Here is a 57,671-nt window from a genome sequence, read left to right as displayed (position 1 = left end):
GGGTCTCGACGACCTGGCGACCGGCACGCCGGGCAGCGGCGTGATCCACCCGCAGCATGTCGCGCGGCTCGTCAGCGAGCAGGCGAGCGACGACGCGGTGTTCACCTGCGACGTCGGGACGCCGACGGTCTGGGCAGCGCGCTATCTCGCGATGAACGGCCGCCGCCGGCTGATCGGGTCGTTCAATCATGGATCGATGGCCAATGCGCTGCCGCAGGCGATCGGCGCGCAGGCCGCCTTCCCCGGTCGTCAAGTCGTGAGCCTGTCGGGTGACGGCGGGCTGGCGATGCTGATGGGTGAGTTGCTGACCGTTCGCCAGCTCGGGCTGCCTGTGAAGATCATCGTCTTCAACAATGGCACGCTCGGGTTCGTCGAGATGGAGATGAAGGCGGCGGGACTGATCGAAACCGGCGTCGCGCTCGACAATCCCGACTTTGCGGCGATGGCACGCGCGATCGGGATCCACGGCGTCCGGGTCACCGACCCGGGCGAGGTCGACGCGGGCGTCCGCGAGGTCCTCTCGCATCCCGGCCCTGCCCTGCTCGACGCGGTCACCGCGCGCACCGAATTGTCGATGCCGCCCAAGATCACGCTCGAGCAGATGAAGGGCTTCACGCTCTACATGGCAAAGGCGGTGATGAGCGGCCGGGGCGACTCGATCGTCGAACTGGGCAAGACGAATGCCGGCCTGCTCAAGCGGCTGTTCTGACAAACGCGAACGGGGTGCGGTTCACAGAACCGCACCCCGTCGTCGTGGTTTCGGGACGATCAGCCGTGCAGCGAGCGGCGGAACGTCTCGGGGAGGAACACCAGGCCGACGGCGGCGGTCACCGCACAGGCTACGATTGGGTACCAGAGCCCGTAATAGATATCGCCGGTGGCCGCGACCATCGCGAACGCCGCGGTCGGCAGAAACCCGCCGAACCAGCCGTTACCGATATGGTAGGGCAGCGACATCGACGTGTAGCGGATCCGCGTCGGGAACAGCTCGACGAGCAGCGCGGCGATCGGACCATAGACCATCGTCACGTACAGGACGAGCAGCACGAGGATCGCGACGACCATCGGCTTGTTGATCTGTGCCGGGTCGGCTTTTTCGGGATAGCCCACCGATGTCAGCGCGGTCTTCACCTCGCCACCGAACGTCTTGATCGCGGCGGCACGATCGGGACCGGTAACGACCGCCGGATTGACGACGGGGATCGTCGTATCACCGATATGGATCTGCGCGACCGTTCCTGCTGGCGCGACGACGTTGGTGTACGAGATGCCCGCCTTCGCCAGATACGACTTGGCGATGTCGCACGAGCTGCTGTCGAACTTGTTCTTGCCGACCGGATCGAACTGGACCGAACATTCGTCCGGATTGGCGACGACGGTCACCGGTGCCGCCGATTGTGCCGCGTAGAGCGCCGGATTGGCGGCCTTCGACAGCGCATGGAACAACGGCATATAGGTCAGCGCCGCGAGCGCGCAGCCGGTCAGGATGATCCACTTCCGCCCGATCTTGTCCGACAGCCAGCCGAAGAAGATGAACGCGGGCGTCGCGATCAGCAGCGCGATGGCGATCAGGATGTTGGTGGTCGGCCCGTCGACACGCAGGTTCTTCTCGAGGAAGAACAACGCGTAGAACTGGCTGGTGTAGAACACGACGCCCTGGCCGACGACCGCACCGAACAGCGCGATGAGCACGACCTTGAGGTTGCTCCACTGGCCGAACGCCTCGGTCAGCGGGGCCTTCGACGTCTTGCCCTCGTCCTTCATCTTCTGGAACACCGGGCTCTCTTCGAGCTGCATGCGGATCCAGAGCGATACCGCGAGCAACGCGATCGAGACGATGAACGGAATACGCCAGCCCCAGGACGCGAACGCCTCCTCGCCGACTAGCGTCCGGACACCGATCACCATCAACAGCGCCGCGAACAGCCCGAGCGATGCGGTAGTCTGGATGAAGCTGGTGAACAGGCCGCGTTTCTTGTCGGGCGCATGCTCGGCGACATAGGTCGCGGCACCGCCATATTCGCCGCCGAGCGCGAGGCCCTGCAACAGGCGGAGCACGACCAGCGCGATCGGCGCGGCGACGCCGACCGACGCATAGCTCGGGAGCAGGCCGACGAGGAACGTCGACAACCCCATGATCGCCATCGTGACGAGGAAGGTGTTCTTGCGCCCGACGACATCGCCGATCCGCCCGAACACCAACGCGCCGAACGGGCGTACCGCGAACCCGGCCGCAAACGCGGCGAGCGCGAAGATGAACCCGGTCGTCTCGTTGACGCCCGAGAAAAACTGCGCGGTGATGATCGTCGCGAGCAGGCCGTAGAGATAGAAGTCATACCATTCGAACACCGCCCCGAGCGACGAGGCGATGATGACCAGCGGTTGGCTTTGCTTCACATGCCCGAGGGGCGAAGCGTCCCCTGTTGTAGTCGCCATGGCGGTTTCCTCTCAGATGGAATGGTGGTTGGAACAGCCGATCGTCGCCGGCTCGGGAAAATTGCGGTGTCTCCCCCGCCCGGGGGACGGTGATAAGCGCCGTCTAGAACGAGTAGCGCGCGGCCAGCTCACCGCGGTCGAGCTTACCGACCTGCCCGTCGACCAGCCGGCGCTCGGCGTGACGGAATTCGACCCCCAGATCGATGTTCTTGATCGGCGAATAGAACAGGTTGGCGGACGAGCTCCACACGGAGGCGCTCGCGCCGATCGGCTCGCCGCCGGTCGGATAATCGATCCCCTGGACGCTCCCGATAAAGGTCGAGCGGAGCTTGTCGGTCCAGCCGAGCTTGAGCGCGGCAAAACCCGCGGTCACGCTCGGCGTGTACAGCCTAGCCCCCGGCACGGGCAGGAACACCGCGTCCGGCGCGAGATTGAGACCGACATAGCGCCCGATGCCATCGCCATGCGTGACCATGAACCGGATGTCCGAACGCCCGGCGGTATCGAGCGGAACCTTGCCCGCAAACGACACGCCCCACCCGTTCGCGCTGTCTTTCAGCGTGCCGGTGTCGATCGTCAGCTTGCGCGCCAAGCCCGCCAGCGAGAATTCGCCGAAGCCCGTCTTGTAGTTCAGCCGTGCAGCGACGTCGGGAAGCCGGTCGTCGGCATTCTCGACGATGGCCGCCGAGGCGAGACCGGTCGAGGCGGTTTCCGGATTTTCCGCCGCAACCGCGAGTGTGAGCGTATCGCTCAGCTTGCGCGTGTAGCGGACCTGCGCCTGCCGCACGAACACGCTGCCTTCGGACGGGCCGACAAAGTCGGTCGTCTCGGGTAGCGCGCCGATATACTGGAACGTCGTCCATTCCTGGCCGAACAGCCAGTTGTCGAACGTGAAGAACGCGCGGCGCAGTCCCGGATTATACCCGCTGACCACACGCTGGTTGCCCTGCGATCCTGGAACGACCTGGAAATCGAGTTCGATCAGCCCCTTGAGGCTATGCCCTGCGACGGGCGTCTCGGTCGCCATGACGATCCGCGTCTGCTTGGCATGGCCCTCGACGCTGTTGCCCTCGTTGCGGCCACCGACCGGGATCATCGACGGGAAATAGAAGTCACGGCCGACCGACTCGGGCGGAATATTGCCGCCGCTATACCGGCTGACCGACGCCCATGTCTTGAGGAAGCCGTTGAGCTTGACCGTCGTTCCCGCAACCTTGAACCCGTCGGTGGGCGCAGGACCGGGCGACGCCGGTTTTGCCTCGGCAATCGCGGTCGGCGCGGTCGCACCGCCGGGTCTTGCGGTCGGCGCCGTCACCGGTGCCGCGGCAAGCGCGGTCGGCGGTGTCGACGACGTCACCGGCGGCGGCGCCGCAGCCGATGCGCGCGCCGCGGTCAGCTCGCCACGCAGATCCTGAACCGCAGCCTCGAGCGCCTTGAGACGCGTCTCGAGCTCGATCTCGCGTGCCGTCTGCGCATGCGCCGCGCTGGGTGCGATACCCACAAGTGCGGTGCCAACCAATAGCGCTGTATATACCGATCGTCTCATCCGTACCTCCAACCTGCCTCACCGGTCTGGCGCGTGAATACAGGCCTCGATGAAATGCCTGATCGCCGCCATGGGGGCATCCCTGACTTTGGTTGGGGGTGATCGAACCGGGGGAACCGTTTACGACGGCGGGAAAAGGAGAGTTCGATGACCGAGGCCAGCTATCCCGTCCCCGCGGAATGGGCGAAGGACGCCCTGATCGATGCCGCCGCCTATGACCGGATGTATGCGGAGGCCGCGACCGATCCCGATACCTTCTGGGCAAAGGAGGCCAAACGCCTCGATTGGATCGTCGCCCCGACCAAGATCAAGGACACGTCGTTCAACGAGAGCGACTTCCGGATCCGCTGGTTCGAGGATGGGCAGCTCAACGTTGCCGCCAACTGCGTCGACCGCCACGCCGACGCCCGCCCCGACGCGACCGCGATCCTGTGGGAAGGCGACAACCCCGACGAGTCGCGCAAGATCAGCTATGCCGAACTGCGCGACGAAGTGTCGAAGCTCGCCAACTGCCTCAAGTCGCGCGGCGTCAAGAAGGGTGATCGCGTCACGATCTACCTGCCGATGATCCCCGAGGCGGCGTTCGCGATGCTCGCCTGCGCGCGGATCGGCGCGATCCATTCGGTCGTCTTCGGCGGCTTCTCGCCCGAGAGCCTGTGCAACCGCATCCACGACTGCGACAGCCGCGTCGTCATCACCGCCGACGAGGGCCTGCGCGGTGGCAAGACGGTGCCGCTCAAGGCGAATGTCGACGCCGCGCTCGATCACGGCGATCTGGGCGTCGAGGCGGTCATCGTCGTCCGCCGCACGGGCGGCAAGGTCGTGATGACCGAGGGTCGTGATTGCTGGTATCACGATTGCATCGCCGACCAGTCGACCGACTGCGCACCCGAGCCGATGAACGCCGAGGACCCGCTGTTCATCCTCTACACCAGCGGCTCGACCGGCCAGCCCAAGGGCGTGCTCCACACCAGCGGCGGCTATCTGGTCTGGGCGTCGATGACTCACGAATACGTCTTCAACTACCGCCCCGGCGAGATCTTCTGGTGCGCAGCCGACGTTGGCTGGGTCACCGGTCACACCTATTCGCTCTACGGCGCGCTCGCGAACGGCGCGACGACGGTGATGTTCGAGGGCGTGCCCAACTATCCCGACCACAGCCGTTTCTGGCAGATCGTCGACAAGTATCAGGTCAACATCCTCTACACCGCGCCGACCGCGTTGCGTTCGCTCATGCGCGAGGGCGATGATTGGGTGACTCGGACCAGCCGCAAGTCGCTGCGCCTGCTCGGGTCGGTCGGCGAGCCGATCAATCCCGAAGCGTGGAACTGGTATCACAACGTCGTCGGCGACGGCCGCTGCCCGATCGTCGACACCTGGTGGCAGACCGAGACGGGCGGTCACATGATCAGCCCCCTCCCCGGCGCGACCGCGCTCAAGCCCGGCAGCGCGACGAAGCCGCTATTCGGCGTGCTGCCCGAGCTGGTCGATGCGGAGGGCAAGGTCCTCGACGGCGCGGTCGAGGGCAATCTCGTCATCGCCGACAGCTGGCCCGGGCAGATGCGCACCGTGTGGAACGACCACGAGCGTTTCTTCCAGACCTATTTCTCGACCTATCCGGGCAAGTATTTCACCGGCGATGGCTGTCGCCGCGACGAGGATGGCTATTACTGGATCACCGGCCGCGTCGACGACGTCATCAACGTCAGCGGCCACCGCATGGGTACTGCCGAGGTCGAAAGCGCGCTCGTCGCGCATGCGAAGGTCGCCGAGGCCGCAGTCGTCGGGATGCCGCACGACGTGAAGGGCCAGGGCATCTATGCCTATGTCACGCTGAACGCCAACGCCGAGCCGAGCGAAGCGCTGCGCAAGGAGCTCGTCCAGTGGGTCCGCCGCGAGATCGGCCCGATCGCGACGCCCGACATCCTCCAGTTCGCGCCCGCCTTGCCCAAGACGCGCTCGGGCAAGATCATGCGCCGCATCCTGCGCAAGATCGCGGAGAACCAGCTCGACCAGCTCGGCGACACCTCGACGCTCGCCGATCCCGCGGTCGTCGACGCGCTGATCGAAGGGCGCAGGGAGGCGCTGGCCGAACCCGCATGATCGATCCCGCCGTCCCGCCCGGTGGTCGGACGATCCTGATCGCCGACGATCACCCGCTCTTCCGCCAGGCTCTCAAGCTGGCGGTCAGCCGTGCCGCACCCGATGCGACGGTCATCGAGGCGGGGCAGCTCGGCGAGGCGATCGACGCGACCCGCGCGGCCGGGCGGCTGGACCTAATTCTGCTCGATCTGCGGATGCCGGGCTCGGAGGGGTTCGCGGGGGTCGCGCTGCTGCATGCCGAACGGCCCGCGACACCGATCGTCGTGATCTCGTCCGCCGACGAGAATGAGGCAGCACCCCGCGCGCGCGCCTATGGCGCGGTCGGTTTCGTATCGAAGACCGCCGATCTCGCCATGCTCGAAAACGCGGTCGCGCGTGCGCTCGCGGGGGAAATCGATCCGATACCCCGGGCGCTTCCCGCCGACGACCTGTCGAGCCGCGTCGCGACGTTGACGCCGACCGAACTGAAGGTCCTGCTCGGCGTCTGCGCGGGTCGCCTCAACAAGCAGGTCGCGTTTGATCTCGGCATCTCGGAGGCGACGGTGAAGGGGCACATGACCGCGATCCTGCGCAAGCTCGAGGTGCAGAACCGGACGCAGGCGGTTCTTGCCGCGCGCGCGCTCGACATCCATTTCGATGACTGATGCATGAGCCCGGCCGGGCGGACGTCGTTGCGTAGACCGATCGACCCGCGTCTGCCGCGACGTCTTGCGACGCTGTCCCGCGCCGTCTAGGCACAGCGCAGATGGCTTCGACGTCCTATCTGTCCGCGTCAAGCCGATCGCGTCCCCCGCTCTGGCGGCGCGCTGGGTCGTTTCTGCTCGCGATCGTCGCGCACATCGTCGTCATTTTGCTGTTGCTGCGTCTCGCGCCAAACGTGACAAAACCCGAGCCCGCGCCGCCGCCCAGCACGTTCCGGCTTCTGCCCGACCGGGAGGACCGCCCCGAAACGCCGCAGCGGCCGATCGTCGAAAAGGCCAAGCTCGTCGCGGGCGGCGCGTCGCCCCGCTCGCCCAAGCCCCCCGCTGCCGCCCCCGCGTCCGATCCGCGCCCGACCACCCCTGCCCCGGCGTTTCCCAAGATGCTCGCAGGCGGCATGGAGCTGTTCGATTCGGCGGACATCTCGAAAATCCAGTCGCAGCCCAGCGAGCGCAGCGACGGCGGCTCGGACACCGATGGCGCAGGCGCAGGCAAGGACAGCGGTTCCGCCTACGGCCCCGGCGAAGGCCCCGGTGGCCAGCGGCTCTACAACGCCGAATGGTATGTCGAACCCAGCCATGCCGAGCTCGCAGGCTATCTGCCCAACGGCGCGCCACCGGGAAGCTGGGCGCTGATCGCCTGCCGCACGATCGAGAATTACAAGGTCGAGAATTGTCGTGCGCTTGGCGAATCCCCGCCGGGATCGGGTCTCGCACGCGCGATGCGTCAGGCGGCGTGGCAGTTCCGCGTGCGTCCGCCCCGCGTCGGCGGCAAGACGATGGTCGGTGCGTGGGTCCGCATCAAGATCGACTTCTCGAGCGGACCGCTGAAATAACGGGTCAGACCGCGGCTGCCGCTGCCGACGCGCGTTCGAGAAAGCCCCAGAGCTCGGCCGGCACAACGGGCTTGGCAAGGATTGTGATCCCCGCGCTCCGCGGATCGTCCCCGACATGCCGGTCGGCGGTCACCAGCGCGATCGCCGGCGCCGGGCTCATCGCCGCGAGCCGTGCGGCGACATCCAGCCCGTCCTCCGCCGCCTCGAGGTGGAAATCGATCAGCGCGACCTCGGGCTCCTCGTCCGCCGCCAATGTCATCGCCTCGGCGATCGTTGCGGCAAGCAACGGCACGCACCTGCGCGACCGGAGCGCTGCATCGAGCGCGACAAGCGTGGCAGCGTCGTTGTCGAGGCACAGGACGCGCAGCCCCGGCGGCAGGGTCCGCGCGACCGTCGCGACCGGTACCGCCGCAGGTAGCGTCGCACGCATCGCGGAGGGCACGCGCACCGCAAAGGTCGACCCGCTTCCCCGGCGCGACCGCAATTCGATCGGCAGGTTGAGCAACTGCCCGATCCGCCGGACGATCGCCAGCCCGAGCCCGACCCCGCCGCCCGCGCTGCCCTTGCTCTCGACGCGTTCGAACTCGGCGAAGATCCGGTCGCGGTCGCCCGCCGCGATCCCCGGGCCGCTGTCGCGTACTTCAATCAGCACGTCCGCGCCGCGACGCCGCGCACCGATCCAGATTCGTCCCGACGGCGTGTAGCGCACGGCGTTCGACAGGAAATTCTGCAGGATCGACCGCAGCAGCGACCGGTCGGTGGCGACCACCTGCACCCCGGGATGCGCGTGCAGCGCCAGCCCGCGCTCACCCGCCAGCGGCCTGAATTCCGCCGCGAGCTCGTCGATCAGATCGCCGATCACGAACCGTTCGATCTTGGGCACCACGCCCCCCGCATCGAGCCGCGAGACGTCGAGCAGCGCACGCAGCAGGATATCGGCGGACCCGATCGCCCCATCGATCGCACGCACCAGATCCGCCTGGTGCGGCGCCTTGCCCTCGTCGAGCGCGGCGCAGAAGAGCCGCGCCGCGTGCAACGGCTGGAGGAGGTCGTGGCTCGCGGCCGCAAGGAACCGCGTCTTGTCGCGCGTCGCGGTCTCGGCGTGCATCCGCGCCTCGTCCAGCATCGTGTTCGATCGCGCCAGGTCGCGCGTGCGCTCCTCGACACGCATCTCGAGTTGCGCCTGTGCCGCCTTTTCCGCGGTGATGTCGGTAAAGCTCTGGACATACCCGCCGCCCGGCATCGCGCGCCCGACCGTCTTGATCCAGCGCCCCGACGGCCGCAGCCGCTCGAAACTGTGCGGCAACCCCCGCGTCAGGTGCGCGAGCCGTCGCGAGACATGCGCGTCGACCCCGCCCGGCCCGCATTCGCCGCGCTCGGCATTGTAGCGGATCAGGTCGGCGATCGGCCGGCCCGCGATCACATAGCCCTCGGGATAGTCGAACATCTCGACATAGCGCGGATTCCACGCGACCAGCCTGAGGTTCGCATCGATCACGCTTACCCCGGGGTCGATCGTCTCGAGCGTCGCCGACAGCAGCGACCGCGAGAAACGGAGACTGCGTCCGCGCTGGTCGAGCAACCGGACGACGTCGCCGACTTCCATCGCCGACCCCGCCAGGCTCGACGTCACGATCAGGCGCGCCGACGGCGCCCCGATCACGCCGGCGATCAGCCGCTCCGCGAGCCGCGCGGCGCGCCCGTCGATCGGCGATTGTGGATCGCGCGACAACAGGTCGAGTCCTTCGGCAGCTTCGGCATCACCGACGAACCGTGCGACGAGGCCCTTCAGCTCGCCGAACGTCGTCACATGGTCGAGCACGCTGTGCCGCCCGCCGAACACGCGACGGCGCTCGCTGTAGAGATGAAGCCCGGCCATCAGCGCGATGTTGACGCCGAGACTCCACGCGGTCCCGTTGACCAGCGGCGATCCCAGCGACAGCCGCAGCAACGCGTCGGGATCGAGCAGCCCGCCCGTCGCGCGCGTGATGCTGTCCCCGAAGCCCCAGCGGATCGACGGCATCAGCAGGCAATAGGCCCAGACGATCACCCCGCCGATCAGCCCGCCGCGCGCCGCACGTGCATCGGCGAACCCCCAGGTGACCGTCGCCACCAGCGCGGGGGCGAACTGCGCGACACCGGCAAACGCGATCAGCCCGATCGACGCGAGCGACAGCTCGTCGCCGATGCTCGTGCCGTACAGCAACGCCGCGCCGACGATCGCGCCGATGATGATCCGCCGCACGCGCAGCAGCCGACGGCCGAGATCGCCCTCGCCGCCATCGGTCTGCCGGCGCAGCAGGAGCGGCGCAAGCAGGTCGTTCGTCGCCATTGTCGACAGCGCGATCGTCTCGGTCACCACCATCGCCGTGGCCGCCGAGAAACCACCGATGAACGCCATCAGCGCGAGCGGGTCGCTGTCGCGCGACAGCGGTATCGCGAGCACATACAGGTCGGGGCGTATCGTTGCGGGTAGCATCGCCATTCCGGCGAGCGCGAGCGGCAGGACCATCACCGATATCACGGCGAGGTACGCGATGAACGGCCAGCGCGCGCGCGCGATCGCGCCGGGGTTCCGCGCCTCGAGGATGCCGACATAGAATTGGCGGGGCAGGCATATGATCGCGCACGCCGACAGCAAGGTGCGTATGAAGAAGTCGGGCGTCAGCGCACCGGGGGCAAATCCGTCCGCGAACTGCGTCAGCGAGGCATCCGTCGCGGTCGGCGGAAGTCCGACGAGCAGCCACAAGGCAAACCCGCCCAGCGCGACGAAACACAGCAGCTTGATCAGCGATTCCGCCGCGATCGCCGCGACGACCCCCTCGTTACCGCCTGCGACCTCGTAGCGCCGCGCACCGAAACTGATCGCGAACGTCGCCAGCAGCAACGCGACGAGCGGCCCGACCAGCGCCGATCCGCCGATCCCGATCAGCGCACCGAAACTCAGCGTCACCGACCGCAGCTGCAGCGCGATATACGGGATCGATGCGACGAGCGCGGTGCCCGCGACGATCGCCGCGGTGCCGCGGTTGCGCCCGTAGCGCGCGGAGATGAAGTCCGCGATCGAGCTCGAGCCTTCGTCGCGCGCCAGCCGGACCAGCTTCGCGAGGAAACCGGGGGCTAGCAGGAAGACCAGCGCAGGTCCGAGATAGATCGACAGATAGTCCCAGCCCTGCGTCGCCGCCGTGCCGACACCGCCGAAGAACGTCCAGCTGCTGCAATATACCGCGAGCGACAGCGGGTACGCGATCCGCGCCATCCGCACCGAAAGCCCGCGCCGGTCCACCACCCACGCGATCCCGAACAGCGCCGCCCCATAGGCAAGCATCGCGGCGATGACGACGGCGCTGTTGATCGATCGACATCCCTGTGGTGGCCCTTAACAGCACCGTGCAGAACCCGGCCCCCGACGGCAAGCCCTGCCGGAGTCCCACGATCCCCCGCCAACCGCACGGGGCGGTCGTGTCGCGAACGCGCACCGCGCGACATGGCGAAATCCGCAACGCCGCGTTACAGGGCCCCATGCTCCGCATCACCGAACTCAAGCTTCCGCTCAACCACGCCGACGAAGCGATCCCCGCGGCGGTCTGCAAGCGATTGCGGATCACCCCGCGCGAACTCATCCGCTACACCGTCGCCCGCCGCGCGCACGACGCGCGCGACAAGATGGACATCCAGCTCGTCTATTCGATCGACGTCACCGCGAAGAACGAGGCGACGATCCTCGCGCGGTTCCGCAAGGACCGCCACGTCAACACGACCCCCGATACCGGCTATCGTCATGTCGCCAAGGCGCCGGAGACGCCGGCCGCACGACGTCCGGTAGTCGTCGGCACCGGTCCGTGCGGTCTGTTCGCCGGGCTCATCCTCGCGCAGATGGGGTTCCGCCCGATCATCCTCGATCGCGGCAAGCTGGTTCGCGAACGCACCAAGGACACCTGGGGCCTCTGGCGTCGCAGCGTTCTCAACCCCGAGTCCAACGTCCAGTTCGGCGAAGGCGGCGCGGGCACCTTCTCCGATGGCAAGCTGTGGAGCCAGATCAAGGATCCGCGCCACCTCGGCCGCAAGGTCATCACCGAGTTCGTCAAGGCCGGCGCGCCGCCCGAGATCCTGACCGAGGCGCATCCGCATATCGGCACGTTCCGGCTGGTGACGATGGTCGAGGCGATGCGCGAGACGATCGAGTCGCTCGGCGGTGAATATCGCTTCGAACACCGCGTCGACGACCTCGACATCGCGGTCGACGACGACGGTACGCGCCGGCTTCGCGGTCTCCACCTTCACACCGGCGAGTATCTCGAGGCGGATCACGTCGTGCTCGCGGTCGGGCACAGCGCGCGCGACACCTTCCACATGCTGCACGATCGCGGCGTCTATCTCGAGGCCAAGCCGTTCTCGATCGGCGTGCGCATCGAACATCCGCAATCCTGGATCGACCAAGCGCGGTTCGGCCCCTGCGCGGGGCATCCCGACCTCGGCGCCGCCGCCTACAGCCTGTCGCATCACTGTTCGAACGGCCGCACGGTCTACAGCTTCTGCATGTGCCCAGGCGGCACGGTCGTCGCCGCGACCTCGGAGCCCGGTCGCGTCGCGACCAACGGCATGAGCCAGTATTCGCGTAACGAACGCAACGCCAATTCGGGGCTCGTCGTCGGCATCGATCCCGCGCGCGACTATCCCGGCAATCCGCTCGCCGGCATCGAACTGCAGCGGCACTGGGAGTCGCGGGCCTATGTCGCCGGCGGTTCCGATTACAAGGCGCCCGCGCAGCGGCTCGGCGATTTCCTCGCGGGCCGACCATCGACCGCGCTCGGGACGGTGATCCCGTCCTACCGCCCGGGTGTCCATCTCACCGACCTTGCCGAATGCCTGCCCGATTTCGCGGTCAGTGCGATGCGCGAAGCGCTCCCCGTCTTCGGCCGCGACATTCCCGGCTATGACCACCCCGACGCGGTACTCACCGGTGTCGAGACCCGTACCTCGTCCCCCGTGCGCATCACGCGCGGCGACGACTTTCAGAGCCTCAACACGATCGGACTGTTTCCCGCGGGCGAAGGTGCGGGCTATGCGGGCGGCATCCTGTCGGCGGGTGTCGACGGGATCAAGGTTGCCGAGGCCGTCGGGCTGAGCCTCGTCGCCGCTGCGCCTGCGAGTTAACCACTATCTAAGATACGGGCGGTACGGGCGGGGTTCCTGTCAGGACGCGCGATCCGCCTTATGCTCAAGAGAACATTGCTGGGGTTCACGGCGATCGCCGCCAGCACGTCGTGCGTCCCGCCCGCGCTGCGCCAGGCCGGCCACGTCGCAGCGGTTCCCGTCCGTGACGCCGCCGAAGCCCGCACGTTGCTCGCCGGACTTGCGCTCGACGCACCGGTCGAGCCGCTCGAACGCGCCTTCGCCAGCCCGGCTCGGCTGACCGATGCGTCGCTGACGCCCGCCGCAGCACCCGCGTTCACCGGCGCCGCCCGCAGCGAGGACGACCGTCAGCGGGCGATCGCGTGCCTGACCGCCGCGGTCTATTACGAGGCGCGGTCCGAATCCACCGACGGGCAGCGCGCGGTCGCGCAAGTCGTGCTCAACCGCGTCCGTGATCGCGCCTTTCCCCACAGCGTGTGCGGCGTCGTCTATCAGGGTTCGACGCGCCGCACCGGCTGCCAGTTCAGCTTCACTTGCGACGGCTCGATGAACCGTCCCCGCGACGAAAGCGCCTGGGCGCGCGCGGCATCGATCGCGCGCGCTGCCTTCGACGGGAGCGTCTTCGCGCCGATCGGGGCATCGACCTCGTATCACGCCGCCTCGATCCTGCCCTGGTGGGCGCCGAGCCTCAGCCGGGTCGGCGCGATCGGCGCGCACGTCTTCTATCGCTGGCGCGGCGCCATGGAACGCGCGCTCACCTTCCGTCAGCACTATGCGGGCCTCGAGCCAGAGCCCATCGCCGGACCCGCGACCACGCTCGCCGCCACGACCGTAGCCTCCGGCTATACCGGCGCGATCGAGTCGAGCGTCACCGTCCACCGCGGTCGAGCGGCGCCGGACGCCGAGGCAATCGTGCCGTCGCCGCCTGCGTCGGCGCTTGCCTCGACCATGCCCTCCCCCCGCCTCCGTCTCGCGTCGGGCGTCCGCATCCATGTCGGCACCGCTCATGGCGGCGCGGTCATGGCGGCGAGCAGCCCGTTGCCGGTGATCGCGATTTCCGAGGAAAGCGATCCGACCTGAACGCGCTTTTGGGGTGTCACATCGCGCCCCACGCGGTATCGCACGCCTCGATGCCCTGCTCCAGATCCCGCCGATGACCGCAAGCGAACTGCGTGACCGCCTCGTGACGGTGCTGACCAGAGACCATCTCGGCGACGGCCGCCGATGGCGGATGGCGGTGGGCGATGTGCGCGTTTATTCGATCGAAACGCATCCGCACTGCAACTGGTCGGTCACGCCGTCGGGAAGCGCCGAAGACATTGATCGCATCGAGACGCTGGTCGACCGGTTCCGCGAGCAATTCCCCATCGTCCGCTGATCGCGACAAGCTCGGCTATCCCGCCACGGACAGCGTCTTCGTTGCACATCACCGTGAAACCCCTGTAGCCCGGTCGGGTTTAGACGGGATGATGGCAATGCATACGTTACGGCGATCGTTCGGATTGCAGGTGTTGATCGGCATGATCAGCGGGCTCGCGCTCGGGTTCGTCGCGCGCAATCTGGGCGAGGGTTCGGGGCTTGCGGAGACGTTGCGCATCGTCGGCGAGATCTTCGTCCAGCTTCTGAAGACGCTGGTCGTCCCGCTTGTCTTCACCGCGATCGTTGCCTCGATCGCCGCGCTTCGCGACCTCGACAACGCCCGCCGCCTCGTCATCAGCACGCTTGTCTGGTTCGCGATCACCGCGCTGATCGCGGTCACGATCGGTATCGCGCTTGGCCTGCTGATCCAGCCTGGCGTCACCGCCGGGGTGAATGCAGCAAGCGCGGTTGCGCCAAAGGCGGCCGGATCATGGCTCGACTTCCTGCGTGGCCTCGTCCCCGCGAACATTCTCGGGCTGGAGGCGTCGACCAAGCTGGCGGACGGCGCCGCGCGCACCGCCCTGTCGTTCAATGTCCTTCAGATCATCGTCATCGCGATCACGATCGGTGTTGCCGCGGTCCGGATCGGCGACGCCGGCGCACCGTTCCTCGCCTTCAACGCCTCTGCGCTCGCGCTATTCCGCCGCATACTGCGCTGGGTGATCCGCCTTACGCCGATCGGGACCGGCGCGCTGCTCGGCAATGCGATCGTCCGCTATGGCTGGCAGTCGCTGTCCGCGCTCGGGGCATTCAGCATCGCGGTCTATGCCGGCCTCGCGCTCGTCCTGTTCGTCGTCTATCCCATATTGCTGATCACCAACGGCCTGAGCCCGAAGCGCTTCTTTGCCGCCGCCTGGCCGGCGATCCAGCTCGGTTTCGTGTCGCGGTCGTCGATCGCGACGCTCCCGGTCACTGAAGACGTCGTCGAGCGGGGGCTTGGCGTCCCGCGTAGCTATTCCGCGTTCGCCGTACCGTTCGCGGCGACGACGAAGATGGATGGGTGCGCCGCGATCTATCCCGCCGTGTCCGCGATCTTTGTCGCGCAATATTACGGCATTCCGCTGCACGCCGCCGATTATGTCCTCATCATACTCGTGTCCGTCCTCGGCTCCGCGGCAACCGCGGGTCTGACCGGCGCTGTCGTGATGCTGACGCTGACGCTGTCGACGCTCGGGTTGCCGCTGGAAGGCGCGGGGCTCCTCCTCGCGATCGACCCGATCCTCGACATGGGCCGCACCGCGGTGAACGTCGCCGGCCAGGCGCTGGTGCCCACGATCGTGGCCAAGCGCAACGGGCTGCTCGAACAGACCTCTGCCAATCCGAGCCAGCAGATTCCGGCCTCGAGCACGACCGCCCCGGCCTGATCGGTTTTGTCAAGTTTGTGACAACCGGACAGACGGCCGTGAACGCCTGTGACACCTCGACCCTGTCGCAGGCCTGCTGACGGGGGCGGTTGCGTGTAATGCTGTGTACTCCCGCCGCATCAAACGCGGAACGAGGACGCAGCATGACCTTCCAGACCGACATCACGCATATCGACCACCTGATCGCCGCGCAGAGCGGGACATGGGATGGGATCGCGTCCGAATCCGTCGCCCGGATGCGCGCGCAGAACCGGTTCCGCACGGGTCTCGACATCGCGCGGTACACGGCCGCGATCATGCGCCGCGATATGGCCGCCTATGACGCGGACCCTGCGCACTACACGCAGTCCTTGGGGTGCTGGCACGGGTTCATCGCGCAGCAGAAGATGATCAGCGTCAAGAAGCATTTCGGCACGACCGACCGGCGCTATCTCTATCTGTCCGGCTGGATGGTGGCCGCGCTGCGAAGCGAATTCGGCCCATTGCCCGACCAGTCGATGCACGAAAAGACCAGCGTCCCCGCATTGATCGAGGAGCTCTACACCTTCCTTCGCCAAGCTGATGCCCGCGAACTCGGCATGTTGTTCCGCGACATCGACGCGGCGCGCGCCGCGGGTAACGCGATCGAGGAAAAGCGCCTGCTCAATGCGGTCGAGAATTACCAGACGCACGTCGTCCCTGTCATCGCCGATATCGACGCGGGCTTTGGCAACGCCGAGGCGACATACCTGCTCGCACGCAAGATGATCGAGGCGGGCGCCTGCGCGCTCCAGATCGAGAACCAGGTCAGCGACGAGAAGCAGTGCGGGCATCAGGACGGCAAGGTCACCGTGCCGCATGAGGACTTCCTCGCAAAGGTTCGCGCCTGCCGCTACGCGTTCCTCGAACTCGGCGTCGAGGACGGCATCATCGTCACGCGCACCGACTCACTCGGCGCAGGGCTCACCAAGCAGATCGCGGTCAGCAAGGCGCCCGGTGATCTCGGCGACCAGTACAACTCCTATCTCGACTGCGAGGAGATCGATCCCGCGACCGCGCAGAATGGCGACGTCGTCCTCAACCGCGACGGCAAGCTGCTCCGCCCGAAGCGCCTGCCCTCCAACCTGTTCCAGTTCCGCGCCGGCAGCGGCGAGGATCGCTGCGTGATGGATTGCATCGCCTCGTTGCAGAATGGCGCAGACCTGCTCTGGATCGAGACCGAAAAGCCGCACATCGAACAGATTGCGGGCATGGTCGACCGGATTCGCGAGGTCGTCCCCAATGCCAAGCTCGTCTATAATAACTCGCCGAGCTTCAACTGGACGCTGAACTTTCGCCAGCAGGTGTTTGATGCGTGGAGCGAAGCGGGCCGCGACGTCGCGGGCTATGACCGCGCACGCCTGATGAGCGTCGACTATGACGGCACTGCGCTTGGCGACGAGGCGGACGAACGCATCCGCACTTTCCAGGCAGATTCGGCGAAGCGCGCCGGCATCTTCCATCACCTGATCACGCTGCCGACCTATCACACCGCTGCGCTGTCGACCGACAATCTCGCCAGGGAATATTTCGGCGATGCCGGAATGCTCGGTTATGTGAAGGGCGTCCAGCGCAAGGAGATCCGCGAGGGTATCGCCTGCGTGAAGCACCAGAACATGTCGGGCTCCGACCTTGGCGACGACCACAAGGAATATTTCGCCGGCGAGGCAGCGCTGAAGGCGGGCGGCGTGCACAATACGATGAACCAGTTCGCGGCCTGACACCGACGCCGGGGCGAAAGCTCCGGCGCGGACCTTAGACCGGTGGGCGGGGATGCCCGCCGCCACTGCGCACGGATAACCCGCCCCCAAAGCAACGCAGGGCAACCCCGCCATGCTGTCCCCCGGAGACGCGCCGTGGCATGAGCGGGCAATGCAAGCTCCCGCCCTCCTCCACGTCACCGCACTGGAAAAGTCGGTGCCCGGTGGCCGCCAACTCTTCCGTGCGCTCGATCTCACCGCCAATCCCGGGCAGCTTATCGCGATCGTCGGCGAGAGCGGCGTCGGCAAATCGACGCTGCTCAACATCCTCGCCGGGCTCGATACCGCGGATGCCGGGCAGGTCACGGTCGAGGGCGTGACGCTAGGTGCGCTGGACGAGGCCGCGCTGACGCATCTGCGCGCCACCCGCATCGGCTTCGTCTTCCAGGCTTTCCATGTCCTTCCCTATCTGACGCTTCGCCAGAACGTGGCGCTGCCGCTCGCGCTCGTCTCATCAGATAGCCGCGCCATCGCCACCCGCGCGCAGGCGATGCTCGAACGCGTCGGTCTCGGGACGCGCGGCGCCGGCTATGCGCGCGATCTGTCCGGTGGCGAGTTGCAGCGGGTCGCGATCGCCCGCGCGCTGGTCCACCGCCCCGCGCTGATCCTCGCCGACGAGCCGACCGGCAATCTCGACCCGGAGACCGCCGCGAAGGTCCTCGATCTCTTTTCGCAGGCGGTGCGCGAAGACAAGGTCGCGGCGATCATCGTCACGCATTCCGAAGCCGCGGCGGCAATTGCCGACGTCGTCCTCACGCTGACCGCGACCGGGCTGGAACGCCGGGAGTGAGCGTTCTGTCCGCACGGCTCGCGCTTGCCTGGCTGGTCCTGGGCGAGTGGCGGGCGCATCCGGCACGCCTGGCGCTCACCGCGATCGCCATCGCGATCGGCGTCGCGCTCGGCTTTGCGGTCCACCTCGTCAACGGCTCGGCGCTGTCGTCGTTCGAGGGTGCGCTGCGGACCGTCAACGGCCGCGCCGACGTGCAGGTCAACGCGACGAGCCCGCTCGGTTTCGACGAGGCCCTCTACCCGCGCGTCGCCCGCGCGCCCGGCGTCGTCGACGCGAGCCCGGCCGTCGTCCTTCGCGCGACCATCGGGACGACGGGCTTCACGCTGCTTGGTCTCGACGTTCTCCGCGCCGCTCAGGTCACGCCGTCGCTGGTCGGGATCGTACCCACGGGCGTCGACCGCCGCTCCGACGCGGCGTTCGACGGCGATGCGCTCTTCTTGTCCGCCGCGGCGCTGCGCAACCTGCGCGTCGAGCCCGGGCAGGCGGTGACGGTCGCGGCGAACGGCCGGACGACGTCGCTGCGTATTGCCGGGCGACTCCCGGGCGTGGCCGAGGACCAGGCGATCGGCGTCGTCGACATCGCCACCGCGCAGTGGCGGTTCGGGCGGATCGGCCGGCTCGACCGTATTGACGTCGCGCAGGCCGAAGGCGCCGACACCACCCCGCTCGCGGCGATCCTGCCGCGCGACGCGGTGATCGGCACCGCCGCAAGCGACGCCGTCCGCAGCGATGCCCTGTCACGCGCCTACCGCGTCAACCTCGACATGCTGGCCCTCGTCGCGTTGCTGACCGGCGGCTTCCTCGTCTTTTCGGCGCAGTCGCTGTCGGTCGCGCGACGGCTGCGCAGCTTTGCGCTGATCCGTACGCTCGGGCTGCCACGCAGCGGTATCGTCGCGACCGTCGCGTTCGAAGGGCTCGCGATCGGAATGTTCGGCGCTACCCTCGGCCTGGTGCTGGGCTATGCGCTTGCCTATGCCGCGCTCACGCGGTTCGGCGGTGATCTGGGTGCGGGCTATTTCGCGGATGGTCGTGTCCGGCTCACTTTTGCACCGGTCGCAGCGGCCGGGTTCTTTGCGCTCGGGTTGCTCGCTGCCGTCGCGGGCAGCGTCCTCCCGGCCCGGATCGCCGCACGTGCCGCGCCCGCGGCGGCGCTGCGCAATGCCGGCGACGTGATGGACCCGCGCGCGTCCGTGCCCTGGATCCCTGCCGCGATCCTGCTAGCGACCGGCGCGGCGATGGCACTCCTGCCCGCGATCAATGGCTTGCCGATCTTCGGGTTCGCCAGCATGGCCCTGATCCTTGCGGGCGGGATTGCGGGAATGCCCCGGCTGGCGCGCACGCTTTTGCGGCCCCTGGCGCGCCGCTCGGGCCGGCATGTTCCCGTCGATCTGGCGGTTCGCCACCTCCACGGCGCCCCCGGCCAGGCCGCGACCGCGCTGTGCGGGATCGTCGCGAGCACCGCGCTGATGATCGCCATGGCGGTGATGGTCACCAGCTTTCGCGGCGCGGTCGACGAGTGGCTCGGACAGGTGCTCGCCGACGATCTCTACCTTCGCGTCGATGGCGCCGCTGGCTTCGATCCGGCCGCGCAAGCGCTCCTGCGGGCGACGCCCGGCGTGGCGTCGATCGCGTTCAGCAGACAGATTCCGCTGACGCTCGCCGCCGATCGCCCGCCGGTGACGCTGATCGCGCGCCCGGTCGCGACGGGTGGCGACCAGACGCTCGTACTGATCGAGGCCGCCGACGCGATCCCCAGCGGCAGGACGCCGGTCTGGCTGTCGGAGCCTGCCGCGCGCATCTACGGCCTCCGCGTCGGCGATGCGGTGACGTTGCCGATCGCCGGTCGCTATGCCGTCGCCGGGATCTGGCGCGACTATGCGCGGCAGCAGGGCGCGATCGTCATCCGCGACACCGACTATACGCGCGCCACCGGCGACAGCACGCGCATCGAAGCCGCGATAACGCTGGCGGGGGGCGCCGCCACGCAGACGGTTCAGCAAGCGCTGGTTCGGCGGTCGCCACGCGATCTGCGTAGCCGCGTGTCGATCGCCCGCCCCGCCACGCTGCGCCGCTATGCGCTCGAACTGTTCGACCGGAGTTTCGCCGTGACCTATCTCCTCGAAGGCGTAGCGATCCTCGTCGGGCTTGCGGGCGTCGCCGCGACGATGTCGGCGCAGACGATCGCGCGCACGCGCGAATTCGGGATGCTGCGGCATATCGGTGTCTCGAAGCGCCAGATCGTTGCGATGCTCGCAAGCGAGGGTGGCCTGCTCGGTCTCGTCGGCGGCATTGCCGGCATCCTCCTCGGCGGGATCATGGCGCAGGTTCTCGTCCACGTGATCAACCCGCAATCGTTCAACTGGACGATGGCGACGCGCGTTCCCTGGGGGATCGTCGCGAGCGTCGCGGCAGCCTTGGTGGTCGCCGCAGCAGGCACGGCGACGATCGCGGGGCGCCGCGCGATCGCCGCCGATGCGGTCCGCATGGTGAGGGAGGATTGGTGATGCGCCGGCTGCTCGCATTCGCAGCGCTCGTGCTTACGGCGGCGACGCCGGCTTCGACCGGACCCGCGGTGGTCCGCCCGGGCGCGCGCTTCACGTTTCCCCGCGAACACGGCGCGCACCCAGAGTTTCGCACCGAATGGTGGTACGTCACGGGCCGGCTCGCCACCCCGGACAAGCGCGACCTCGGGTTTCAGATCACCTTCTTCCGGACCACGCCCGCCACCGATCCGGCCAATCCCAGCGCCTTTGCGCCGAAGCAGATCCTGTTCGCGCATGCCGCGCTTTCGGACCCGCGTGTCGGCCATCTGCTTCACGGCGAGCGCGCCGCGCGCGCGGGGTTCGGGCTGGCGCAGGCCCGGATCGGCGACACTGACGTCAGCCTGCGCGATTGGCGCATCCGCCGGCTGCCCGACGGTCGTTTCGTCACGCGTGTCACGACCGCCGATTTCGCGCTGTCGCTCACGCTGACCCCGCGCCAGCCGCCGCTGCTCGAAGGCGAGGACGGCTATAGCCGTAAGGGCCCCCGTCCCGAACAGGCCAGCTATTATTACTCGGTGCCGCATCTGTCGGTGTCCGGCCGGCTGGCCCGCAACGGCCAGGTCCAGCCGGTCACCGGACAGGCATGGCTCGACCGCGAATGGTCGTCCGACTATCTCGGCGGGGGCGCGGTGGGCTGGGGCTGGGCCGGGCTCAATCTCGACGATGGCGGCGCGCTGATGGCGTTCCGTATCCGCGGCGCGGGCGGGCGACAGATCTGGGCGGGCGGATCGCTTCGCCGCAGGGACGGCCGCGTCGTCCGTTTCACGCCCGCCGATGTCCGCTTCGATCCGATCCGGCAATGGCGTTCGCCGCGGACCGGCGCACTCTACCCGGTCGCGCAACGCCTCAGCGTCCGCCTGCCAGAGGGCGTACGGCGGCTCGATCTCCTGCCGCTGTTCGCCGATCAGGAACTCGACGCACGGCGCAGCGGGATGCCGGTCTATTGGGAAGGCGCGGTGCGTACACGCGGCGGCAGCGGCTATCTCGAGCTCACCGGCTATGCGGCTCCGCTCAAGATGTAGACGTCACCGGATACCCAATCTTTTGCACGGCCAAGCTTTGCGGCTATTCCTTACGACCATCGACACGATAGGGATTGGAGGAAGCGGAGGACTGGATGACATTGAACCGAACGCATATCGGCCTTGCACTCGCGGCGATCGTCGCGGGCTGCTCGTCTCCCTCCGGCACTGGCAAGGATGGCACGGTCGAACTGCTGAACGTCAGCTATGACCCCACGCGGGAGCTCTACCGGTCGGTCAACACCGCCTTCGCCGCAAAGTGGAAGCAAGACACCGGCCAGACCATCAAGTTCAACATGAGCCATGGCGGCTCTGGCAAACAGTCGCGCGCGGTGATCGACGGGCTGGGTGCCGACGTCGTCACGCTGGCGCTTGCCTATGATATCGACGCGATCGCCGAACGCGCCAAGCTGCTCCCCGCCAACTGGGAAGCCCGCCTCCCCGACAACAGCGCACCCTATACGTCGACGATCGTCTTCCTCGTTCGCAAGGGTAACCCGAAACGGATCCGCGATTGGGCGGACCTCGTAAAACCGGGTGTTCAGGTCATCACCCCCAATCCCAAGACGAGCGGCGGGGCACGGTGGAATTTTCTCGCCGCCTGGGCCTATGGCCGAAAGGCAGGCGGGTCCGACGCTGCGGCGCAGGCCTATGTGACGCAGCTGTTCGGCCATGTTCCCGTGCTCGACTCCGGCGCGCGTGGGGCGACCACGACGTTTGTCGAACGCGGCCTGGGCGATGTGCTGATTGCGTGGGAAAACGAGGCCTTCCTGTCCGAAAAGGAGCTCGGCGCGGGCAAGTTCGACATCGTCGTCCCTTCGATCTCGGTGCTCGCGGAGCCCTCGGTGGCCGTGGTCGATGCCAACGCGAAGGCGCACGGCACCGAGAAGGTCGCCGACGCCTATCTGAAGTTCCTCTACACGCCTGAGGGTCAGGACATCGTCGCGAAGAACTATTACCGTCCGCGCGATCCCGCGGTCATGGCGCGCTATGCCAACGTCTTCCCGAAGATCGAGACGCAGACGATCCGCGATTTCGGCGGATGGAAGACCGCGCAGGCGCGCTTCTTCAACGATGGTGGCGTCTTCGACCGGATCTATTCGGGACCAAAGCGCTGACGCCGACGATCGACCCCAGGCGGGCGTCTCATGGCTGAGCGCGCCTCTGTCGGGAAGCATCGGTCCGCGCGGCGTTCGGTGATACCGGGATTCGGTCTCACCATGGGGCTGACGGTCGTCTGGCTGTGCCTGATCGTGCTGATTCCCCTGTCGACGATCTTCCTGCGTGCCGCGGGGCTTGGATGGGATGGGTTCGTCGCCGTCGGCCTGTCGCCGCGCGCGCTCTCGGCCTATCGCCTAAGCTTCGGCACGGCGTTCCTGGCGGCCATGGTCAATGCGGTGTTCGGGCTGCTTATCGCCTGGATCCTCGCGCGGTACGAATTTCCCGGCAAGAAGCTCGTCGATGCGGCGGTCGACCTCCCGTTCGCGTTGCCGACCGCAGTCGCGGGCATCGCGCTGGTCTCGCTCTACGCCGAGAATGGCTGGATCGGGTCGATGCTCGCGCCACTCGGCATCCGCGTCGCCTACACGCCGCTCGGCGTCGTCGTCGCGCTGATCTTCATCGGTCTCCCGTTCATCGTCCGATCGGTCCAGCCCGTCCTCGCCGACCTCGGCGCGGACGTCGAGGAAGCCGCCGCGACGCTTGGCGCGACCCGCTGGCAGACCTTCAGCCGCGTCATCCTTCCCGCAATCGCGCCGGCGCTGCTGACCGGGTTCGCACTCGCGTTCGCGCGCGGCGTCGGCGAATATGGCTCGGTGATCTTCATCGCCGGCAACATGCCCTACAAATCGGAGATCGCGCCGCTACTGATCGTCACGCAGCTCGAACAGTTCGATTATCCCGGCGCGACCGCGATCGCCTGCGTGATGCTCGTCGCGTCCTTCTCGATGCTGCTGCTCGTCAACATGCTCCAGGCATGGCGTGCCAAGCGGAGCGCGAAATGACCCGCGCCGCCGCAACCGAAAGCCCCCTGGGTCGGCGCGTCCTGATCGGCATCGGCATGGTCTTCCTCGCGCTGTTCCTCGCGCTGCCGCTCGTCGTCGTCTTCGTCCAGGCGTTCGCCAAGGGCTGGCCGATGTTTCTCGACGCCATCGCCGAGCCTGATGCGCGTGCCGCGATCCGCCTCACGCTTCTGGTCGCGGCGATCTCGGTCCCGTTGAACTGCGTGTTCGGCGTCGTCGCGTCATGGGCGATCACGAAGTTCGAGTTTCGCGGCAAGAGCCTGCTGATCTCGCTGATCGACCTGCCCTTCTCCGTGTCGCCGGTCGTCGCGGGTCTCATCTTCGTCCTGATGTTCGGCGCGCAAGGGTGGTTCGGCCCATGGCTGATCGCGCATAACTGGAAGGTCATCTTCGCGGTCCCGGGCATCGTGCTCGCCACGGTGTTCGTCACCTTCCCCTTCGTCGCGCGCGAGATCATCCCGCTGATGGCCGAGCAGGGGCGCGACGACGAGGAAGCGGCGGTGTCGCTCGGGGCGTCCGGGTGGCAAACGTTCTGGCACGTCACGCTCCCCAACATCCGCTGGGGGCTGCTCTACGGCGTGCTGCTGTGCAACGCGCGCGCCATGGGGGAATTCGGCGCGGTCTCGGTGGTTTCGGGACATATCCGCGGTCTCACGAACACGATGCCGCTGCATGTCGAGATCCTCTACAACGAATATGATTTTGTCGGCGCGTTCGCGGTCGCATCGCTGCTGGCGTCGCTGGCGCTGGTGACGCTGGTTCTGAAAAGTCTGCTCGAGTGGCGCTTCGGCTATCACCAGGCAAGGAGTGCGCATTGAGCATCGTCATCGACGCCCTTTCAAAACGGTTCGGCGCGTTCGCCGCGCTCAACGGCGTCACGCTTGAAGCCCGCCCGGGCGAATTCCTCGCGCTGCTGGGTCCGTCGGGCTCGGGCAAGACGACGTTGCTGCGGATGATCGCGGGGCTCGACTTCCCCGATGCCGGGCACGTCCTCTTCGACGGCGTCGACATGACCGATACGCCGGCCGCCGAGCGCCGTATCGGCTTCGTCTTCCAGAATTATGCGCTGTTCCGGCACATGACGGTCGCGGACAACATCGCGTTCGGGCTCACCGTCCGCGCGCGCCGCGATCGTCCCGCCAAGGCGAACATCCGCACGCGCGTGGCCGAGCTGCTCGACCTGATCCAGCTTCCCGACCTCGGCCATCGCTATCCCGCGCAACTCTCGGGCGGCCAGCGTCAGCGCGTCGCCCTCGCCCGCGCGCTCGCGGTCGAGCCGCAACTGCTCCTGCTCGACGAGCCGTTCGGAGCGCTCGATGCCAAGGTGCGCAAGGATTTGCGCCGCTGGCTGCGCGACCTCCACGATCGGCTCGGTCTCACGTCGGTCTTCGTCACCCACGATCAGGAAGAGGCCCTCGAACTCGCCGATCGTGTCGTCATCATGAACCGTGGGCTCATCGAACAGATCGGCACGCCGCGCGAGGTCTACGACACGCCCGCCACGCCGTTCGTCTCCGCCTTTGTCGGCGAGACCAACCAGATCCCCGTGACGATCGCGGGCGGACGCGCGGCTTACGCAGGACGACAGCTCGACGTGTCGACAGCCGGGATATCCGATGGCCCGGCCGAGCTGCACTTCCGGCCTCACCAGGCGGAGCTCGGGGCGGACGTTCCGGGGACGCTGCCGATCCTTGTAGGCGCCGCCCGACAGCGTGGCGGCGGGTGGCGGGTCGATGCCGCGCTCGATGCACAACCGATCGAGTTCGACGTTTCCGGGCCGGTACCCGATCGCGGGACGCGCGCCGGCCTGCGCCTGACCGACGTGCAGCTCTTTCCGGTTCGCTGATATGAAAAGACCGGCCGCCGCTGGGCAGGCCGGTCATCGAATGGTGCGGGTGGCCGGGGTCGAACCGGCACTCCTTTCGGAACAGGATTTTGAGTCCAGCGCGTCTACCAATTCCACCACACCCGCACACTCGCCGCGTCGGGCTCGAAGCCCGGTGCAGCGGCGGTTTCGCTAGCCCATGACGCAGTGCCCCGCAAGCACTCGACTGCATATACCGCGCACAAAAAAAGGGCCCGCCGTTTTCGGCGAGCCCTTGAGGTCGGGGATGAGGATCAGAACTTGATCGTCGTGCCGATCGCCAGGTTGCGGCCCAGCGCGTCGTAGCGCTGCGGGATGGTGTTGCTGCGCGCGAGGCTGATATTGTAGGAGTCGGGTACGATCGGCGGCGTCTTGTCGAGCAGGTTGTTCGCGATCAGGCGCAGCGAGAACTGCTTGGCGATCGCGAAGTTGAGCGCGAGGTCGAAATAGCTGATCGGTGCGACACGATAATAGCTCGTGCGCTCGCGCTCGGGCGTGCCGCCAATGGCTTCGTCGCCCGAATTGTCGGCATGCGTCAGCGACCCGACATAACGCCAGTTGAACGACGCGCTGAACGCCTTGTCCATCGTCGTGTAGGTCGTGCGCAGGCCGTGCGACCATTTCGGGATCAGCTGACCGCACCCATTGGCATAATAGCCCGCGCAGTTGCGCTTGGGCTGGACCGGCGAATCCTGCCCACCGGCAAAGGTCGTCAGCGAACCGTTGAAGTTCATGTCGATCTTGCCAGCAGTTTCCAGGTCGAGCGTATATTGGCCCTGGAAGTCCCAGCCGCGCGCGATCGACTGATAGAAGTTGGTCGTGCCCTGCCGGATGAAGCCCGTGCTCGGGTTGCCGGCGGGATCCGAATACAGCGTGCCGGTGCCGGGATTGCGGACGATGCCCTGGCAGAAGAAGTCGTCGCCGCCCGACCGCTGACACCCATCGGTATAATAGTTGAACGGGTTGTAGCCGAGTGAATCGTTGATCTTGATCCGGTAGCGATCGACCGAGAACACCAGGCCCGGAATGAAACGCGGCTTGACGATCAAACCATAGGTCTGTGTGTACGCGGTTTCTGGCGCGGACGTGAAACCGCCCGACCGCACCGTGCACTGGTCATCCGGGCACAACAACGTGGTGCTGCCATAGAGCGCATCGGTCAGGCCCGTCGCACGGCAGACCTCACGCGAGGCGACCGGCGCGCCATAGCTGATCGCCCCGGTGGCGGGATCCGCGATCGGGGTGGGTGCGCAGAAGTCGTTGATGCCGTTCGTGCCGACCGTCGCGAACTCGATGTTGGTCGCCTGCCGGATCTCGAACACCGTCGGCGCTCGCTGTGCCTTGTTGAACGACGCGCGGAAGGTCAGGTCGCTGATCGGGGCATAAAGGCCCTCCAGCTTCCAGGTGCTGAACGAGTCCGGGTTGCTGCTGTACTTCGACACGCGATAGCCGCCATTGGCCTGCAAGAGTTCGGCAAACGGCTTGTGCTCGATCAGCGGCGCCTGCACCTCGATGTTCGCTTCCCAGACATCCTGCTTCAGGTTCTGGTCGGCGCCGCCGAACCGCGTCCGGAAGCTCGGGTCGGCATACCCGCTGAACGTGTCCTTGCGGTATTCGGTGCCCAGCGCGATCGCCACGCCCTGTTCGGCCAGCGGCGACCTGATCCCGTATTTGCCGAGATCGCCGGTCAGCGACGTCACGACGTCATACAGTGTGCCGACGCCCGTCTGCGTGCCCGTAGCAAACAGGTAATTGCGCAGCGCCGGGTTGGTATTGCCGGCGCTGAACGCGTCGAACGGCACGCAGGCCGGGTCGGACGTTGTCGCGCAGGTCGGGTTGGCGAGCGTTCCGCCTACGTTTATCGCGTTCTGCAGCCGTGTCGGATCGACGAACGTCGGCGTGTAATCCTGATGATTCCGCGAATAGACACCGCCGACGTCATAGGTCCACGCGTCGCCGACCTTGCCGCGCACGCCGCCGCTCAGGCGAACGCCGGTATTGATATACGTGTCGGACACGTCGTTAAATTCGCCGAGGCGATAGGACAGGCTGATCGGTGCGAGCGCCGTGGTCCCCGCTGCCGCACCGCAGATCGTCGTCGCCTGCGACGCCGACAGGAACGGGTTGTTGCAGTTGACCTGCAGCTGCCCCTCGCCGCTGTAGCTCGCCCGGCCAGGATAATTGTTGAACGACTTGTCGCGGAACCAGATGCCCGACGCGTAGAGCTCGGCATTCGGGGCGATGTCGAGACTGACAAAGCCGCCTGCGTTGATCCGCTCGGACGGCCGCTGATACGCATAGTTGCTGAAATAGTTGGACGCGTTGCCCGCGCCGGCGCCGAATGGCACGAAGCTGCGGGTGCCGTCCGGATTGTTCACATATTGCTGGTTCGCATTGACGCCGCTGAGCGGCGTGACGAGACCGCTCGTCGAGCTGCTCGGGGTCAGACCGCATGAGAGCGGCCCGTCCGCGGTCAGCTGCGTCACGTAACAGCCCGAATTGGATCGATCCGACAGCGATACGGCCTCGCTCTCGCGATAGTTGACGAAGCCCGACACGCGCAATGCGCCGTCGAACAGCTTGACGCCACCGGTCAGCGTCACGTCGGCTCGGCCACCGTCATTGGTCAGGCCGCGCGGGGTGCGGAACCCCGCCGCGCGCGCCAGCGGCGACACGACCGTATCCTTGTTGAGGTGGTTGTAGAAATTGTAGTTCGCATCGAGCTGCAGGCCCTCGAAATCCTTCTTGAGGATGAAGTTGACCACGCCCGCGACCGCGTCCGACCCATAGACCGAGGACGCGCCCCCCGTCAGGACGTCGACGCGCTCGAGCAGCGACGTCGGGATGATGCCGACGTCCTGGCCATTCTGCGTGCCGAGGCGCTTGCCGTCGATCAGGACCAGCGTCCGCTCGAACCCGAGGCTGCGCAGCTTGATGCGCTGGCGACCGTCGGAATCGGCATAGGTCTGCTGGTTGTCCGGCGCGACCTGAGGCAGGCGGTTCAGCACGTCCTCGACGTTGACCGCGGCCTGCGCGCGAATGTCCTGCGCGGTGACCGACGCGATCGGCGCCGCCGACGTCATGTTGGGACGCTGGATCCGCGAACCGGTCACGACGATGTCGCCGTCGCCGGTCGCGGGACGCTGCGGCGTCGCGGCGGCGTCAGGCGTGGCGATCGCGGACTCGGCGTCTGCTTCGACCTTTGCTTCGGCGGGCGTCGTCGCTTCCGCCTGTGCTGGCGTGACCTGCGCCGGGACATCCTGCGCGAAAGCCGGAGCGCTTGCCATCAGCAAGGCGCCCGAAATCGCAATACGCGATGCGGAATGACGTAGGAACATACTCAACCCCTTTTACAGGGATGCAGCTTCTGCCTGCATCCATCTCCGCTTACGGGTTTTGGTCATAAACACTGTCCAGTCAATACCTAGATAATACCACTCGACTACATTTATATGATCATGTGACAAACGTACCATACCTCTGGTCCTTGTCTTCGAAAGTCGATAGGCATGGACGCAGGGGCAGGTTGTGGGGGTAGGCATGACGACGAGACGATCGGTATTGGGCGGGCTGGGCATCGCACTGCCTCTGACCGCGTCCGCGACCAGCGGTGCGAAAGCCTTCGCGGCTGGATCGGCGGACGGCGCCGGCGCGCTGATCGTATCGACGTGGGATTTTGGCGCTGCGGCCAACGCTGCCGCCTATGCCAGGCTTCGCGCCGGCGGATCGCTGATCGACTCGGTTGAGGCGGGCGCGATGGTGCCCGAGGCCGACCCCGCCAATCATAGCGTCGGCTATTCCGGTTATCCCGACCGCGACGGGCACGTCACGCTCGATGCCGTGATCATGGACGATGCCGGCGGCGTCGGCGCCGTCGCGGCACTCGAGGACACGATACACGCAGTCTCGGTCGCGCGCCGGGTGATGGAGCGAACCCCGCACACCTTCCTCGTCGGCGAGGGCGCCACTCGCTTCGCGCGGGACCAGGGCTTTCCGAAACAGAACTTGCTGACCCCGGAATCGGAAAAGGCATGGCGCGACTGGCTCACCACCGCGCACTACAAACCCGAAGCCAATAGCGAGAACCGCGTCGACCGGACGCCCGGTGGCGCGCTCGATCACGATACGATCGGCCTGCTGATGCGCTCGACCGGCGGACGGCTCGCGGGCGCCTGCACCACCTCGGGCATGGCGTTCAAAATGCGTGGCCGGGTCGGCGACTCGCCGCAAGTGGGTTCCGGCCTGTACGTCGAGGCGGGAGTCGGTGGCGCGACGTCGACCGGGCTGGGCGAAGAGGTGACGCGCGTCGCGGGGTCCGCCCGCGTGGTCGCGTCGATGCGGTCCGGCGCTTCGCCGCAAAAAGCGTGCGAAGAGGTCGTCCGGCACATCGCCAAGCTGCGCGGCGACGCGATCCGCGGTGTCCAAGTCGGCTTTCTCGCCCTCGACCCGAAGGGCCGCGTCGGCGCCTTCTGCCTCCTGCCCGGCTTTACCTATGCGGTGACCGACCCGAACGGACGCACCACGGTCCTGACCGCGCCGTCACTGTTCAAGGCCTGACGCGGGTCATGCCACGCATCAGGACGCTGGAGATATGCGTCGAGGATCTCGATGGCGTCGACGCCGCCGTTGCCGGGGGCGCGGATCGGATCGAACTCTGCACGGCATTGGCCGTTGGCGGGCTGACTCCCGCAGCCTCGCTCATCCGCGCCGCCGCGTCCGCCGCGCTGCCCGTTCATCTGCTGTCCCGACCGCGCGAGGGGGGCTTCGTCTACACACCGCGCGAATCCGCGATGATCGCCGATGACATCACGACCGCGGCCGAGGCGGGGCTCGCCGGCGTCGTGATCGGCGCGGCCAACGTCGATGGCACGCTTGACGCAGCGGTGCTCGGCGAACTGATCGCGCATGCCCGCCTGCTCGGCAAGGCACGCGGGCGCGACCTGTCGCTGACGCTTCACCGCGCGTTCGATCTCGTTCCCGATCTCGCCGCGGCGCTCGACACCGCCGTCACGCTGGGGTTCGATCGCGTGCTCACCTCGGGCGGGGCGCCGAAGGCTGTCGACGGAGTCGCCGCGATTGCGATGCTCCATCACCGCGCCGCCGGTCGCATCGGCATCCTCGTCGGGAGCGGCGTGTCGATCGACACGCTTCCCGCAATCCTTGCGACCGGCGTCGGCGAGGTTCACGCCTCGTGCCGGCATCCCTGTGATCAGGACCAGGACCCTGCCCTCGTCCGGTTCGGGTTTGCCTCGACGCAGACCAGCCGGACCAGCCGCGGGCGGATCCGCGACCTCGCTACCCGCCTTGCACATTCCAACGCTTGAACAATACCAATCTATAACTTACGCAGGGCGAGAGTGCGTGGCGACGCATGCCCGCGTCGCCCTGCAACCGCATCACGCGACCCCATGAAGCGAGCCGCCATGACCGAGACCCTTCCCGATCCCGCACCGCGCACGTCCGACGGCGGCGCACCGCTGTCGACGAACGCGACCGAGGCGACGCTGATGTTCCGCGAGGCCGCCGAATCGAGCGAGGCGGTCGCGCGTCTTCTCGCCGCCAACGCGGATACGATCGCAGCGCTGGGAGCGCGACTGCGCGCGGCGCCCCCCGCCGTTGTCGTCACGTGCGCGCGCGGTTCGTCCGACCATGCAGCGGTCTACGGCAAATACCTGATCTGGACAAAGACCGGCGTCCCCGTCGCGGCGACGGCCCCCTCGGTCGTCTCGCTCTATGATGCAAAGCTCAGCGCCGCCAACACGCTGTGCATCGCGATCTCGCAGAGCGGCCGCAGCCCGGACCTGCTGGCGACCGTGGCGGCCTACAAACAGGCGGGTGCGCATGTCGTCGCGCTCGTTAACGACGAAAGCTCGCCGCTCGCCGAAGCCGCCGACACGCTGATCGCCCTGAAGGCAGGGCCCGAGCGGTCGGTCGCAGCGACCAAGTCCTATATCTGCGCGCTTGCCGCACTGGCTGCGATCACCGCCGAATGGTCGGATGACGATGCGATGCGCACCGCCGTCGCCGCCCTGCCCGCGGATCTCGCGCGGGCCTGGGATCTCGACTGGTCGGCTGCGGTCGCGCCGCTGCAGACGGCGACGAACCTGTTCGTGATCGCGCGCGGTCCCGGGTTCGGCATCGCCAACGAGGCGGCGTTGAAGATGAAGGAAACCTGCGCGCTGCATGCGGAATCGTTCAGCTCCGCCGAGGTGCGCCACGGGCCGATGCAGCTTGTCCAGGACGGCTTCCCGCTGCTGGCGCTCGCCACGTCCGACGCCGCCGGCGACGGCGTGCGCGAGGCCGCTGCGGAATTCGCGGGACGCGGTGCGCACGTGTTGATCGCCGACGCACGCCTCGATGGCCGTCACGGCGACTCCGTCCTGCCCGCGCTCGTCGCGCATCCAACGATCGAGCCGATCCTCATGGTCCAGAGCTTCTACAAGCTGGTCAACGCCCTTTCCGTGGCGCGCGGGTTCAACCCGGACGCGCCTTCGCATCTTGCCAAGGTCACCTGCACGCTATGACGACTTTCCGGTTTCGCAACGGCCATATCGTCACACCGGATGCCGTCCTGACCGACGCGACACTGCGGATCGAGGGCGACCGGATCGCCAGCGTCGAGGCGGGCGTCGATTCCGACCCCGCGTCCAACGCCGAAACCGTCGATCTCGACGGCGGCTGGATCATGCCGGGATTCGTCGATACGCAGGTCAATGGCGGCGGCGGCGTGCTGTTCAACGACGCCACCACGGTCGAGGGCATCGCCGCGATCGGCGCCGCGCACGCCCCCTTCGGCACCACCGCGTTCATGGTCACGCTGATCAGCGACACCCCCGACGTCATCGCCCGCGCGCTCGATGCGGTCGATGCAGCGATCGACGCGGGCGTACCGGGTCTCGTCGGAATCCATGTCGAGGGCCCGGTCATCAGCGCCGCGCGCAAGGGCATTCACGATCCCACGCGCTTCCAGGATCTCGACGACGAGCTGCTCGCGCTGCTGACGCGCCCGCGCCGCGGCAAGGTGATGCTGACGCTCGCCCCCGAGCGCGTCACGACGGCGCAGATCGCGGCACTGACCGCGGCCGGCGTCCTCGTCAGCATCGGACATAGCGACGCGAGTTACGACGTTGCCGCCACGGCGATCGCGGCGGGGATCACCGGCATCACGCATCTGTTCAACGCGATGTCGCCGCTCGTCCACCGCGCGCCGGGTGTCGTCGGTGCGGCGATCGACGACCAGGGCGTCTATTGCGGGATCATCGTCGACGGCTTCCACGTCGACGACGCCGCGCTGCGCATCGCCCTGCGCGCGCGCCCGCACGACCGCTTCATGCTGGTGTCGGATGCGATGCCGTGCGTGGGTGCGGTCGACAAGGCGTTCCTGCTGCAGGGCCGCGAGATCCGCGTCGAGGGTGGCCGCTGCGTCGGCGCCGACGGTACGCTCGCGGGGTCCGATCTCGATATGGCGGGTGCCGTCCGCAACAGCGTGGAACGGCTCGCCCTGCCCCCCGAAAAGGCCGCGGCGATGGCTGCGACCTATCCCGCGGCCTTTCTCGGGCTCGAGCGCGATCGCGGCGCGCTCGCACCGGGCCTGCGCGCCGACTGGGTTCGTCTGACGCGCGAGCTTCAACCCGCAGGGACCTGGATCGGCGGCATCGCCTCCGCCTGATCCGCCGCCTGCACTGCACCCGCACTCGCAAACCAAGGACGACCATATGGCTCCCATCATCCTGAGCGCGCCGATGCAGGGTTGGGCATTACCCGTGTCGCAGGTGCCCGACGCGGTGTTTGCGGAGGCGATGCTGGGAGACGGCGTCGCGATCGATCCGACCGGCGACGGTCTGTATGCGCCGTGCGACGCGACGGTCCTGACGCTGCTCGATACGAACCACGCGATCACGCTGCGGACGCGCGACGGTGCCGAGATCCTCATCCATATCGGCCTTGATACCGTTGCGCTGGGTGGACGCGGCTTCACCCCGCGCGTCGCGGTGGGGGACACCGTCGCGACCGGCGACCTGCTGATCGGGTTCGATCTCGACCTGCTGGTTCGCGAGTCGCGGGCGGTCGTGACGCCGATCATCGTGATCAATCCCGAGCGATTTGCCATCACCACGCGCACGACCGATCAGCGCGTCGAAATCGGCACGCCGCTGATGACGATCCTGCCGATCGCGCCGGTCGGTCGCCAGCCAGCCGCGCAGACCGCGGGCGAAGTCCTCACCCGGACGTTTGCCGTTCCGCTGCCGCACGGCATCCACGCGCGTCCTGCCGCCCGGCTCGGCGAGTTGGCGAAGACGTTTGCAAGCAGCATCAGAATCGAATGCCATGACAAGACCGCCGACCTGCGCAGCCCGATCGGCCTGTTATCGCTCGGCGTCCGCCACGATGATTCGATCACGCTGACCGGGCAGGGCCCCGATGCCGCGACCGCGATCGCCGCGATCGCCGACCTGATCCTCGGCGGGATGGACGAGCCGATCGAGACACCGCGTACCCCGGCGCCCGCCGCCGCCACACGCCCCACGATCGACGGCGCGTTGCTCGGCGTCACCGCGGCCCCGGGACTTGCGATCGGCCAGGCACGGTGGTTCCGGCACGCCGAGATAACCGTTCCAGAACAGGGGGAAGGGATCGCGGTCGAGCAGGAACGCTTCACCGCAGCACTCGCCACGCTGGCGGCAAGGCTCGCGGACCAGGCTCGCCACGCGCGCGGTGCGGAACAGGCGATCGTCGCGGCGCATGCGGCGCTGCTCGATGATCCTATGCTGCTCGAGGGAACGCACGCGCGCATCGCCAGCGGCCAGAGTGCCGGCCATGCATGGCGCGCGACGATCCGCCCGCTCGCCGAGGGCCTGCGCGGGAGCGCGGATCAGCGACTTGCCGAGCGCGCGGACGACATGCTCGACCTCGAACGGCGGCTGCTCGGCGTGATTACGGGGGTAGAGGACGCGACGATACGCGTCCCCGCCGACACCATCCTTCTCGCCGACGATCTGCTTCCGTCGGATGTGCTTGCGCTCGATCGGTCGACCGTGGTCGGCATCTGCGTCGCGCGCGGCGGCCCGACGTCGCATGTCGCGATCCTCGCCGCGACGATCGGACTGCCCGCGCTCGTCGCGGTCGGCCCCGCACTCTCCGCCGTCGCCGACGGCACGTCCGTCATTCTCGAGGCGACCGATGCGTTGATCCGGGTCGATCCCGATGCCGACACGCTGGGCGCCGCGCGTGTCCGGCTCGTCCAGGCCGACATGCGCCGTGCCGACATGCTCGCGCGCGCCGGCGACGAGTGCCGGATGGCGGACGGCACGCGGATCGAGGCCTTCGCCAATCTCGGCGCGATCGGCGATGCCCGGCTCGCAGTCGACAATGGCGCCGAAGGATCCGGGCTCCTCCGCACCGAATTCCTGTTCCTCGAGCGCGACTCCGCGCCGACCGTTGCCGAACAGACCGCCGACTACCAGGCGATTGCCGACATGCTCGACGGGCGCCCGCTGATCGTCCGGCTGCTCGATATCGGCGGCGACAAACCTGCACCCTATCTGCCCATGGCGGCGGAGGAAAATCCTGCACTCGGGCTTCGCGGGATCCGTGTCGGGCTGGCCTATCCGCAATTGCTCGAGGACCAGGTCCGCGCGATCCTGTCGGTCCGCCCGGTCGGCCAGTGCCGGATCATGGTGCCGATGATCGCCAGCCGCGACGAACTGCGCGCGGTACGTGACGTGGTCGACCGGATCGCTGGCGAGCTCGGTCTTCCCGAGCGCGTCGCGGTCGGCGTGATGATCGAGACGCCCGCCGCGGCCGTCACCGCCGACCTGATCGCCGCGGAAGCCGACTTCCTGTCGATCGGGACCAACGACCTGACCCAATATGCGCTGGCGATGGACCGCGGAAATCCCGCCGTCGCCGCCGGGATCGACGGCCTCCACCCTGCCGTGCTGCGCCTCATCGCACAAACCTGCGAAGGCGGCGCGCGACATGATCGCTGGACCGGCGTTTGCGGCGGTCTCGCCTCGGATCTTGCCGCGGTACCGATCCTCATCGGGCTTGGCGTGACCGAGCTCTCGTCGTCGCCGGCGATCATACCCGAGGTGAAGGCGCTGGTGCGCACGCTCGCGCTCGACACCTGCCGCGCACATGCCGCCAGGGCGTTAGCGTGCGCCTCGGCTGCCGAAGTTCGAAGCCTCGCCCGGGAGTTTGCCGCATGAAGTCGATCCTCGAAGCGCTGCAGCCCCTCGGCCGTGCGCTCATGCTGCCGATCGCGGTCCTGCCGATCGCAGGGCTGCTGCTCCGCCTGGGCCAGCCCGATCTGCTCGACATCGCGTTCGTCAGCGCGGCGGGCAACGCGATCTTCTCGCATCTCGGTCTGCTGTTCGCGATCGGCGTCGCCACCGGTTTCGCGCGTGACGGCAATGGCGCTGCGTGCCTCGCGGGCGTGGTCTGCTTCCTCGTCGCCACCGAAGCGGGGATGATATTCCTCGTCGTCGCCCCCGATGTCGTGGCCGGGCTGAGCGGACCGACGGCGGACGTCGTCGCCGCCGCCTGGAAGGCCAAGGCGATCGCACGCCTCGACGTGCCGATCGGCATCCTTTCGGGGCTGGCGGGCGGGCTGCTCTACAACCGGTTCTCGACGATCAAGCTTCCCGAGTATCTCGCCTTTTTCGGCGGGCGGCGGTTCGTCCCGATCGTCAGCGGCGTCGCGGGTCTGGGTCTCGCGCTGGTGTTCGGAATGGGCTTCGGGATCCTCAACGCCGGCATCGACCAGCTGAGCCTTGCGATCAGCGGCAGCGGCGCGATCGGGCTGTTCCTGTTCGGGCTGCTCAACCGCCTGTTGCTCGTCACGGGGCTGCACCACCTCGTCAACAACATCGTCTGGTTCGTCGCCGGCGACTACAACGGCGCGACCGGCGACCTTCGCCGCTTCTTCGCGGGCGATCCCGACGCGGGCGCGTTCATGGCGGGGTTCTTCCCGGTGATGATGTTCGGCCTGCCCGCCGCCTGTCTCGCAATGTACCACGCCGCACTGCCCGACCGCCGCAAGGCGGTTGGCGGCATGTTGTTCAGCCTCGCGCTGACATCGGCGCTCACCGGCGTAACCGAGCCGATCGAGTTCAGCTTCATGTTCCTCGCGCCGCTGCTCTACGCGGTGCACGCGGTGCTGACCGGACTGTCGATGGCGCTGATGAACGCGCTCGGCGTCAAGCTCGGCTTCGGTTTTTCGGCCGGGTTGCTCGACTATGTGCTGAACTTCGGCAAGGCGACGCGGCCGCTGCTGCTGCTGCCCGTCGGCGCGGTCTATTTCGCGCTATATTACGGGTTGTTCCGCTTCTTCATCCGCAAGTTCGATCTCGCCACGCCCGGTCGCGAAGCCGAAGCGCCGGTCGCAGCCGCGCCGGTCGCACCTGGCGGACGCGGTGCCGCGTTCGCGCAGGCGCTGGGCGGCGGGGCCAATCTGACGACGGTCAGCGCATGCACGACGCGCCTGCGGTTGATCGTCGTCGACCAGTCCGCGGTCGACGACGCAGCCTTGAAGTCGCTCGGCGCACGCGGCATCCTGCGGCCCTCGAACGCCGCGTTGCAGGTCGTGCTCGGCCCGATTGCCGACGTGGTCGCAGTCGAGATCCGCGACGCGCTCGCGGTCGGCGGAACCGTGGCTCCGACGGCGCCCCCCCCGAGCGCGCCAATGGAGCCGACGATCCTGCTCACCGAAGACGCTGGCGCGGCGCTGGGCGGATCCGCCAATATCCGGGCCGTGACGCGTCACCCCGGCCGATTGCGCGTGGAGGTCGCTAATGCCGCCGCGATCAACGAGACGCGTCTGCAGGATCTGTCGATCCGCACCACCGCACGTCCCGCGCCGGGCCAGATCCACCTGCTCGGGGACGACGCGGCATTGTCGACGCTGATCCGCACGACACCCTGATCGGCTGCCGCCCGTTATCCCGATATCGACCAGGATGACGCGCGGCATGCCGCGCGGCCGTCACCGCGCGCGCGGCTCGAGCGTGACCGCGCCGACGATCCCCGACGAAACGCCCGGCAAGGCCTCGACCATCAGGACGATCGTCCGCACCGCGCCGCCGGCGGGCATCGTCGCTTCCAGCGTGCCGGTCTGCCCCGCGTCCTTGACCGCCAGCCGCGTGCCGTCGATCCAGAGCTCGGCACGCCCCGCGATCGCGGCGAACCGGATCAGCCCGCCCTCCTGCGCAACGCGCCGCCAGGGCGAGACGCCAGCGCGGTAGATCCGCCAGCGGCCTGCCGCACTCGGATCGACGGGCGTGCCGCTGCGCACGAACGCCCAGCTGTTGTTGTCGCCGTCGACCGGGGCCAGCGCCGGATCCGGCCGCGCGGCAAACGCGGGTGAGCGTCGCCATTCGCGGATCGCCATCGTGGCGGTGGCGACGGGTATCTGGCCTGGCGCGGCGATGCCCGCGCGGTGGATTGCCAGTCGCGCGGGCTTGAGCCCCGGCGCCGTCGCGGTCATCACGATCTGACCGCGCCCGGCGTCCGACTGCAGGATGACCTGCGCGAGCCCGTTGAACAGCGACCGGGCATTGCCCTTTTCGGGCTCGTGGCTGTTCGGATCGCCATTGCCGATACCGATGATCGCAGCCCCCTCGACCGCGAACCGCGTCGGCAGGTTGGCGGTCGGGACATGCCGGCCCGCGGCATCGACCGCATCGATCGTCACCGGCTGCGCGTCCTCGCCGTCGCCCGCCATCACGGTCCGTGCAGGCGTCAGGCGCAGCGCGACGGGGGGCCCGGCGGTTGCATGAGCCGCGGTGGCGACCACCGCGTTCCCGCGCAACGCCGTGACTTTGATCCGTCCGGGCGCATAGGGCACGATGAACTCGTTCCCCATGATCCGGTCGACCGCCGCCTGCCCGACGATCCGGCCGTTCAACCGCAGCACGACGCGTTCGGCATTGCTCATCACCAGGACCGTGACGGGCGCCCCCTCGCGCCCCGGCCAGGTCCAGTGCGGTGTCAGGCTGACGACGGGCGTGTCATCGACCCAATGCGCGCGGTGGATGTCGAACGCTGTCTTCGGGAATCCGCACAGGTCGAGGATCCCGAAAAAGCTGGAGATCGTGGGCCATTCATGCGGGGTCGGCTCGCCGTGATAGTCGAACCCGGTCCAGACGAACCCGCCCGCGACGAACGGACGCTCGGCGATCTCCTTCCACGTGCCACGGTGCGTATCGCCCCAGCTGGCGGCTTCGACGTCGTAGGAGGACTGGATATGCCGCGCCGGATCGCTCGCAAACGCGCCGCGCGTCTCGTACGCGCTGGTGTCCTCCGAACTCGTGATCGGCTTGGTCGGGTTGAGCTGGTGAAAACGGTCGTAGTCGCCCTGGTAATAGTTGAAGCCCGTCACGCCCACCACGCTCGAGACGTTGACCGGATCGAAGAACGCCCCGTTCATCGCCGCGGTCACGGGCCGGCTGTCGTCGAGTGCGTGCGCGGCGTGCGCCATCCGTCGCAGCATCTCGACACCCGCCTCGGTCCCCTGCATCGGCTCCTCGTTGAATACCGACCACAGGATCACGGATGGATGGTTGCGATCGCGTCGGACCATCCATTCAAGCTGCGCCATATAGTCGGGCGCGGGATTGAACTGGCGGTTTTCGTCCATCACGACGAACCCCATCGCGTCGCAAAGATCGAGCAACTCCGCGGCGGGCGCGTTGTGCGAACAGCGGATGGCGTTGCACCCCATTGCCTTCAGCCGCTCGAGCCGCCAGCGGACCAGCGAGTCGGGAATCGCCGTGCCGACACCGGCATGGTCCTGATGCAGGCATACACCCTTCAGCTTCACGGGCTGCTCGTTGAGGAAGAAGCCGCGATCGGCGTCGAACCGGATCGTCCTGAAGCCGATCGGCGTGCGCCGCTCGTCGACGATCGCGTCGCCGAGCCGCACGCGCGTTACGACGGTATAGAGAGTCGGTGTTTCGATCGACCAGATCCGCGGCGCGGTCACCGGCATCGCGATCGTCGCGGTCGCGCGCTCGAGCATCGCGACCGTCGCCGACGTCTGCGCCGAGGCGATCTGCGTGCCATCGGGGTCGAGCAGCATCGCCTCGACGGTGACATCGACACTCCGGCGATCGCTGCTGCCGAGCGTGACCGAGACCGGCACGTGCCAGACGCCATCCGGCCCGCGCCGCGGATCGCAGTGGACGCCGTCGGTGATGATCGCGACCGGCGCGCGCCGGATCAGGCAGGCGTGGCGATAGATCCCTGCCCCCTCGTACCACCAGCCCTCCATGGCGTCCGCATCGACGCGGACCGCGATGACGTTGAGGTCGTCGCCAAACCGCGCGAACGGCGTCAGGTCAATCTCGACGCTGTTATACGCCGACCAGTTGTGCGCGACGACGCTGCCGTTGACCCAGACCGTGGCATTGGTGGCGATGCCATCGAAATGGAGCAGGATCGTCTTGCCGCGGTCGGCCGGTTCGAGCCGCAGCGTCCGGCGATACCAGCCGATCCCGCGCGGACGATAGCCTTGCGAGATGTTCGCGGTCTTCACGAATGGCTGCGCGGACGCCCAGTCATGCGGCAGGCGCACGGGGGCCCAGTCCGAATCGTCATACGCCATCGCCGCCGCACCCAGTGCGTTGCCTGCCTTGACGCTCAGATAGGTCGCGTTGTGCCCATCGGGCGCCGGGGCGACGACATCGCCCTCGTGAAACAGCCATCCCCGCTCCATGCGCGTCCGCGATCGGTCCTGCTCGGGCACAGGCGCGGGCAGGATCCGCGACGGCACCGGCATCGGCAGCGCGCCGGCGTCCGACCCGGTCGGCGCGGAGCGAGCTTTGCCGGTGACGGCGGACGAAATGCCCCCGACCGCCAGCGTGGCCCCGGCACCGGCGGTGCCGAGGAGTATCTGACGTCGGTTCATCGCGGACTCGATTGGTGAAAGGTCAGTTGTCGGCCAGTTCGGCGACGAAGTCATAGGCATCGCCGCGGTAATAGGACCGCGTGAACTCCGCCGGCCGGCCATCGCGGAGGAATCCGCGACGCTCGATCAGCAGCCCGGCATGCCCCGCGTCGACGCCCAGCATCCTGGCATGCTCGCCACCGAACGGAACGGCGCGAAGTCGCTGCAATGCGCGAACAGGCCGGCAGCCCGCCTTTTCGAGCGCGGTATACAGCGAATCGTCGACGACCTCGATCGACGGCAGGCAATATCCGGCGATCGTCGTGAACTCGAGCGCCATTGCCTCGTCGTCGGCATAGCGGATACGGTTGAAGCGATAGACCGGCGCGCCCGGCGACAGGCCCAGCGCCATGGCCTCTTCCGGATTGACCTGCCCTGCCGACCGCGAGATCCAGCTGCTGCTCGACGTACGCCCCCGGGCCGCCATGTCTTCGCTGAACGACGACAATTTGGAGAAGCTTTTCTCGACACGTCCCGCGACGAACGTCCCCGCGCCACGGCGACGCGTCAACAGCCCCTCTTCGACCAGCCCGCCGATCGCCTTGCGCACGGTGATGCGCGATATGTCATACTCGGTCGCCAGATCGCGCTCGGCCGGTATCGCATTGCCCTGAACCAGAATCGCATCGCCGATCGCGGTCCGGATCAGGTCCTGAAGCTGGAGATACAGTGGCGATGGATTGCTCTCGCGAAAGCGTCCGATCTCGTCGGCAAACGCCATGGTCTCTCCTTCCGACCGGCCGCCCCCCATCGAGCCCCTGCCACGTCCGTGCACCTGCCTAACCAAAGCCGCGCTGCCCGGCAACATGCACGTCGGGAAAGCCTAGATTGGTATCTGCCAATCTGAATTGCAGCTTATCGAATATTGGTATCGCTACCCGCGCAAACGCGTCGTGCGATTCAGAATACGGGTTGTGCCTGGACCTATATTGGTTACGTTCAATGCGAGCGGTAACGACAAGCCGGCCCAGGGAGAACAGATCAATGCGCGCCATTCCGACCCACGGAACCGCTGGGCCTTCCGCAAGCGTGCCGCGCGTCGGCCTTCGCGCGATCTGCAGCGCGACGATCGTCGGCGCGGCGGCGATCGGGCTGACTGCGCCCGCCGCCGCCCAGACGGCCCGCCTGCCACTCATTCCCGAACCCAGCAGCATTACGCCGTCGACCGGCAGCTTCACGATCGACAACTCCACGACGATTGCCGTCGACGCGGCGGATCGCGGCGCAACGGGCGCCGCGCGTCTTTTCGCCGCGCATGTGCGCACCGAGCGCGGGCTGACGATCCGGTCCGCCTCCGGTGGTGCAATCCGCTTCGTCCGCGACGCCAGCATCAAGGGGGCCGAGGCCTATCGACTGACGGTAGACCCCGCGGGCGTCCGCATCACCGCATCGGGCGACGCTGGCCTTGTCTATGGTGCGATGACGCTCGCGCAACTCGTCAGTCCCGACGCGGCGTTCGGACAGCCTGCGCGGCTGGCAGCGGTCACGATCGACGATGCCCCCCGCTTCGGCTGGCGCGGGCTGATGATCGACACCGCACGGCATTTCCAGTCGCTCCCCTCGCTCTACGCGATCGTCGACCAGATGGCGTCGGTGAAGCTCAACACGCTGCATCTCCATCTTACCGACGATCAGGGCTGGCGGTTCGAGGTGAAGGCCTATCCCCGGCTGACCGCGATCGGCAGCGTCCGGACCTCGCCCTCGACCGGCGAGGCGCCCGGCACGCAGGTCGGCGGCTTCTACACGCAGGACGAGCTGCGCAAGCTCGTCGCCTATGCGACCGAGCGCGGCATCGTCATCGTCCCCGAGATCGACCTGCCCGGCCACGCGCAGGCGCTCGTCGCCGCGTATCCGGACCTCGGCGTCCTCGGCGACACGCCGAAGGTCAGCAGCGACTGGGGCGTGAACCCCTATCTCTTCAACCCCGGTCCGAAGGGCATCGCCTTCGTCAAGACGGTGCTCGACGAGATCATGGCGGTCTTCCCCGGCACCTATGTCCATCTCGGCGGCGACGAGGCGGTCAAGGATCAGTGGGAACGCAGCCCCGAGGTCCAGGCGCAGATGGTCAAGCTCGGGATCAAGGACGAGAACGGGCTGCAAAGCTGGATGATCGATCAGTTCGGCGAATATCTCGCGAGCAAGGGCCGCCGACTGATCGGCTGGGACGAGATTCTCGAAGGCGGTCTCCCCGCGTCCGCGTCGGTGATGTCGTGGCGTGGCGAGAAGGGCGCGGTCGAGGCCGCGAACCAGAACCACGACGTGGTCCTTTCGCCCGCGCCGACGCTCTACCTCAACAGCCTGCAAAGCGATCGCAGCGACGAACCGCCGGGCCGGATCGACATCCAGTCTCTCGAGACCGTGTACAAATACGAGCCGATGCCCGCGGGGATCCCCGCCGACAAGGCGCATCACGTGCTCGGTGCACAGGGCAATCTGTGGAGCGAGTACATCGTCACGCCCTATCAGATGCAGCACCTGATCTTCCCACGCGCCGCCGCGCTCGCCGAGATCACCTGGTCGGGCAAGGACAAGCGCGACTTCGGCAGCTTTCTCGAGCGGGTCCAGCCGCAGATCAGCCGCTGGCGCACCTCCGGCATGCAGGTCGCGGACAGCGCGTTCGCAGTCGGCTATACGCTCGCTGGCACACGCGGCGATGCGCTGCGCACCAAAAGCGCCAAGGTCTCGCTGACGACGCAGGCGCCCTATGGCACGATCCGCTACACGCTCGACGGCAAGGCGCCCGGCCCGCGGTCGCCCGCCTATACGACACCGCTGTCGATCAAGCCGGGGGTCAAGATCCGCGCCGCCGCATTCGACGCCGCCGGCCGCCAGATCGCCGAGCCGCGCCTGTTCGATACCGGCCGCCAGGCGCTGCTGACGCGGACCGCGTCCGACATGGTCGCCTGTCCCAAGGGATCGCTCGCACTCCGCGTGCCGCTCACGCCCGAGGCGCAGGGCAACGCGCCGGTGTACAATATCGACTTGTTCGACCTGTGCACCGCCTATCCCGCCGCGCCGATGGATGTCGCCAAGGGCTTCACGATCGATATCGCGCGACTGCCGCGTCATTATGCGCTGGCGCATGAAGAGACCAAGCTGCGCCGGCATTATAACGTCACGCCGCACGGTGAGCTGATCGTGCTCGTCGGCTGCACCGTCGCGGGTGCCGAGCCCGTCGTCGCCGGCACCTTCCCGCTCCCCGATCCGGCAACCGCCGCCACCCGGTTCAGCGTCAAGGGCCGCCTGCCAGCGCTGACCGGCGACCGCGACATCTGCCTGCAATTCACCTCCCCCACGTCCGATCCCTATTATGCGGTCGAGCGGATGCAACTCACGGAGACACGCTGATGCGTCGCTGGTTCCTTCTCCCTCTCCTCGCACTCGCCTCGCCCGCGATCTCGGCCCCGAAGACGGTGGTCAAGCTCGACGGCGACTGGAAGGTCCGGATCGATCCGAGCGACACGAGCGCGGTCGCCGCGCACAAGCGTGAGGCGAAATGGCTCGCGGCCACGGTGCCGGGCTCGGTCCAGCAGGACCTGATCGCCGCGCGCCGCGTCCCCGATCCCTACAAGGGCATGAACGAGGCCGCGATCCAGTGGGCGGGGCTGACCCGGTGGCAGTTCCGCCGCGAGATCGACGTCACGCCGGCGATGCTCGCGCGCGATCATCTCGACCTTGTGTTCGACGGCCTCGACACCTTTGCGACGGTCACCGTCAACGGCACGCCGCTGCTCAAGACCGACAACGCGCACCGTCGCTGGCGCGTGGACGCGAAATCGGCGCTGAAGGCGGGCCGCAACGAGGTGCTGGTGACGATCGCTTCGCCGATCCGCACGCTGCAGCCGATGGTGCTCGCCGAGAAGCATCCGCTGCCCGGCGAATATGACAGCGCGTTCGGCGACGAGCCCAAGGGCAAGCAGACCTCGCCCTATATCCGCAAACCCAAATATCATTACAGCTGGGACTGGGGTCCCCGGATCGTCAATATCGGCATCTGGCGGCCGGTCCGTCTCGAGATCTGGGATGAGGCGCGGATCGAGACCTTTCGCGTCGAGCAGGAGGATCTGAGCGACGCGGAGGCACGGATTGCGGCCAAGCTCGACATCGTCGCGGATACGCCCGGCCGCACCACCGTCCACGCCGTAGTCACGGGCCCCGACGGCAAGACCGTCACGGTCGACCGCAGCGTCACGCTCGCCGCCGGCAGCAATAGCGTCTCGCTGCCGCTGACGATCGCCGCGCCGCAGCGCTGGCAGCCGATCGGCTATGGCGCGCAACCGCTCTACACCGTCACCGCCTCGCTCGCCGGCGCGCAAGCGACCGCCGAGGACAGCGTCACGCGGCGGATCGGGCTGCGCACGGTCGAACTTATCCGCAAGGACGGCAGCTTCGGCTTCAAGGTCAACGGCACGCCGATATTCGCCAAGGGCGCGAACATCATCCCGTTCGACATGTTCCCGACGCGCGTCACCCCCGCTTATATGCAGGCCATCCTGAAGGGCGCGGCCGACGCCAACATGAACATGATCCGCGTGTGGGGCGGCGGCTATTATTTCGACGACGCGTTCTACGACCTGGCCGACCGCATGGGGCTGATGGTGTGGCAGGACTTTATGTTCGGCGGCAGCGTGACGCCGCCCGACGCCGCGTTCCGCGAGAATGTCCGGATCGAAGCCGAGCAGCAGGTCGCCCGGATCGGCTCGCATCCCTCGGTCGTGATCTGGGCCGGTGGCAACGAGGTGCTGTCGGGCTGGGAGAACTGGTCCGATCGCAAGGCGTTCAAGAAGGCGGTCGGCGCGGACGAGCAGGAGCGGATCGGCGCGGGCATGGCGGTGCTATTCGACCGCGTACTGCGCCAGGCGGTCACGCAATATTCGCCCGGCACCCCCTATTGGCCGGGCTCCCCTTCGACCGATTATGAGGGTCCGACCGACACCGACAAGGATGGCGACCGCCATTTCTGGGATGTCTGGTCCGGTTCGAAGCCGGTCGAGCGCTATCTCGACAGCTGTCCGCGCTTCATGTCCGAATATGGCTTCCAGGCGATGCCCGATCTCGCGATGATCCGCGACTTCGCGGGCAAGGGCCCGCTGGCGGCCGACAGCCCGGTGATGAAGGCGCACCAGAAATTCCTCGCCGGCGAAGGCAATGAACGGCTGCTGATGTACCTGCGCGATCGTTTGCGCCCGGCGAAGGACTTTGCCGATCTCGTCTATCTGACGCAGGTCAACCAGGCCGAGGCGATCCGTATCGCCGCACTCCATCACCGCGCATGCCGCCCGGTGACGATGGGGTCGCTCTACTGGCAGCTTAACGACGTCTGGCCCTCGATCAGCTGGGCGAGCATCGATCATGACGGCCAGTGGAAGCTGCTGAACTACGCCGCACGCCGCTTCTTCGCGCCTCAGGCGATCGCCGCGGAGCACAAGGACGGCGCGACGCGGATCTCGCTGATCTCCGACGCGACCACGCCGATCACGGCGCGCTGGCGGGTGCGTGCGATGGACATGGGCGGTGCCGTGCTGAACGACACCACCACGCCCGCGACGCTGCCGCCGCTCTCGTCGACACTTGCCGCGACGCTCCCCGATGCGACGCTGTTCGGCAGTGCCGCGCCGGGGGCCAGCTATGCAGTCGCCGAGTTGATCGTCGGCGACACGGTCGCCAGTCGTGCGATCATCGAACGCGCGCTGCCCAAGGACATGGCCTATCCCGATCCGGGCCTGAGCGTCACCTGGTCGGGCTCGACCGTGACGATCACCGCCACGCGCTTCGCCCGCGCGGTCATGCTCGATTTCGGCGCCGTGGCGGCGCAGCCCGCCGATGACGGGTTCGACCTTCTGCCGGGCGAGGCGCGGACCGTCGCCGTTGCGTCGACCGCGTCGCCTGCCACACTGCGCAAAGCGCTCACCCTGAGGACTCTTGCCCGATGATCTGGCTCCTGCTCGCCTCCGCCGATCCCGTCGCCGCCGCGGTCGCCACCATGTCGCTCGAGGAAAAGGCCGCGCAGCTGCAGAGCACCGCGCCTGCGGATGCGAAGCTCGGCCTGCCCGCCTATGACTGGTGGAACGAGGGACTGCACGGTCTCGCGCGTAACGGCCACGCGACCGTGTTCCCGCAGGCGATCGGCATGGCCGCGACCTGGGATCCGGTGCTCGTTCGCAAGATCGGCGACGTCGTCGCGACCGAGGCGCGCGCGCGGTTCAATGCGAAGCCCGCCAATGCCGATCGCCGCATCTATGAAGGGCTGACGATCTGGTCGCCCAACATCAACATCTTCCGCGATCCGCGCTGGGGCCGCGGGCAGGAAACCTATGGCGAGGACCCGTATCTGACCGGCCGCCTCGGCGTCGCGTTCATCGGCGGCCTCCAGGGCCCCAACCCGCTCTATCCGAAGGTCGTCGCCACCCCGAAGCATTTCGCGGTGCACAGCGGCCCCGAGGCCGGGCGCGACAGTTTCGACGTCGACCCCAGCCCGCAGGATCTTGAGGCAACCTACCTGCCCGCCTTCCGCCAGGCGGTGACCGAGGGCAAGGCGCTCTCGCTGATGTGCGCGTACAACTCGATCCACGGCGTGCCCGCCTGCGCATCGTCGCCACTGATGGTCGACCGGCTGCGGCGCGACTGGGGCTTTACCGGCTTCACCGTTTCGGACTGCGACGCGGTCGGCAATATCAGCACCTATCACCATTACCGGCTCGATGCGCCGGGCGCAGCGGCAGCGGCGATCAGGGGCGGCACCGACCTCAATTGCGGCACCGCCTATGCCGGCCTCCCCGCCGCGGTCCGCCAGGGGCTGGTGAGCGAGGCCGAGGTCGACGTCGCGTTGACGCGAGCCTTCCGCGCCCGCCGCGCGCTCGGCATCGCGTTCGGGGGCGACAGCCCGTGGAGCAAGATCGGCACCGATCAGGTCGACACCCCCGCGCACCGTGCGCTCGCGCTCGAGGCCGCGCGAAAGTCGATCGTGCTGCTCAAGAACGATGCCAGCCGCCTGCCGCTCAAGGCCGGCAGCCGGATCGCGGTGATCGGCACCAATGCCGACGATATCGGCGTGCTCCAGGGCAATTACCACGGCACCGCCGCCGCCCCGATCACCCCGCTCGACGGCATCCGCAAGCAGTTCGGCGCCGCCAATGTTCGCTATGCGCAGGGTTCGGTGCTCGCCGACGGCGCACCGGTGGTGGTGCCCGAAACCGTCTTCCCAAAGGGTCTCAAGGCGGAGTATTTTGCCGGGACCGGGACGACCGGTGGCACGCCGGTCCTGACGCGTACCGAACGCCGCATCGATGCGGACCTCAACCGTGTCAGTCCGGCACCCGGGCTTGGCCGCAGCTTCGGCGTCCGCTGGTCGGGCATGTTCACCCCGCCCGCCGCGGGTGACTATACGCTCGTGATCGACGTCCCGGCATGCTGGAAGGACTGTTCGGTCCATGACGTCGCACGCCTCTGGATCGGCGACCGCCAGCTTGCCGACGGCGAGGTCAAGAAGGGCCGCGTCGAGATCCCGTTAACCAGCGACGGCACGCCGACCGCGTTCCGCCTCGAACTCGATCACCGCAGCGACGACGAGGGTATCCGCCTGCTGTGGACGCCGCCTGCCGCGCCGATGCTCGCCGCCGCCACTGCGGTCGCAAACGAGTCGGACGTCGTCGTCGCGGTAATGGGCCTGTCGCCCGACCTCGAAGGCGAGGCGCTGTCGGTCAGCGTCCCCGGCTTCGTCGGCGGCGATCGCACCGAAGTGGGCCTCCCGCTTGCGCAACAGGCACTGCTGAAAGCACTGCGCGCGACCGGCAAACCCGTCATCCTCGTGCTCACCAGCGGCAGCGCGGTGGCGGTCGATCCATCGCTCGCCGATGCGATCCTGACCGCCTGGTATCCGGGTCAGGCCGGCGGCACCGCGATCGCCGAAACGCTCGCGGGGCTCAACAACCCCTCGGGCCGCCTCCCCGTCACCGTCTACAAGTCCGCCAGCGACCTGCCCGCGTTCATCGACTATACGATGAAGGAGCGCACCTATCGCTATTTCACCGGCAAGCCGCTCTGGGGCTTTGGCCACGGGCTGACCTATACCAGCTTCGGCTATGCTGCGGCAAAGCCCACCCTCACCGTCGCCGCCGGCCAGCCGCTCACGCTCGCGGCAAAGGTCTCGAACACCGGTGCGCGCGCGGGCGAGGAGGTGGTTCAGGCCTATCTCGTGCCGACCGCGACCACCGGTGGCGGGCCGACCACCGCGGTGCTCCAGCGCCAGCTCGTCGGCTTCGACCGCGTCGCGCTCAAGCCCGGCCAGTCGCGCACCGTCTCGTTCGCGCTCGATCCCCGCTCGATGAGCAGCGTCGCGCGCGACGGCACGCGCACGATCCAGCCCGGCGCGTACCGCCTCTATGTCGGCGGCGGCCAGCCCGGCGACGGCGAGGGACAATGGACCGACCTGACGATCACCGGCGCAGCGGTGGGGTTGCCCAAATGATCGATCGCCGTTCGTTGATCGCCGGCGGGCTCGCGCTCGTCGGCACCCCCGCCTTCGCCGCCCGCCCGAACCTGCCCTCCAAGCGCCCACCAGTCGCCGACCGTCTGTTCAAGAGCCGGGCGGTGGAACGCGAGATCGCCCGCGTGTCGGCCAGGATCGGCGATCCGAAGCTGCGCTGGATGTTCGGCAACTGTTATCCCAACACGCTCGATACGACCGTGCGGATGAGCACCATCGGCGGCGCGCCCGATGCGTTCGTCATCACTGGCGACATTCCCTGCCTGTGGCTGCGCGACAGTTCGGCGCAGGTCCGTCCCTATCTCCATCTCATCCGCCAGGACCCGGCACTACGCACGCTGTTCCGCGGCCTGATCGCGCGTCAGTCACGCTCGATCCTGATCGATCCCTATGCGAACGCGTTCCTCGAGGACCCGGCCGGCAAGACCGATCTCAGCTGGGCATTGCACGACCAGACCGAGATGAAACCCGGTGTCGCCGAGCGCAAATGGGAGATCGATTCGCTGTGTTACCCGATGCGTCTCGCTTATGGCTATTGGCAGGCGACGCGCGACGCGACCCCGTTTGACGCGACCTGGGCCGAGGCCGCGCGCGCCAGCCTGCGCACCTATCGCGAGCAGCAGCGCAAGCAGGGCCGCGGACCCTATAGCTTCCTGCGCGCCTCGAACCGCAATACCGAGACGATGGCGCTCGAGGGCTGGGGCAATCCCGCCAAGCCGAACGGCCTGATCCAGTGCGGTTTTCGTCCGTCCGATGATGCCTGTGTCTATCCCTATCTGATCCCCGCCAATCATTTCGCGGTGACGACGCTGCGCGAGCTGGCGGTCGTCGCGAAGGAGGCGCGCAACGATACCGCGCTCGCCGCCGATGCTGCAGCGCTCGCGACCGAGGTCGAGGCCGCGCTCAACGCGCATGGCAAGATGCGGCTGCGCGACGGCCGCGAGGTCTGGGCCTATGAGGCCGATGGGTTCGGCAACGCGGTCTTCATGGACGACGCCAACGTGCCTTCGCTGTCCGCGCTCGCCTATATGGGCTGCGTTCCCGCCACCGACCCGCTATGGCGCCGCACCGCCGACGCAGCGTGGAGCGACGCCAATCCCTATTTCTTCAAGGGAGCGAAAGCGGAAGGGATCGGCGGTCCGCATGTCGGCCTCGGCCAGATCTGGCCGATGTCGCTGATCATCCGCGCGCTTGCCGGTGCGGACGACGCGACCGTCCGTGCCTGCCTCAGGATGCTGCGCGACACCGATGCGGATACCGGCTTCATGCACGAGGCGTTCGACATGGATGATCCGAGCAAGTTCACGCGCAGCTGGTTCGCCTGGACGAACGGTCTGTTCGGCGAGCTGATCGTCCATCTCGCCGATACCCGGCCCGCGCTGCTGGCGGCGCCGTTATGAGGCTCACACGACGCACGTTGCTCGGCTCGACCGGCGCGCTGGCGCTGACCGGCGCGATGCCGGCATTTGCGAAGCGATCGGGTGCCGTGCCCGATCTGTGGATCGGCACGGGCGGCGACGGCCATACCTATCCGGGCGCGACCGTGCCGTTCGGCATGGTCCAGGTCAGCCCCGACACCGATACCGAGAACTGGGCGAACTGCTCGGGCTATCATCACGGCGACCCGTCGATCATGGGGTTCTCGCACACGCACCTGTCCGGCACCGGCATCGCCGACATGATGGACGTGCTGGTCGTTCCCGCGCGCGGGCCGGTGAAGCTGTTTCCCGGCGCGCCCGATCGCCCCGGCGAAGGCTATCGCCAGACCTATGCCCAGGAGACCGCCGAGCCTGGCTATTACGCCTGCACGCTCGGCAATGGCGTCCGCTCCGAGCTGACCGCCGAGCCACGTGTCGGCTGGCAACGTCACCGGTTTCCCGCGGGTCCCGGCCACCTGCTGATCGACCTCGGCAATTACCGCGACAGCCGTCCGGGCGAAGGCCCGCTGATCGACGACAGCCGGATCGAGATCGAGACCGACGGCGTCCTGATCGGCAGCCGCCGCACGTTCCGCTGGGCCAAGGGGCGCCGCATCCATTTCGCGATGCACGTCTCGCGCAAACCCGACCGCATCACGCTCCATGCCGGAGAGCAGGTCGTCGGGGGGGCAATCGCCACGGCCGACCGCGTCCGCGCGGTGCTGCATTACGACGATGCGGGCGCAGCACCGATCGTCGTGCGGACGGCGGTCTCCGCGGTCGACATGGCCGGCGCACGGACCAATCTCGCGGCGTCGATCAGCCGCGAATTCGATGCGGCACGACGCCAGGCGGTGCGCGACTGGGCCGACGCGCTGAAAACCGTGAAAGTCGATGGTGGCAGCGATGACGAACGCGTCATCATGGCGAGCGCGGTCTATCACGCGATGCTCGCGCCGACGCTCTTCTCCGACGCCGACGACCGCTATGTCGGGCTCGACCGGCAGATCCACAGCGTCCCCAAGGGCGAACAGGCGTACAGCACCTATTCGACCTGGGACACGTATCGCACGCTTCATCCACTGCTCACGCTGATCGCGCCCGATCGCGCGCGCTCGCTCGTCCGCGACCTCGTCCGCCAGACGCAGCAAAGCCCCTATGGCCCGCCCTGCTGGCCGCTCCAGGGGGTGGAGACCGGCACGATGATCGGCTGGCATTCGGTCGCGATCATGGCCGAGGCCGTGGCGAAGGGAATCGACGCGGACTATGCCGCCGCCTGGCCTGCGATCCGCACGCGCGCCTTCGATCCCAAGGCGCCCGACCTCGTCAACAGCCGCGCGCGCGGCACCTATATCGCGCGTGGCTATCTGCCCGCAGACCAGGTCGACGAGTCGGTCAGCCGGACTCAGGAATATGCCTATGACGACTGGGCAATGGCGGCGCTCGCCGCGAAGGCCGGCGCCACCGACGACGCCGCCCGCCTGCGCGAACGCAGCCGCAACTATCGCAACGTCCTCGACCCGACGATCGGCCTTGCGCGGCCCAAGCTCGCCGACGGCAGCTGGCTGACCCCCTACGACCCGATCCAGCTCGGCCATACCAAGTGCTACCACGACTTCACCGAGGCCAATGGCTGGCAGACGACCTTCCTCAACCAGCATGATCTCTACGGACAGATCGCGCATTTCGGCGGCGAGGCGAAGTTCGCCGCGCGGCTCGACGCGCTGTTCGCCGCGCCCTCGACGCTGCCCAGGGATGCGCCGCCCGATATCTCCGGGCTGATCGGCCAATATGCGCATGGCAATGAACCCGATCAGCACGTGCCGTATCTCTACGCCTATGTCGGCCAGCCCTGGAAGACGCAGGCGCTGGTGCGCAGGATCCTGACGACGATGTACAAACGCGCGCCCGACGGGATCATCGGCAACGACGATTGCGGGCAGATGAGCGCGTGGTTCGTGATGTCCGCGCTCGGCCTCTACCCGGTCGATCCGGTTGCCGCGGTCTATGTGTTCGGCTCGCCGCTCTTCACGCGTGCCGAGCTGCTGGTCGGGCCCAAGCGCAAGGTCGTGATCGAGGCGCCGGGCAACCGCGCCGACACGCCCTATGTCACCGCCGTCACCTGGAACGGCAAACCCTGGACAAAAAGCTGGATCGCGCATGCCGACCTCGCCGCGGGCGGCACGCTGCGCTTTACCATGTCCACCACCCCCGATCGCGCGTTCGGCGCGAAGCCTGCCGACCGCCCCCCCTCGTTCGGCCGCCCCGCCGCCTGAGTCCCCCCGGAGACGATGATGACCGAAGTTTCCCGCCGCCGCCTGCTCGCCTCGAGCGTCGCTGCAACCGCGACCGCAGCGACCGCTCCCGCGCTGGGTGCGGCACGCCAGCCTGCCCCACGACCATGGGGGGCGACGCCGTCGAAGCGGCAGCTCGCCTGGCATGCGCGCGAGCAATATGCCTTTGTCCATTTCTCGATCAACACGTTCACCGATCGCGAATGGGGCTATGGCGACGAGGATCCCAAGCTCTTCGACCCGACCGATTTCGACCCCGATCAGATCGTCGCCGCCGCAAAGGCTGGCGGGATGCGCGGCATCATCCTGACCGCCAAGCATCATGACGGGTTCTGCCTCTGGCCGACGATGCTGACCGAGCATTGCATCCGCAACAGCCCGTACAAGGCCGGCAAGGGCGATGTGGTCGGCGAGATGGAGCGTGCGACGCGCCGCGGCGGGCTCGACTTCGGGCTCTACCTCTCGCCCTGGGATCGCAACCACCCCGAATATGGCCGCCCGGCCTATGTCGACTATTTCCGCAAGCAGGTGGTCGAGCTCTGCACGCGCTACGGGACGCTGTTCGAATTCTGGTTCGATGGCGCCAATGGCGGCGACGGCTATTATGGCGGCGCGCGCGACACGCGGAAGATCGATGCGCCGAAATATTACAACTGGCCGTCGATCGTCGCGCTGGTGCATCAGCATCAGCCGATGGCCTGCACCTTCGACCCGCTTGGCGCCGACGTCCGCTGGGTCGGCAACGAGGACGGCGTCGCGGGTGATCCCTGCTGGCCGACCATGCCGAACCATCCCTATGTCCAGAGCGAGGGCAATTCGGGCGTGCGCGCCGCGCCGCTCTGGTGGCCGGCCGAGACCGACGTCTCGATCCGCCCCGGCTGGTTCTATCACGCGGACGAGGATTCGAAGGTCAAGTCGCCCGAACGCCTCGTGAAGCTCCACGACGAGTCGGTCGGACGCGGCACCAACCTCAACCTCAACCTGCCACCCGACCGTCGCGGCAAACTCGCCGATATCGACGTCGCAGTCTTGAAGTCATTCGGCACCGCGCAGGCCGCCACCTTCGCGCGCGACCTTGCCCGGGGCGCCGTCGCCTCCGCCAGCCATGCGCGCGGCCCGAGTTTCGCGCCCGCCAAGGTCCTCGACGGCGCGGCTGACAGCTATTGGTCGACCCCGGACGGGGTCACCACCCCCAGCCTCGTCCTCGACCTGCCGCCCGGACGCACATTCGATCTCATCCGCCTGCGCGAATATCTGCCGCTCGGCGTGCGCGTGACGCGGTTTGCGGTGGACGCAGAGGTGGGTGGCCAGTGGCGCGAACTCGCGCAGCATCAGGGCATCGGCGCGCAGCGGATCATCCGTCTCGCCGAGCCCGTCACCGCGCGCCGTCTGCGGCTACGTATCCTCGAGGCGCCCGCCTGCCCCGCCATTCGCGAGGTCGCGCTGTTCCGTCAGGTCGCGCCCGTTCCCGTCGCCCCCGTCGTCGAAAGCGATGCAAGCATCGTTCCGACCGCCGGCTGGTCGATCGCCGCCGCCTCCGCACCCGGCGCGGAAGCGCTGCTCGACACCGACGCCGCAACCCGCTGGGCGGTCCCCGCACCGCGGCCCGGCATGCCCGCCCTCGTCACGATCGATCTCGGCGCGACCGAGACGCTCGCGGGGTTCAGCCTGACGCCGTCGCGCGCGGTCATGGCAGATACCGCGCCCCCCAAGGCCTACCGGGTCGAGATCAGCACCGACGGCAAGACTTGGCGCGAGGCGGGCTCGGGCGAACTTCCCAACATCGCCTATGCGCTCGCGACACAGCGCATCGCCTTCGAAGCGCCGGTCGCGACGCGGTTCCTGCGGTTCAGCTTTGCCGAGACCGCGATTCCTGCGCGTCGTCTCGCGATCGCCGGGATCGGCGCGTTCCGGCCACGCATCGTGCAGGCGCGCTGACGCCAGGATGAGGCCTGTCCCACACCTGCAATAATCCGGAGGCATATCATCGACCAGGCGCGGGGACTCGATGGCTCCATACCCCGCGCCGGGGACAGGTCATGACAGCGATCGACGCCGGTGCATCATCGATATCCCTCCGCGCTGCCCCCGCGGTGGCCGCGATACGCTCCGCGTGGCTTGCCCCGGGCTTCTATCTCGCGCTGGTGTTCGGCGCGCTGATGCTGCTCGCGATCGGGTTCATCCTGCTGTGGCGCCTGGTCAGCACCATCCGCCGCGCCAAAGCCCGGAGCACGCGCCGATCGATGCCGCCTGGTGCCGTCAATATGCATCACGCCTAATCTGAAGCAGGCTAATTCCGTCGCAGCACGATGGACCCGGGCACGCGTATCGCTCGTTAACTGCGCGACTATCGTCCTCGACAGCAAGGATCCGCAATGAGCGACATCGAACAGCGTAACCCCGGCAACGGTGGTGAAACGCACCAGCAGGCGGGCGGCGACGTACCCGTTTTGACCACCAATCACGGCGTCCCCGTATCCGACAACCAGAACAGCCTGAAGTCCGGCGCGCGCGGCCCGACACTGCTCGAGGATTTCGTGCTGCGCGAGAAGATCTTCCACTTCGATCACGAGCGCATCCCCGAGCGGATCGTCCATGCTCGCGGATCGGGTGCGCACGGCTATTTCGAGGCGACCGACGACATTTCCGACCTGACCAAGGCGGCAGTGTTCAAGAAGGGCACGAAGACCGAGCTCTTCACGCGCTTTTCGACAGTCGCTGGCGGTGCCGGTTCGGTCGACACCCCGCGCGACGTGCGCGGCTTCGCGGTCAAGTTCTACACGACCGAGGGCAATTGGGATCTCGTCGGCAACAACATCCCGGTGTTCTTCATCCAGGATGCGATCAAGTTCCCCGACCTGATCCATTCGGTGAAGATGGAGGCCGACCGCGCCTATCCGCAGGCGGGTTCGGCGCACGACACCTTCTGGGACTGGGCGTCGCTGACGCCTGAATCGACGCACATGCAGATGTGGGCGATGTCTGACCGCACCCTGCCGCGTTCGTTGCGGATGATGGAAGGCTTCGGCGTCCACACGTTCCAGCTCGTGAACGAGGAAGGCAAGTCGAGCTTCGTCAAGTTCCACTGGAAGCCCAAGCTCGGTCTCCAGTCGACGATCTGGGACGAGACGCTCAAGCTGCAGGCCGCGGACAACGATTACCATCGTCGCGACCTGTGGGAAGCGATCGACACCGGCGACTTCCCGGAGTGGGAGCTCGGCATCCAGGTGTTCGACAAGGCGTTTGCCGAGGCGCAGCCCTATGACGTGCTCGATTCGACCAAGCTGATCCCCGAGGAGGACGTTCCTGTCCGGATCATCGGGCGGATGGTGCTCGACCGCAACGTCGACAACTTCTTTGCCGAGACGGAGCAGGTTGCGTTCCTGCCGACCAACATCGTCCCCGGGATCGATTTCTCGAACGATCCGCTGCTGCAGGGTCGCCTGTTCAGCTATCTCGACACGCAGAAGTCGCGTCTCGGCACCACGAACTTCCACCAGATTCCGGTCAACGCACCGCGCAGCCCCGCCGGCAATTTCCAGCGTGACGGCATGATGCAGACCAAGGTGCCAAAGGGTCGTGCCAATTACGAGCCGAATAGCCTGTCGGTCGTCGGCGAAGACGGTGGCCCACGCGAGTCGCCAAAGGGCTTCGTGACCACGACGAACCCGACCGGTGCGGACGAGCAGGGCGAAAAGCTGCGGATGCGTGCCGAACTGTTCGGGGATCATTACAGCCAGGCACGGCTGTTCTGGGTGTCGGCGACGGATAACGAGAAGGCGCATATCGCGTCGGCCTTCACCTTCGAACTGTCGAAGGTCGGCCTCGCGCATGTTCAGGAGCGCACCGTCGCCAACCTGCGCAACGTCAACGAGGAGTTGGCGAGCCGCGTGGCGGATGGTCTCGGTATCGACCTGCCCGCAGCGAACCCCGCCTTCCGTGAGCCGGTCGACATGGCGCCTAGCCCGGCGCTGTCGATCCAGCAGAACATGAAGGACACGCTTGAGGGTCGTCAGGTCGGCATCCTGATCGCCGACGGTTCGGACGGTGGCGAGATCGACGCGGTCGTTGCGGCAGTCGAGGGTGCCGGCGGCAAGCCGGTCCTCGTCGCGCCGAAGGTCGGCGGTGCCAAGCTCGCCGATGGCAGCATGAAGAAGGCACAGGGCCAGCTCGCGGGCAGCCCGTCGCAAATCTTCGATGCGGTCGCGGTCATCCTTTCGGCCGAGGGCTGCAAGACGCTGCTCAAGGAAGGCGCCGCGGTCCAGTGGGTCATGGATGCCTTTGGTCACCTCAAGGCGATCGGTGCCAATGCCGCAGCAAAGCCGCTGCTCGACAAGGCTGGCGTCGAATCCGACGCGGGCGTCGTCGATCTGAATGCGATCGCGACGGCTGGCACGAAGCGCTATTGGGATCGCGAGCCCGGCGTTCGCACGCTCGCCTGATCCGGAGGGGCACCAGCGCGGCTGGTGCCCGACCGTCGACGTTCGACCGCCCGCGCTATCCAGCGAAGGGCGGTCGTTCTGCGTTTGACGGCCATCGCAGCACGTCGGTCCGGGGAGGCAGCGTGTGCCTGGCGTCGCTCAGGCACGGCTACAAAGGACGCCGGTTCGCTCCGGCCTTTACGTCCGCACGACCTCGACGATTTCAAACTGGTGCGACACCCATCCTCGCTGGCTCGCCGCATCGGCCGCCGCGGTCCGCTTTCGCTTTGCCTCGGCAAGCGTCTTGGTATGGCCCCAGAAGACCTCGGTTCGGCCGTTCGCCAGCACGGCGACGATCCGCCAATAGTGGGTGAATGGCGTGGCCGTGGGGCCGATCGTCTTCACATAGCCGTCGGGAAGCGTGGCCGTCAGGTAATGCTTCTTGGCCACGCCCCCTCCTCGTCTCAGCCGCGGTCCGTCGACGGCGCCTCTTCGGTTCGTGCGATCGCCATATACGCCGCAACGACAAACACCAGCGCACCGACGATGTTGC

The 57,671-nt window shown here is 67.6% G+C and carries 38 protein-coding genes and 1 tRNA gene (2 of these 39 running past the window's edge); 30 read left to right on the top strand and 9 right to left on the bottom strand.

All coding sequences use genetic code 11. The features are described 5' to 3' along the window. Positions 1-709, top strand: the 3' end of a protein-coding gene (gene poxB / locus ASE72_RS14240; protein ID WP_056022750.1) for a ubiquinone-dependent pyruvate dehydrogenase. 1,040 nt of this gene lie to the left of the window's left edge; only the last 709 of its 1,749 coding nucleotides appear in the window; the start codon falls outside the window, past its left edge; it ends in the stop codon at positions 707-709. 59 nt (positions 710-768) lie between these two features. Here poxB and ASE72_RS14235 read toward each other — a convergent pair whose 3' ends face one another. Beyond that, positions 769-2,436, bottom strand: a complete 1,668-nt coding sequence (locus ASE72_RS14235; protein ID WP_056022747.1) for an MFS transporter — start codon at positions 2,434-2,436, stop codon at positions 769-771. 103 nt (positions 2,437-2,539) lie between these two features. After that, the gene (locus tag ASE72_RS14230) at positions 2,540-3,937 is read right to left on the bottom strand and encodes a DcaP family trimeric outer membrane transporter (RefSeq protein ID WP_156350503.1); all 1,398 of its coding nucleotides are present in this window, start codon (positions 3,935-3,937) and stop codon (positions 2,540-2,542) included. Between the two features lie 192 nt (positions 3,938-4,129). On the opposite strand from ASE72_RS14230, the gene acs reads away from it, so the two are divergent. From acs to ASE72_RS14215, 3 genes are all read left to right on the top strand, one after another. Further along, the gene (acs, locus tag ASE72_RS14225; RefSeq protein ID WP_056022740.1) at positions 4,130-6,085 is read left to right on the top strand and encodes an acetate--CoA ligase; all 1,956 of its coding nucleotides are present in this window, start codon (positions 4,130-4,132) and stop codon (positions 6,083-6,085) included. Next, positions 6,082-6,729, top strand: coding sequence for a response regulator transcription factor (locus ASE72_RS14220; RefSeq protein ID WP_056022737.1), 648 nt, complete (start codon positions 6,082-6,084; stop codon positions 6,727-6,729). Before acs ends, ASE72_RS14220 begins: the two co-directional genes overlap by 4 nt. Positions 6,730-6,830: 101 nt before the next feature. Beyond that, positions 6,831-7,619: a hypothetical protein gene (locus ASE72_RS14215; RefSeq protein ID WP_056022734.1), complete on the top strand. Its 789-nt coding sequence runs from the start codon at positions 6,831-6,833 to the stop codon at positions 7,617-7,619. A 4-nt stretch (positions 7,620-7,623) separates the two neighbouring features. Here ASE72_RS14215 and ASE72_RS14210 read toward each other — a convergent pair whose 3' ends face one another. Then, on the bottom strand, positions 7,624-10,947 hold the full coding sequence (locus ASE72_RS14210; RefSeq protein WP_056022730.1) for a hybrid sensor histidine kinase/response regulator: 3,324 nt from the start codon (positions 10,945-10,947) through the stop codon (positions 7,624-7,626). A gap of 194 nt (positions 10,948-11,141) precedes the next feature. Between ASE72_RS14210 and ASE72_RS14205 the strand changes: the two genes are divergently transcribed. From ASE72_RS14205 to ASE72_RS14150, 12 genes are all read left to right on the top strand, one after another. Continuing rightward, positions 11,142-12,776 carry an NAD(P)/FAD-dependent oxidoreductase gene (locus ASE72_RS14205; protein WP_056022727.1) on the top strand — a complete coding sequence of 545 codons (1,635 nt, stop codon included), beginning with the start codon at positions 11,142-11,144 and terminating at the stop codon, positions 12,774-12,776. A 60-nt stretch (positions 12,777-12,836) separates the two neighbouring features. Further along, the gene (locus ASE72_RS14200) at positions 12,837-13,835 is read left to right on the top strand and encodes a cell wall hydrolase (protein WP_082446092.1); all 999 of its coding nucleotides are present in this window, start codon (positions 12,837-12,839) and stop codon (positions 13,833-13,835) included. Positions 13,836-13,908: 73 nt separating this feature from the next. Next, positions 13,909-14,133, top strand: coding sequence for a hypothetical protein (locus tag ASE72_RS14195; protein WP_056022721.1), 225 nt, complete (start codon positions 13,909-13,911; stop codon positions 14,131-14,133). Between the two features lie 97 nt (positions 14,134-14,230). Next, on the top strand, positions 14,231-15,538 hold the full coding sequence (locus tag ASE72_RS14190) for a dicarboxylate/amino acid:cation symporter (RefSeq protein WP_082446090.1): 1,308 nt from the start codon (positions 14,231-14,233) through the stop codon (positions 15,536-15,538). Between the two features lie 143 nt (positions 15,539-15,681). Beyond that, positions 15,682-17,277: an isocitrate lyase gene (locus ASE72_RS14185; protein ID WP_056022719.1), complete on the top strand. Its 1,596-nt coding sequence runs from the start codon at positions 15,682-15,684 to the stop codon at positions 17,275-17,277. Positions 17,278-17,428: 151 nt separating this feature from the next. Then, entirely contained in the window at positions 17,429-18,106 is a 678-nt protein-coding gene (locus ASE72_RS14180; protein WP_235532367.1) for an ABC transporter ATP-binding protein, read from the top strand. Beyond that, positions 18,103-20,610: an FtsX-like permease family protein gene (locus ASE72_RS14175; RefSeq protein ID WP_056022713.1), complete on the top strand. Its 2,508-nt coding sequence runs from the start codon at positions 18,103-18,105 to the stop codon at positions 20,608-20,610. Before ASE72_RS14180 ends, ASE72_RS14175 begins: the two co-directional genes overlap by 4 nt. Next, a complete protein-coding gene (locus ASE72_RS14170) occupies positions 20,610-21,671 on the top strand; it encodes a lipocalin-like domain-containing protein (protein ID WP_056024136.1) in 1,062 nt (353 codons plus the stop codon). The genes ASE72_RS14175 and ASE72_RS14170 overlap by 1 nt, the downstream gene beginning before the upstream one ends. Positions 21,672-21,766: 95 nt before the next feature. Beyond that, positions 21,767-22,789 (top strand): sulfate ABC transporter substrate-binding protein, encoded by a 1,023-nt coding sequence (locus ASE72_RS14165; RefSeq protein ID WP_056024134.1) that lies wholly within the window; start codon positions 21,767-21,769, stop codon positions 22,787-22,789. 30 nt (positions 22,790-22,819) lie between these two features. After that, the gene (gene cysT / locus ASE72_RS14160; RefSeq protein WP_056022710.1) at positions 22,820-23,674 is read left to right on the top strand and encodes a sulfate ABC transporter permease subunit CysT; all 855 of its coding nucleotides are present in this window, start codon (positions 22,820-22,822) and stop codon (positions 23,672-23,674) included. Further along, entirely contained in the window at positions 23,671-24,510 is an 840-nt protein-coding gene (cysW, locus tag ASE72_RS14155) for a sulfate ABC transporter permease subunit CysW (RefSeq protein WP_082446088.1), read from the top strand. The genes cysT and cysW overlap by 4 nt, the downstream gene beginning before the upstream one ends. Next, positions 24,507-25,538: a sulfate/molybdate ABC transporter ATP-binding protein gene (locus ASE72_RS14150; RefSeq protein ID WP_056022703.1), complete on the top strand. Its 1,032-nt coding sequence runs from the start codon at positions 24,507-24,509 to the stop codon at positions 25,536-25,538. The genes cysW and ASE72_RS14150 overlap by 4 nt, the downstream gene beginning before the upstream one ends. Positions 25,539-25,579: 41 nt before the next feature. On the opposite strand, the gene ASE72_RS14145 is transcribed toward ASE72_RS14150, so the two are convergent. After that, a tRNA-Leu gene (locus ASE72_RS14145) sits at positions 25,580-25,664 on the bottom strand. Between the two features lie 146 nt (positions 25,665-25,810). After that, complete coding sequence (locus ASE72_RS14140; RefSeq protein WP_056022701.1) at positions 25,811-28,894, bottom strand: TonB-dependent receptor domain-containing protein; 3,084 nt, start codon at positions 28,892-28,894, stop codon at positions 25,811-25,813. Between the two features lie 202 nt (positions 28,895-29,096). Here ASE72_RS14140 and ASE72_RS14135 point away from each other — a divergent pair, with 202 nt between their 5' ends. The 6 genes from ASE72_RS14135 to nagE all read left to right on the top strand — a co-directional run bounded on the left by ASE72_RS14135 (position 29,097) and on the right by nagE (position 37,479). Then, positions 29,097-30,113: a N(4)-(beta-N-acetylglucosaminyl)-L-asparaginase gene (locus ASE72_RS14135; protein ID WP_056022698.1), complete on the top strand. Its 1,017-nt coding sequence runs from the start codon at positions 29,097-29,099 to the stop codon at positions 30,111-30,113. Between the two features lie 8 nt (positions 30,114-30,121). Next, the gene (locus tag ASE72_RS14130; RefSeq protein ID WP_056022695.1) at positions 30,122-30,880 is read left to right on the top strand and encodes a copper homeostasis protein CutC; all 759 of its coding nucleotides are present in this window, start codon (positions 30,122-30,124) and stop codon (positions 30,878-30,880) included. Positions 30,881-30,979: 99 nt separating this feature from the next. After that, entirely contained in the window at positions 30,980-32,080 is a 1,101-nt protein-coding gene (locus ASE72_RS14125; protein WP_082446086.1) for an SIS domain-containing protein, read from the top strand. Next, complete coding sequence (gene nagA, locus ASE72_RS14120; RefSeq protein ID WP_056022692.1) at positions 32,077-33,225, top strand: N-acetylglucosamine-6-phosphate deacetylase; 1,149 nt, start codon at positions 32,077-32,079, stop codon at positions 33,223-33,225. Before ASE72_RS14125 ends, nagA begins: the two co-directional genes overlap by 4 nt. A 46-nt stretch (positions 33,226-33,271) precedes the next feature. Next, entirely contained in the window at positions 33,272-35,764 is a 2,493-nt protein-coding gene (gene ptsP, locus ASE72_RS14115; protein WP_056022688.1) for a phosphoenolpyruvate--protein phosphotransferase, read from the top strand. Continuing rightward, positions 35,761-37,479, top strand: coding sequence for an N-acetylglucosamine-specific PTS transporter subunit IIBC (gene nagE / locus ASE72_RS14110; RefSeq protein WP_056022685.1), 1,719 nt, complete (start codon positions 35,761-35,763; stop codon positions 37,477-37,479). The genes ptsP and nagE overlap by 4 nt, the downstream gene beginning before the upstream one ends. Positions 37,480-37,539: 60 nt before the next feature. Here the strand turns inward: nagE and galA are convergent, their stop codons facing one another. Continuing rightward, positions 37,540-40,461, bottom strand: a complete 2,922-nt coding sequence (galA, locus tag ASE72_RS14105; protein ID WP_056022682.1) for a beta-galactosidase GalA — start codon at positions 40,459-40,461, stop codon at positions 37,540-37,542. 22 nt (positions 40,462-40,483) lie between these two features. Continuing rightward, positions 40,484-41,221, bottom strand: coding sequence for a GntR family transcriptional regulator (locus ASE72_RS14100; RefSeq protein WP_056022680.1), 738 nt, complete (start codon positions 41,219-41,221; stop codon positions 40,484-40,486). Between the two features lie 263 nt (positions 41,222-41,484). Here ASE72_RS14100 and ASE72_RS14095 point away from each other — a divergent pair, with 263 nt between their 5' ends. The 8 genes from ASE72_RS14095 to ASE72_RS14060 all read left to right on the top strand — a co-directional run bounded on the left by ASE72_RS14095 (position 41,485) and on the right by ASE72_RS14060 (position 57,139). Next, positions 41,485-43,848, top strand: coding sequence for a beta-N-acetylhexosaminidase (locus ASE72_RS14095; RefSeq protein ID WP_082446084.1), 2,364 nt, complete (start codon positions 41,485-41,487; stop codon positions 43,846-43,848). After that, a complete protein-coding gene (locus ASE72_RS14090) occupies positions 43,848-46,433 on the top strand; it encodes a beta-mannosidase (protein WP_056022677.1) in 2,586 nt (861 codons plus the stop codon). The genes ASE72_RS14095 and ASE72_RS14090 overlap by 1 nt, the downstream gene beginning before the upstream one ends. Further along, positions 46,430-48,967 (top strand): glycoside hydrolase family 3 C-terminal domain-containing protein, encoded by a 2,538-nt coding sequence (locus ASE72_RS14085; RefSeq protein WP_056022674.1) that lies wholly within the window; start codon positions 46,430-46,432, stop codon positions 48,965-48,967. Before ASE72_RS14090 ends, ASE72_RS14085 begins: the two co-directional genes overlap by 4 nt. Beyond that, the gene (locus ASE72_RS14080) at positions 48,964-50,385 is read left to right on the top strand and encodes a glycoside hydrolase family 125 protein (protein ID WP_056022671.1); all 1,422 of its coding nucleotides are present in this window, start codon (positions 48,964-48,966) and stop codon (positions 50,383-50,385) included. The genes ASE72_RS14085 and ASE72_RS14080 overlap by 4 nt, the downstream gene beginning before the upstream one ends. After that, on the top strand, positions 50,382-52,679 hold the full coding sequence (locus ASE72_RS14075) for a GH92 family glycosyl hydrolase (RefSeq protein ID WP_082446082.1): 2,298 nt from the start codon (positions 50,382-50,384) through the stop codon (positions 52,677-52,679). The genes ASE72_RS14080 and ASE72_RS14075 overlap by 4 nt, the downstream gene beginning before the upstream one ends. Before the next feature lie 18 nt (positions 52,680-52,697). After that, positions 52,698-54,635, top strand: coding sequence for an alpha-L-fucosidase (locus ASE72_RS14070; protein ID WP_056024122.1), 1,938 nt, complete (start codon positions 52,698-52,700; stop codon positions 54,633-54,635). Between the two features lie 101 nt (positions 54,636-54,736). Continuing rightward, positions 54,737-54,976 carry a hypothetical protein gene (locus ASE72_RS14065; protein WP_056022665.1) on the top strand — a complete coding sequence of 80 codons (240 nt, stop codon included), beginning with the start codon at positions 54,737-54,739 and terminating at the stop codon, positions 54,974-54,976. A 96-nt stretch (positions 54,977-55,072) separates the two neighbouring features. Then, positions 55,073-57,139 (top strand): catalase, encoded by a 2,067-nt coding sequence (locus ASE72_RS14060; RefSeq protein WP_056022663.1) that lies wholly within the window; start codon positions 55,073-55,075, stop codon positions 57,137-57,139. A 177-nt stretch (positions 57,140-57,316) separates the two neighbouring features. Here the strand turns inward: ASE72_RS14060 and ASE72_RS14055 are convergent, their stop codons facing one another. Then, positions 57,317-57,568, bottom strand: coding sequence for a hypothetical protein (locus ASE72_RS14055; RefSeq protein WP_056022661.1), 252 nt, complete (start codon positions 57,566-57,568; stop codon positions 57,317-57,319). Positions 57,569-57,582: 14 nt separating this feature from the next. Beyond that, positions 57,583-57,671, bottom strand: partial view of a formate/nitrite transporter family protein gene (locus ASE72_RS14050; RefSeq protein WP_056022659.1) — the 3' end only. The gene runs 706 nt beyond the window's last position; the window shows 89 of its 795 coding nt (coding positions 707-795); its start codon lies beyond the right edge, outside the window; its stop codon occupies positions 57,583-57,585.

The organism is Sphingomonas sp. Leaf20 (genome assembly GCF_001421535.1).
Lineage (GTDB): Bacteria > Pseudomonadota > Alphaproteobacteria > Sphingomonadales > Sphingomonadaceae > Sphingomonas.
This window is presented reverse-complemented; position numbering and strand designations above follow the sequence as displayed.

Coding starts and splice junctions, on each gene's coding strand:
- ASE72_RS14235 (WP_056022747.1), bottom strand. CDS start 2,436: ATGGCGACTACAACAGGGGACGCTTCGCCCCTCGGGCATGTGAAGCAA.
- acs (WP_056022740.1), top strand. CDS start 4,130: ATGACCGAGGCCAGCTATCCCGTCCCCGCGGAATGGGCGAAGGACGCC.
- ASE72_RS14220 (WP_056022737.1), top strand. CDS start 6,082: ATGATCGATCCCGCCGTCCCGCCCGGTGGTCGGACGATCCTGATCGCC.
- ASE72_RS14215 (WP_056022734.1), top strand. CDS start 6,831: ATGGCTTCGACGTCCTATCTGTCCGCGTCAAGCCGATCGCGTCCCCCG.
- ASE72_RS14210 (WP_056022730.1), bottom strand. CDS start 10,947: ATGCTTGCCTATGGGGCGGCGCTGTTCGGGATCGCGTGGGTGGTGGAC.
- ASE72_RS14205 (WP_056022727.1), top strand. CDS start 11,142: ATGCTCCGCATCACCGAACTCAAGCTTCCGCTCAACCACGCCGACGAA.
- ASE72_RS14200 (WP_082446092.1), top strand. CDS start 12,837: ATGCTCAAGAGAACATTGCTGGGGTTCACGGCGATCGCCGCCAGCACG.
- ASE72_RS14195 (WP_056022721.1), top strand. CDS start 13,909: ATGACCGCAAGCGAACTGCGTGACCGCCTCGTGACGGTGCTGACCAGA.
- ASE72_RS14190 (WP_082446090.1), top strand. CDS start 14,231: ATGCATACGTTACGGCGATCGTTCGGATTGCAGGTGTTGATCGGCATG.
- ASE72_RS14185 (WP_056022719.1), top strand. CDS start 15,682: ATGACCTTCCAGACCGACATCACGCATATCGACCACCTGATCGCCGCG.
- ASE72_RS14180 (WP_235532367.1), top strand. CDS start 17,429: ATGCAAGCTCCCGCCCTCCTCCACGTCACCGCACTGGAAAAGTCGGTG.
- ASE72_RS14170 (WP_056024136.1), top strand. CDS start 20,610: ATGCGCCGGCTGCTCGCATTCGCAGCGCTCGTGCTTACGGCGGCGACG.
- ASE72_RS14165 (WP_056024134.1), top strand. CDS start 21,767: ATGACATTGAACCGAACGCATATCGGCCTTGCACTCGCGGCGATCGTC.
- cysT (WP_056022710.1), top strand. CDS start 22,820: ATGGCTGAGCGCGCCTCTGTCGGGAAGCATCGGTCCGCGCGGCGTTCG.
- cysW (WP_082446088.1), top strand. CDS start 23,671: ATGACCCGCGCCGCCGCAACCGAAAGCCCCCTGGGTCGGCGCGTCCTG.
- ASE72_RS14140 (WP_056022701.1), bottom strand. CDS start 28,894: ATGTTCCTACGTCATTCCGCATCGCGTATTGCGATTTCGGGCGCCTTG.
- ASE72_RS14135 (WP_056022698.1), top strand. CDS start 29,097: ATGACGACGAGACGATCGGTATTGGGCGGGCTGGGCATCGCACTGCCT.
- ASE72_RS14130 (WP_056022695.1), top strand. CDS start 30,122: ATGCCACGCATCAGGACGCTGGAGATATGCGTCGAGGATCTCGATGGC.
- ASE72_RS14125 (WP_082446086.1), top strand. CDS start 30,980: ATGACCGAGACCCTTCCCGATCCCGCACCGCGCACGTCCGACGGCGGC.
- nagA (WP_056022692.1), top strand. CDS start 32,077: ATGACGACTTTCCGGTTTCGCAACGGCCATATCGTCACACCGGATGCC.
- ptsP (WP_056022688.1), top strand. CDS start 33,272: ATGGCTCCCATCATCCTGAGCGCGCCGATGCAGGGTTGGGCATTACCC.
- nagE (WP_056022685.1), top strand. CDS start 35,761: ATGAAGTCGATCCTCGAAGCGCTGCAGCCCCTCGGCCGTGCGCTCATG.
- galA (WP_056022682.1), bottom strand. CDS start 40,461: ATGAACCGACGTCAGATACTCCTCGGCACCGCCGGTGCCGGGGCCACG.
- ASE72_RS14100 (WP_056022680.1), bottom strand. CDS start 41,221: ATGGCGTTTGCCGACGAGATCGGACGCTTTCGCGAGAGCAATCCATCG.
- ASE72_RS14095 (WP_082446084.1), top strand. CDS start 41,485: ATGCGCGCCATTCCGACCCACGGAACCGCTGGGCCTTCCGCAAGCGTG.
- ASE72_RS14090 (WP_056022677.1), top strand. CDS start 43,848: ATGCGTCGCTGGTTCCTTCTCCCTCTCCTCGCACTCGCCTCGCCCGCG.
- ASE72_RS14085 (WP_056022674.1), top strand. CDS start 46,430: ATGATCTGGCTCCTGCTCGCCTCCGCCGATCCCGTCGCCGCCGCGGTC.
- ASE72_RS14080 (WP_056022671.1), top strand. CDS start 48,964: ATGATCGATCGCCGTTCGTTGATCGCCGGCGGGCTCGCGCTCGTCGGC.
- ASE72_RS14075 (WP_082446082.1), top strand. CDS start 50,382: ATGAGGCTCACACGACGCACGTTGCTCGGCTCGACCGGCGCGCTGGCG.
- ASE72_RS14070 (WP_056024122.1), top strand. CDS start 52,698: ATGACCGAAGTTTCCCGCCGCCGCCTGCTCGCCTCGAGCGTCGCTGCA.
- ASE72_RS14065 (WP_056022665.1), top strand. CDS start 54,737: ATGACAGCGATCGACGCCGGTGCATCATCGATATCCCTCCGCGCTGCC.
- ASE72_RS14060 (WP_056022663.1), top strand. CDS start 55,073: ATGAGCGACATCGAACAGCGTAACCCCGGCAACGGTGGTGAAACGCAC.